This window comes from Butyrivibrio sp. ob235, assembly GCF_900109475.1.
In the GTDB taxonomy this organism is placed as follows: domain Bacteria; phylum Bacillota; class Clostridia; order Lachnospirales; family Lachnospiraceae; genus Butyrivibrio.
The window spans coordinates 1-57,479 of sequence record NZ_FOBE01000024.1; the positions used below are offsets into that span (position 1 = coordinate 1).

The window sequence follows — 57,479 nt, forward strand, 5'->3', positions numbered from 1 at the left end:
CAGCGATTCATCCCCCACCGACTATGTCGGAAGGAGTTTTCTCGCTGATACATCATAATCTGTACATGTACAAAATTGGCTTAGATTCTCCATTTTATTCCTTTCCACTTACACTATAAGCGATTTTCCCATCTCATAGGCCTTTTTGCATTCCTGCGGAAATACTGTCTCATGCCGTTCTTTCTTATGTTCAGGATCAAAGAAGGACCATTCCCAGTCAGTTTTACTGTAATCATTTAGCTGTAATGTATCTCCACTTACAAGTACAGTAGTAGGACCAACGAATTTATCGAGGGTATCCTTGTAACTGTTTAGTAGTTCTGTATAAGCCGTATCAGGTGCATTACTGGTCATTATAAGGAGAACTGGTATCACGTTCTTATTACAGCACGGTGTTTCAGCATTATAAGTAAGGCTCTGAAAAACAAGTCTCTCATATAGAGCTCTGAAAGATGCTGTTAAGTTCGACAGATAATTAGGTGAACCCAATATAAGTCCATCTGCTTCCCTTATGTCATCAAGCACCTTTGTAAGTCCATCCCTACAAATGCAATGCCCTTGGTTCAGCATTTACAACTACAATCCTCTTTGCCATCCTCCTACCTCCTTAAGTTAATCCGGCTGCTGTCCGTCATGCGCCTTCCAGACACATTCTGTTATCTGCATATCACTAAATACAGCCGTAAATGATGAATCTTCCGGTGAACATGCATATATACCAAACTGTATCTCACCACCACCCTTTTCCATGTGGCAGATTCTCATCTGCTTCCACGTTTCTCCATTATCAGAGCATTCTATACAATAATCATCTTCCCTTCTGCTGAAGCGGTACCACATGGATTTAATATCCGCGGGGATTTCTGTAGTAGCCCAGTCTGAATACCCATTATTTGTTACAACGCTCCCAAGGTGCTGGAAGCTATCATTTTCATATTCTACAGATCCCTTGATCCAGTTATCGCTGTCCAGATACATAACTATTCCGCATTGATCGAATCTATGATGGCTATCCTCAAAGCTAGTTTTTACTACAAAGCTAAAGAACTTATCACTAGTCTTCATCTGATATACAGGGGCATTATCATTCCGGAAATGATAATAAGTTCTCTGCCACAAATCTGTATGAGGAAGTGTGGTAACAGAAATCGTGCCATCCTTTATCTCAAAACTCTTTGGCTCTCTTGTCCATCTAAATTCATTCAGATCCATCGTTATTCTCCCTTACTGTAATTCCAACCATGTTCTCCGTGATATATCATAAGTTTTGTCATTCCACCATCAATGCAGATATTCTCTCCAATAGTGAAACCTGCTTTATCTGAACACAGAAACATCACCATCTCTACTATATCTTCCGGCTTTCCAACTCGCCCAACAGGCTGCTGAATGGCATCAGGTCCTGTTATGTCAGATCCAGTTATATCGATCCATCCAGGAGATATACTGTTAACTCGAGCTTTTCCTGCAAGACTTCCATCCCTTGTATATATATCTATGTATTCCATGAAATGGTCACAGCCCCAATTCTTTGCAGAGAGCGTCATATCTCTTCTGCTCTTTTTCTTTTACTGGCTTCGATGAATCTTTAAAACAATGGTCGATAACATCTGCATCCTTTAGAAGCTCATCCATCGGAGAATCTGTCACAAGTTTATCATCGTGATGATATATTGCAGAACAAATGATATCAGTTTCTTCTTTTGAAGTGATGCTAAGTTCTTCAAGGACCTTTCTTGCCAGATCTGCTCCGAGATGGGCGTGATCATCGTAAGACCCACTCTTATATGCGTGAAGATCGTGAAGCATTCCTGACATAGCACCTAATTCCTCATTAAGTCCGCGCTTCTTTGCGAGAATTGTTGCTGCAAGTGATACGCCGTAAAGATGAGCTGTTGCGCTAGTCCTTTTGTCTGAGTCAGTAATGTTAGCAAGTTCCTTGTCGATATATGTCCTCAAATCTTTTAATCTACTCATGTTTACCTCCAGATACTATGACTCTTTTCCTAATAACTTGGTATTATTACATTTCATCTTCTGTTTCACAGGAGCGGTCTATGATAAAATTCCTTGCATCCAGCTCCTCTTCTTCTCCAAAAAGATTGAGTTGCTTTGCTCCCTGTATCATTTTGTTATACTCATTCTGCTCTTTTTCAGATAGTTCTCTTGCCAAAGATAAATTTCCTGCCGGTTAAGAGTTGCAAAGTGCTCTTTTATTATATTCCCTTATTGATTAATAGGCGAGACCAGACAATGCTGAGTTCTGGAACGTCTCGGCATCACCTGGCCTCTGTTGTTTTCTTATGTGTGGGTAAAGGTGTTCCTTTCCCTGTATCAATATTTTAAGATGTCCTAAGCTCGGATTTATATCAGCAAAAGTACCAAAAACAGCCGTTACTGAAAGATATATTCAAACTGAGTTTCAAATTGAAGTAGTTGAATGAACAACTTATCCTGAGAGCGTATTTAATCATACTTCACTTAGCGATCCAAGGGAAATTACACGGATCACAAAAATTTAAGAAAGTGTTCTATTGCAAGATGAGCAATTCAGGGTTATTATTAATGAACATAAGTTCGAGAACATACATTCGCTATTATGAGGAATTGCTTATGGAAAAGAATTATACGATTTATGCCGTGGATTTTGATAATACGCTCTGCTACTCAGCTTGGCCGGAACTCGGAGATCCCAACATCCTACTAATTGAGTATTTGTTGAAAGAAAAGGCTGCTGGAAACAAGCTGATTCTCTGGACATGCAGAGCTGGAAAACCTCTTTCAGATGCCATTAAGTGGTGCAGGGATTACGGACTTACTTTTGACGCGATAAATGACAATTTGCCGGAAGTTGTAGAGTTTTACGGCAACAATAGCCGGAAGATTACCTGTGATATTTATATTGATGACAGAAACGCATACATAGATCCGGACGGCAAGCTTCAGGGAGTTGCGATATAAGTCTCCTTCATGCGTGCAGCCCAAAATAGAATTAGGAGTTTTTTATGAGCAGGATTATTGATGAAGTTGATGTTATCTATAAGGTACCGTCACTGTGGCAGGATCCCGGTGGCGGTGCTTTGGGGTTATAGATCCTCTCCTATTTCTTTGATTTCTGGGATAATCTCGTAGTCATCCGTAACTGTTATAACTGCATATGTAGGTTTGTCACCTGTGACCTGGGGATAGCAGATACTTCCGGGGTTTACTAGAGTAATGCCGGCTTCCTTATCCTTTACTATCTCTGCATAGTGGCTGTGACCAAAAAGGACAAGATCAGCGCATCTTGACTTGGCTGCTTCCTTTAAGGTCTTAAGGCTTTCCTCATATTTTACGTTGTAGGCATTTCCGTGCGTTGCCCATACGCTTAAGAAACCTACCTTGAATTCTTCATCAGTGGGAAGGCTGTTTCCAAAGTCGCAGTTACCCCGGACTATCTTTACCTCATAAGGCGGATTTTCTCCCGTTATGGAAGAAATGGAGTCCTGGATATCTCCGCAGTGGACGAGGATATCAAAGGGTGATTCTTTTTCGATAGCCTTTTTAGCATATCCCGGATAGCCATGTGAATCTGATATTACAAGGATTTTTACGTTCATAGTGATATTTCCTGTTCATTATGATTTGCTCTTATCTTATTTCAGCCCCTCTAAAAAGTTCTTTACGGTATCAGCCGCATCTCTTCCTTTTTGTTCCCAGTCAGTCGACTCTGCATACTCTCCAAGTTCGGCAGCTTTTTTATTGATCTTTTCTGCCAGGGCTGCGCCTGCCGCTTCAGGATCTGAATTATATATCTTTTCATTTGCTTTCTCGGCAAGTTCTTTTCCCCATTCCCCTGGATTATCTTTTATGTCCCTCTAGGATATTCATCATTTATTCCTATGATTTGCCCTCTAGTTGCAACTTATATTCCTGCAAGGTATTCCTGGAGCTCTCAACTTCTTTTTCTACGGCCTTGGCATACACAGTGGTAGTGGTTACTGACGCGTGATTAAGCCTTTTTTGCACAAGTAACAGATTGTAATTACTTGCTTCATATAGTGACATTGCAAAGCTTGATCTGAGTTTGTGAGGAGATATGAGATGGGCTTTATTGGGAAGAGCAGCCTTCACATATTTCTTCACAAGCGTCTCAACAGCCCTGACACTGAGTCTTTCGCCCTTTGTGGTAGTAAATGCAGGTAGTTCGACCTCTGAGGTATAAGGGAATCTGGCTTTCTGTGATTCAAAATAGTCCCATAAATATGCTGCACATTCGTCAGAATAGTAGGTATCCTGCTGATCGCCGCCTTTACGGATGACTGTAACTTTACCTTTATTCAGATCAAAATCGACTATATTGGTGTTAAGCATCTCGGATACACGAAGCCCGGTATCCAAAAGCAGAATAAACATTGCAGCATCACGTTCTGCATATATGCTGTGATATTTTCGCGTATTATCGCCAAGCCCTGTGCCATTGATTACGGTATCAAGCAGTTTATTCTGTTCTTCAAAATCCAGGTATATGAGTTTTTTCTTGGGAATATCAATTTTTCTGGATGCAAGGACGGGATTCATTGTGACCTTACCATTGCTCAAAAGGTATGAATAAAAAGCGGATATAGTGGCCTTTTTTCTCTTTAAAGTGGCTTCACTGGTTTCATCATTCTTTTTCTTCGGTCCTGTAAGGGAATTTTTCTTAGGCCGCATACTTTTTTCATATGCATCATCCGTTCTTTTAAATCTTTTATCCTTAGTATTTCGCAGCGTTGCGATGAAATTATCGATATCCTCGGGAAGAAGTTTTCCAAGATCATCCGTAGTAATATCGATCATTTTCTTATCACAGAATTCCGGGTGAAAATTGATCAGATATTCAAAAAACACGAAAATATCGCGGCTATATTCAAACATGGTTGCAGCTTTTCCGCGTCCGCTATATCTGTTTATAAAACTGACCACATAATCTGGCATATCTTCAAGTAGTTTTGCGGTTCTATCGGTATAATTTATTCCTTCAGACATATTATTAATCCCCATAAAAGAACTGTTTTTCATCAAAAATGTCCTAATTTCATTTTATCATAATCCTATATGTGCGTAAAACTGTTCTTTTACGCATAGCTAACATATTCTTTTCTACCCAAGCTATTAATCGTAGAAGCTATCTAAACTTTTAGCTGATAGTTCACGAATATTTCTCGTTTTTCATAATATAATCCAATTCATACCATGAAATGCTATAATATACCTGTAGTGTGAGTTTTTTAATAAGGACAAATACTCTATGATGAAAAGCATTTCCGCTATCCGAGCATTAAAAAAAATCCACGCCGCAATATAACGGTTGTTATCGTAGCTGCTTTAGTATTTCCGCCTGTTCCTCTGCCGGCAGCTCAGAAAGGTATATGCAGTACTCATTTGGATATCCCCCGACAAACTTCATATGCTCCATACTTATCTGTTTCGGATCAGTAATCCATAACACCTGCTCTCCCCAGAAATCCTCTAGGTATTTTAGTTTTTCTCCCTTATAGATAATGTCCATCTGCAACACTTGAACCTAACCTTCCAATCCAATACTCATCCAGGTATCAACAACATCCCAGAAATTCTTTCCATATCCTGCTTGTATATATTGTATTTCTGTAAAAAATCAAGTATTTCCATCGTGGTCTCCTCCGCAAGTAATCATAGAAATCATTGTATCACAGAGTCAAGACAGGACGGAATGCAAAGAACATGCAATATTTGTGCAATATAAAAATAGTGACCACCTCTCACAGTGATCACCATTTTTCATTTTATCTTTCAAATATTACTCCAAGAACAACCCCGGGCATAAGAACCCCAACCATGTACTGCCATCTTTTCAGCGGAACATGACTACTATTAATCGTACTCAAAAATTCCCTGCACCGCATCCGATACATTCATAATGTCCTCATATGCAAGAAAATCAACTCTATTACACCCTCTTGCCCTAGGATCTATTGCTTTAAACTGCTCACAAATTACAGTTCCAGACTCACCCTTTTTCCCGCACACCGGAATATGTAAAGGCCCGGCGTGAATATTAGAAAGCATAGGGCATACATGAAATATACCTGTTGCCTTTATAAAAGCATTTTTGCTAACTATAACAAACAGCTGTCTTTTGAAACCTGTAATCTTTATAATATCTCCTTGATTAAACTCGCTCATAAAATCTCTCTCCCTACCGGTTCGCCCCAATCAAAATCGCAAACCGTTATTTCACCATTAAACTCTGCAAGTCTTTCTTCAAAAGTTTTATGAACAAACTGTTTTCTAAGAACAATACTGTCATTTTCTATTTCTATATCCAACACATCAGAAACCTTTAACTGCAATTTTTCCAAAATATCCTTAGGAATTCGTATTCCCTGGCTATTGCCCCAAGCCCTTATTGCAACCTGCTCCATGTGATCACCTCCTTTTATTGTATATACATTATACCGTATATACTCCATGTGTACAATCACCTGATATAGCCCCATAACTCATAATAATAATGAGATATGAGGGCTAGTTCATGCTAATTTATTTTGATTGTCATGGGATATTTCAATTTCATCTCTTCCATTCCGCATTCGATAAGGCCTGTATCTTCGAAACCTACGGACTTATATAAGTCTTTAGCCACTGTATTCCCCGGTGCAACCCCTGTGTATATATTCGGCGGATTAAATTTTTCTTTTATATATTTAAGCCCCAATATGAGCGCCTGTCGCCCATACCCCTTATTCTGGTATCTATAATCGATAAGGAATTTCCACAAGGTATAATACTGCTTCACCTCGTAATAGCCCATCATGATAAAACCAACTAAGATATCGTCTTCATAGACAGCAAACGGATAAGCATTTTCGGAATACACATATGCCTGGGCAAGCGATTCCGCAACAGTAGAAACAAAACTCTGCTGGTCTTCTCTTACAGAAAGTTCTATCAATTCTTCGATATTATCCCGTGTAACGGATTCTAAATGGATCATAACCTCAAACCGCCTTTATTGTATTCCTTTACTTCGCTTCCACCCCACTCAACAACGGTAAACCCGTTTCTGGAAGGAGTGATTATTTCTTCAGGCTGAGCAATTTCCACAGGGTTGTCACAACCTGTATATGTCATATATACACGGATCAGCGTGTCCGGAGAAGGATTTATCAAAAGCTTTGCTTTCTCCAGATACTGTGAGTTATCAAAAGAAATCAGATTATAGCTGTTCTGGCTAAGCCTTGGAAGCCAGAAAGTGATGAAATCGTCTTTTTCCTTGTCGGTCAGTCCCAGCGCGGTTAGTTTATCTTCGAGGAAGGGGACGAGATCTTCCTTAGCCACACAGTCTCCGCTGGTAATGGTATAGTTTCCGTTATGAGTTCCTTCCCAGAAAAGGTAGCCATATTCCTTATCACTTATACTTATGGTACCGTCTTTATCAGCAATAAAATTCCATGTGTTATCTGATGAAAAGTCGGGATAAACCGTGGAAAATACTCCGTCATAGTCTATAGACGCAGATATTGTTGAATTGTCTTCCATGGGATAGAAGTACATAACCGGTTTAAGATCTCCATCTTCATCACTTGTTACTTCTCCTGAATTATTGCAAGCTGATAGCAGCATCGACATAGAGAAAATAAGAGCTGTTAGAATAACATGCGTTTTTGTTTTGCGCATAAATCCGACTCCTTTCCGTTAATATCCTGAATTTTAAATGGTTTCAATATCAATCCCTATCTATAATCTCCAGTACCTGCCTGAAATATTCATTACGCGTTTCTTCCTCTGCATTAAAAATCTCATGCCTCGAATCCTCAAAAGCAATAATCTTCGCACCGGGAACCTTCCCTGCAAATTCCGTATAACCATCGGAATCAATCAGATGGTCCTGACCTGCAGTAAATACAGTTATCGGCAGCGAGAGTCTTGAAGCATTTTTGAAAATCCTGTCATACACCTTATAGCTTGCCAGCCCCCAGCCAATGGAGGCGCCATAGGTCTGATAATGCTCGTCTTTTAATCGCATCTCAAACATATAGTCATAGCGGGCTCTGGACTTAGTACTGCTTGTCTCAAACACAGACACCCCATCAAAGTGCTTCTGCCCCGGCGCCATAGCTTTGCGCTTACCAAATAGAAATGCATAGATACTAAGCAGACTGCGCACCAATTTCGAAGGAACCGACTTCATCTTAAGCATAGGAGAACTTAGAATAGCCTTGTCAAAATAACCCGGATATTTCTCGAGGAAAAGAGTACCCACAGCGCCTCCCATGGAATGCGCAATAAGAATTCGCTTCTTTTCAGGAGTAGCAGGCATAACCACCTTATCCATAAAAATACGAAAATCTTCGACATATGTATCGTAATCATCGATATAGACGACATCCGGCTCCTTCATCTTGCCCTCAGAGTAGCCGTGTCCTCGCTGCTCCGGGAAAAAGAACCCAAATCCGGCCTGGTACAGATACCAGACATACTCATGATATTTTCCGAAGAATTCACAAAAGCCATGAGCAAAGACAACTACCTTAGTCGCATTTTCAGGTATGGCAAAATAGTAATTAAGCGTAGCCCCGTCAAAAGACTGAAATTTTCCCTGTTTTACATGGGTCTTTCGAAACTCACTGTTTTCAGTTTTCATTATCCGGATGAAATCATCTTCACCCAGGAAATTAACCTTGTTCATAGATTTTCCTTGCCTTATCGGGATAGTTGGTAATTACGGCATTTACGCCCATATCACGGCATTTAATCATGTCCGCCTCTTTGTTGACTGTCCATACATTAACGTCAATCTCAAACATGTTGCAGTCATCCATAAAATCAGGATATTGCAGATTATAGAAAGCCGGATGGAGCGCATCTACTCCATTTTCTGCGGCGTATCCGGGCATGTTAAGATGGCCGTCCGCATATAGGAAACCAACCTTTGATTCAGGGCTTATATCCTTTATTTTCATCACTGAGTAATGGTTGAAAGAAGAATAGATAACTCTGTCCGAAAAGCCCTTTTTCTTCACAAGTTCGACGATTTTATCCTCCAGATCGGGATAGAATATCTCCCCGGTCTTGAGTTCGATGTTTATGGTAAGTCCTGTCGGTGCCAGTAAATCAAACACTTCTTCCATAGTGGGAATATGTACACCTTCATAAGCCTGATTGCCATTACAAAAATCAAACTTAAGCAGTTCTTCATAGGTGTAATCCTTGATAAAACCTGCACCATTACTGGTTCTGTCTATGATTTCATCGTGACAGACCACAATGACATCATCTTTTGTAAGCTGAATATCAAGCTCAACTCCGTCAGCTTTCATGTCCGCAGCCATTTTGAATGCGGGAAGTGTGTTTTCAGGCGCATAGCCACTGGCTCCTCGGTGAGCCCATATCAAAGGATAGCTCATAGTTTTACCTTCTTTCTCATTTTTTATTTGAATTCTTTATATCCCACAGATTATCGTAAGCAAAACCCGTGACTTTCTCGCAGATACGCTTCTCTTCTTCTGTCGGAGCTGATGAATCTTCACCTTTTCTGCGGGCGATGTCCTTCTGAATTACTGCGAATTCTTTACCTGTTATAGGGAAAATTACTGCCACTACAAACAGAAGTGTTATCAGAATTGCAGGACATATAATGAAAATCAGGGATATACCCTGCTGAGTTCCCAGAGACTGACGTCCGCCGCTGTTGGCGATCACTTCATCGTAACCTACCGCAGATAAGAGAATTCCGATTACTGCTGCAGATACGCCTGCAGAAATTTTTCTTATAAAGGTAGCCATACCTGAGACAATACCGGGTCTTCTGATTGAAGTGATAAGCTCGTCAACTTCAGCCATATCAGCCATTATCGCAAATATACTGGTGAGTGTCGCAGCGTTACCGATTCCGATAAGAGCTGTCAGAATCAGTATCAGAACAATACTTGCTCCTTCATAGGAAAAGGCCAAAAGTCCCAATGTTCCAAGGAGTCTTATGGGTGCTCCAATGAGTATTGTTGTTCTCTTAGATGTTTTACTCATCACAGGGCCCCAAATTAGCATACCGACAAGCTGCGAGATCAGAAGAACCGCCATCAGATAGGTAAAGTAACCGTTTCCATATCCGTTTAGAACATCATCCACATAATAAACAGCCATACCGGAAACAAAGTCCATTCCGCACTGTCCAAAGAGATAGAGACCAAGGAAAAGCCTGAAGGATCTGCTCTTTAAGACACTTACAGATTGCGGGAAGCTCTCGGCAAGAGTTGTGTTAATGGGCTCTTTTTTCTTTTCCCAGGTTCCAAAGAAAGTAACAAGTGATGTGCACAGGAAAAGAACGCTGAAAATAAATGCGCATTTCATATATAGTGATTTATTCAGCGTATCTGTAATTATGAATGTAGGTATGAGTCCGCACACCATGGATCCCAGGGTTGACCAGATCATGCGGCAGTTGGAGAATTTTGCGCGCATTGCATAGTCATCCATCATGTCAGGAAGCAGCCCGTAATATGGAACAAAAAGGATTGTAAAGCCCGTTGAAAACAGGCAGTACATAAACAGATAAAAGATATAAAGAATAACAGGTGATGTGGTCGGAATGCTCACCCATAGCAGAAGAAACGTAATCGCCGAAGCAAAAGCACCAATAAGAATATAAAATCTTTTAGGTCCGAATTTTGATGTGGTTCTGTCAGTAATATTGCCCATCATGGGATCTGTGATGGCATCCCACACTTTTCCCACAAGCGGAATCGTACCTGCAAGGGCTGCAGGCATACCAAGAGCCTTGGTCATAAATACCGCAAAAAACGTGTTGATGATGACAAAAGCTCCCCCGTTATAAAACTCCGCCATGCCAAACATCATTCTGTGAAGAAAATTATAATTGGGTTTTCTCCCGTAATACTCCATATGCTTCCCCCTAAACCTTTCTCTTTTTCATATTGTATGTAGAACATTCCTATAGGTGATGTTCTACTAATATATTTTATATCAAAAAAGGCGGACTGCATATTTGGAATTGATGCTTAGCAGTTAAATCCTGGCATTTTCCTTAGTCATGATCTCTTTGAAAATGCCACCCAAAACATCCTTATATCCTGCAAACGGATAGCTGTTTTCTTCGTCAGAAAGTCCCACAGCTTCATCATATCCGTCCGCCCATAAATCAAAACCTTTGTTATCTAACACTTTATCTTCTCCTCAATAAACTCAAAATATTTCCGTCATCAACAATATTGACTCTATCAGTATCCGCATGGCATATCTTAAGATCTCGCTGTATTTCCTTCTGTGTATGAGCATAGGTATTCAGGTATATTGCATCAATACCGGCGCCAGTTGCAACGCCTACATCCGCAAGAACTTCATTGCCGATCATTACCGATTCATCTTTCTTTAAGCCGTGTTTTTCAAGAAGTGCAAGAAGAAACCTTTCATCGGGCTTCTTTACACCCATATCAGATGAAATGAAGATGTCGTCAAAAAAGTTAGTCAGATTTGTATCCTCAAGCTCCTTCTCCGTAAAAAGTCTTTGAGCATTGGAAAGAAGGAATACCTTTCCACCGGATTTTTTTATGGCTGTTAAAGTCTCAGCCACACCTTCATACTGCACAAGCCTGTCTCTGGATCTCTCCCTAAACGTATTACAAAGAAGACGCATATCGGCATCAGAGCAGGGCTTGCCAATAAGCCTTTCCCATACCCATTCGATCTTTATTTCGGGGAACTTGCTTCCGTTTGCTTTAGCGAGCTTTTCTTCTTCATCTCTGCAAATTCTCAGGTAATCTTTTCTGAGTTTTTTGGTATCGTACTGACATGAGAAGTTCATTGCAAGATAATCCGCCATGAATTCCCAAAGCTCCGGCTGCTCTTCGTCGGTATGTATGTCTATTAACGTTCCGTACAAATCAAAAATGTAATTTTTATACTTCATATCCATTACTGTCCTTTTGAACAATCTTTTCCGATTTTCTTATCACATACAGTAAAAGCGTTAATGATACAGCCATCATTACAGCTTCCGTGACAGGTTTTTCCTTGCTAAAGGTGTATATTCGTTTATCTTCTTTTTCTTCTTTGTTTTCCATATAAAAATGTCCTTTAGTTTTTACGAGCTGTAAGCTTATCAATGGTGCCCGTAACGACATACACAATAAAAAGAACTGCAAGTGTAAGCATTCCATAGCCCACAAGGTAATACTTCATTCCGAATTTATCTGCTATAAAAGCAAGCGGAGTCCCCCTAAGGGGCCAGTTTACAAAAAAGTAATTACAGCCAAACGCCCTATCAAAAAGGAAAATTGGCGGAACTACAATCAAAAGAAAAATTATCTCGTAATGAATATGCCATAGAGTCGGTTTTATTTTTCCCTCCAGCTTCAGAAGTAACGGATACAGTACAAGAAGCCCATGCCATAAGTAGCTGTAGAGATTCATGAAATTCCAGACAGGGTACAGATCCGCCCAATCAGGGAAAAGAAGCGCACAAACAGAAGCAGGCATAATGAGGATATATGCTATCTCCCCAAATATGCCCTTTATCTTCACTGATGGGACATATTCCCTTATCAGAAAGACAAATATTCCTATGCTGCATATATGGAGTGGAAGGTATCCTATCCCAAAATGTCCTACCCTTACAAGGTAGAGGTCTTTGAAAATCTCCAATATCAGCATTATCGGCGGTATTGCCTTACAGATTCTTACTTTTTTATCTTCACTGAAACGCCTAATAAGAATGGCTGCCAAAACCACAAGAGCAAGGACAACAACGATGCTTATCATATGCTCTGTGCTAAACAAACCATAACCTATACCTTCAGGAAGGTCATCCTGCTGTTTCCAAAAATACTCCATCATTTTCATCACGCCATGCTTCCGGCCTGTTTCACACCTTAATGACTATAAATGCTATTATACTGGCTATGAGCAACCCTGCTGCAAGAACAAAAAATACATAGGTTGAATATTTGAATGTCTCCGCGCTGGTTTCAGTAATCATCCCGGTTTCGGGACTGTAATACATACTTGATATATCTTCATCAGGGCTGAAATCAGACTTCTCTCTCTCCTCATATTCCTGACCGTCATAAGTATAATGAACTGTATACTCATATTGGGTATGAGATGATTTCATTGATCTTCTAGTGGTTTCCCTTACATCAGTTATATATGCCGGTACTTCTACGAATGTCTCTCCGAGCTTTGAGGCAATAGAGCATCCTATGCCCAAAATACACATCATTAAAGACGCAAAAAGTAAAACGCCTGATATTATCAGTCGTACCAATTTTCTATTATTCATATTCACTCCTTAAAACTCATACTTGTTTGCTTTTTTATGATGCTTTTCAAAAGCGCTCTTGATGATAAGACCTGTTCCGACAACTATGGGAACAAACACAAGCAGTATGTCTGTAAGTGATGAATATGCAAAATAAAGGTCTGTACCAAGAATAAGCGATACAACCAAAAAGCACAGGGACAGCACCAGGCATCCCCATGTAAACTTATTTTTATTAACAATAACAGCTATCGCTGAAATAATGAGAAGTACCAGAACTATTGCAGATGTGCTTACCCTGCCGATCCTGTAGAAGCCAAATGATGATACGCGTACCATTTTGAACAGCATGAATAAGCCAATAATGACCAGTATCCATCCAACATTTCTTTTTGTCATACGTTTTTCCTCCAAAAAATAACAATTCCCCCGAGCTTCAATTATATGATAAAAAACGTTTTAATTGAAGCTATTAATAATCAGATTAAATTGTCCGATATACTATATGGCTAAGGATAGCGTTTTAATGCAAATGGATTGCATTATGACGCTATTTTTGTACTTTTTAGAAAGGAGAAAAAACAAGTGACGTAATAATGGTTTGCCACTCGGCCCTTTGGGGAGTGGCGTGCACCCGAATGACAGAGGTTGCACAGAAAGGGTATATATGGAAGATCTCAACAATATCGGTGGTTACAGAAGCGTCTATATGGCTTTCGGCGCCTTTAAGGTTGGAACAGGTGCTTCCCAGGTGAAAAACACTGTAAACAGTGACTCGGAAGTTCCAAGCTTTCTTACCGCAATGAACCTTGCCACTGAAAAAGCAACTGAAACGGGGGATGTAACAAATACAGGAGATGATGCCAAAGTAATAAAGGCAAGCGAGTCAAGCCCTTACGGTCAAGGCGCATTCCTGTCATATACGAGAATAATAACTGCCAAGATGCCTTCTGACATAACAGGTGCTACGGAAAAAAGCACCGGTTCGTCAGCATTTGACGTTAGTAGCGGCCAGCAGGAGCTGAAGATAACAATAAATGTGTCGGGTGGTTCCAGAATCTATACTGCATCCGGAATAGATAAGGATGGTAATTCATTCTCAAAAGAGATAGATCCCTACAGCGTTGATCCCACAAATACAGATTACGCAGGTTTTGCCACACTCTGCGCCTATATCAGAGATACGGAAGGACTTGCAGACAATGCCATGAAAGCAGTAAAGAATGCAATGCCGGAGGACATTACCGAGAATGGTAATTACCTTTACAAGGTCGGATTTGCTGCAGAAACAGATGGAAATCTTTCCGGTGCAAAGAAGCTGTTTGAGCAAATGGAGACGTTCTTTGAAAAGCTGATGAATATCGGCAGGGAAGATACTACTTCCGAAAAAACCGGCGTAACTTCTGTTTCAACAAAGAGCTATAACAATATTGTAGATGAGCTTAACTCCATGATTCAGCAAATGATCCAGCAGATGCTGAATGAAATTATGGGAAACCGTGACGATGAAAAAGATGTGGCTGACTCGAAAGAAGATGCACCTACTGCTGAGGATGCACTTGATTTAGAAAATGCTAAAACCATATAAACTAAAAGATTCCCCTCATCCGGCACTTCGTGCCACCTTCCCCCCCAAGGGGAAGGCTTTGACGGGGAAGTTTTACTTTCCACCTAGTGCATGTAGAGTAAGTTCCACCACTTCTTCAAGGTTGTGATCCTTTTCCTCAATCGTGATGTCCGCATACTTTTCATAAAGTGCGCTTCTCTCGTTATAGAGGGATAATAGAGTCTGCCCTTCTCTCATGACTACTCCGCGCTGTTTCGCATCCTGCAGGCGGTTTGTCAACTCTTCCATATCCACCTTGAGATATACTACCTTCCCTATATTCTTGTAGTGTTCCATTGCCTCCTTGCCGTAAACTACGCTTCCACCGGTAGCAATGACACTTTTTTCTTCCTCTATCTCGGAATTTGTCCTGTTTTCAATCTCAATGAATTTCTCAATTCCCTGCTCTTCGATGATTTCGGACAGCCTTTTTCCTTCCCGCTTCTGGATTACCAGATCGGCGTCCACAAAGTTGTATCCGAGAATCTTCGCAAGAACAACTCCCATCGTGCTCTTACCCGAAGCCGGCATACCAATCAATATAATATTGTCTTTCTTCATTTCCTGCTTATCCAATCTCTAAAATTACAATTTAATTTCTGCCACGGTCTGCCTGGACCATGCAACTGCGCCGCACCTTGTACAACCATAACGCCTGTAATTTCTTGTGAATTTCGAATCGCGTTTTCTGTATATTTTGGCGCCGCAGCCTCTGCAGGTAAAAACATATTTTATCGCCAGCGGAGTGCTCTTGTAATCCTCTACTCCCTTCTCTCTGCCCCTGGTTATGCGTTTTATATTATAGCCGTAGATTCTATTCATAATATCCGCATTTCTCTTCCAGCACCCTGTATGATTCATACTATCCTTGCAGGTATGCAGTATTTCGTGGATCATGGTCTCCAGCACAGCTTTTTCGGAAATTCGGTCATCCGTCAGAAGCGCTGATGATATCTGTATCGCGTACGTACCATCAATATTCTTTTTACACTGTCCCCATCTTGTTTTTGCTCTTTTGTTAATCTCCCAGGATACAATATTGCCTATTTGTATCCCCGCGCTTTTTACATCGCTGAGACTCTTTTCTTTTAATGCTTCAAAATCCTTCATGTAGTTCTGTTATCTCCGTTAGTCAGCCTCTCTGAAAATAATCTCGCCATTGTCCTTCATCTCATCGATAATAGCAAGAGAAGTGACGTCGTATCCCATCTGCCTTAAGTCCGCGCCTCCCTGCTGGAAGCCCTTTTCTATGCAAATTCCTATGCCTTCCACCTTTGCTCCTGCCTGGTCACAGATTTCTACCAGTCCTTTCATGGCATTACCGATAGCTATGAAATCATCAATTAAGAGAACATGGTCATCCGAATTTAAATATTCTCTCGAAACTGTTGCATCATATTCTTTTCCATATGTGAAGGAACTCACCCTTGATACATATACATCATCACCAATATTAAGACTCTTGGATTTCTTGGCAAAAACAACCGGAACTCCAAAGTACTTCGCTACTGCGCAGGCTATCGGTATCCCTGATGCTTCGATGGTAAGAATTCTGGTGATCTTCCTGTCCTTATACTTCTCATAAAAAGCTTCTCCTATCACTTCCAGAAGCCCTACATCAATCTGATGGTTCAAAAAGCTGTCCACTTTAAGAATGTTTCCGGGATATACCTTGCCACACTCAAGAATCTTTTCCTCAAGAATCTTCATGATTGTTCCTCCTCATAAAAAACTACTATATCCGTTCCTGCTTTTAAACACCAAAGCTGTATATTTATTATATAATAATTTGCTTTGGTAGATTTCTAAATTATTAGTGAAATAAAAAAGCTGCCCGAAGACAGCTTTTTGTATATATACTCATTTTTTGTCTTCGTCATATATCCCGTTAACCATGTTCCAGAATTCCTCTGCAACCTTGGAAAGATTGCGCTTTGAACTTTTGACCAGTACATAGCCTGCGGTGACATCCGGCTTGGCGATGCGCTTAATAACTACGCCTTTACTGATATATTTGGCGGCAGATGCGGGATAAATTGCGATTCCAAGTCCGCCTGCAGTCAGTTCGTAGGCGTTCAGCATGTGCGCTATGCGGCAGATTATCTTTGGTTCACAGTTTAAGGGTGCAAACCAGTTCTCTATCTCTTTTCTTCTGGATCTTCTGGAGGGAATAATAAGCTCATAGGGTGCAAGCTTGGCGATTTCTATGGAATCGCCTTTTTCTGTGGCAAGCGGGTGATTTTCCGGTATCATTGCAACCCAGGGCTCCGTGTAAACAAGCCGCCCGTCCAGACCCTCTTCATCGTAGGGTAGCGTTATAACTCCTATCTCGTTTAGTCCTGCATGAACTCTCTTCACAACATCGTCGGAATTTCCGTTCCACACCTCGTATTCAACAAGCGGATATTTCTTCTTAAAATCGCAGATCCAGCTTGCGAACAGTTCAGGTGCATGTCCTTCAACCGTAGCAAGGTACAGCCTGCCTGTAAGGCCTTCTCTCATCTCTCTGATATCCTCAAGAGACTGATCGGAGAGCTGCTTAATTCTCCTTGCGTACTGCATAAAACGCTCTCCCGACTCCGTAAGCTCAAGTCCTCTTGCTTTTCTTACGAACAGCTGCGTATCAAGCTCTTCCTCCAAATCCCTTATCTGACGGCTTAGCGGAGGCTGTGCAATGCATAGCTTCTCTGCGGCCTTTGTAAAGCTGCCTTCTTCTGCTATTGTAAGGAAATATCTGATATGTCGAAGCTCCATATTGCTCTCCTTTCATATATACCTTTTAGGTATATCTTACCCTCTTATATATGTATTATACAACAGCTATGCAAGGTGTTATGCTGTAATCAGATAAAGGAAATACGAAATAACGCCGACGGAAAACGGCATGAGATGAAACATATAGTACATATCTTGTTTAAGAAAGGGGGACAGGGTTATGAGACATCTTTTGAAAATGATTGAGGAAGCACTTGAAGAATACTATAAGACTTTTGCATAAAGTTTAAAATCCGCGGCCTTGCCGCGGATTTTTTATTTTATACGATATTGGTATCAGCATGTCAGATCTTAGTCGTCCACTTTGTACAATCTATTACTTCCGTAGCAAGATCCTCGTAAAATTCAGGCTCATGACAGACCATAAGCACGGTTCCCTTGTACTCTTTAAGCGCTCTGTGAAGCTCTTCCTTAGCATCTACATCAAGGTGGTTCGTGGGCTCGTCGAGTACAAGAATATTGGATTCCCTGTTCATAAGCTTACACAGGCGAACCTTTGCCTGCTCACCACCGGAGAGTACTTTACATTTGCTCTCTATATGTTTGGTGGTAAGACCGCATTTCGCCAGTGCCGACCTCACTTCATACTGAGAAAATGACGGGAATTCATTCCATATCTCTTCGAGACAGGTAGTCTCGATATCAGGCGACATTTCCTGTTCAAAGTACCCGATTTCAACGTTCTCACCCCTGGTAACCTTGCCTGAAATAGCGGGTGTTATTCCCAGAATGCTCTTTAACAGTGTGGTTTTACCGATTCCGTTCGCACCGGTAAGTACCAGAAATGAATTTCTCTCAATTGCCAGATTGAGCGGTTTTGAAAGCGGCTCATCATAGCCTATTATGAGATCCTTGAGCTCAAACAGGTATTTCCCCGGTGTCCTAGCTGTCTTGAAATAGAACTCCGGCTTGGGCTTTTCCTGAATCTTCTCAATAAGCTCCATATTATCGAGCTTTTTCTGTCTCGCCATCGCCATGTTTCTGGTTGCAACTCTTGCCTTATTCCTGGCGACAAAGTCCTTTAAATCCGCAATCTCCTGCTGCTGTCTGTTATATGCAGCTTCTCTCTGTGCCTTCTTTACCTCATAGACTTCCATAAACTTATCGTAATCACCCACATATCTGTCGAGACTGTGAGTCTGTCCGTCCATGTGATAAATGATATTCACAACATTGTTTATAAATGGAATATCATGCGATATTAAAATAAAGGCATTTTCATATTCCTGGAGATATCTGGTCAGCCATACGATATGCTCCGCGTCCAGATAGTTTGTGGGCTCGTCCAGAAGAAGAATATCCGGCTTCTCCAATAATAGCTTTGCGAGAAGAATCTTGGTTCTCTGGCCTCCGGAGAGCTCCGTTACATCGCGCTCAAGGCCGAGTTCCAGGAATCCCAGCGCTCTTGATACCTCTTCGATCTTGGAATCTATCAGATAAAAATCGTGATTTGTCAGAAGGTCCTGGATAGTTCCCAGCTCTTCCATATACTCCTCAAGCTGCTTTTCATCAGCCTCACCCATCGCATCACATATTTCATTCATGCGTTTTTCCATATCAAAAAGAGGCTCGTAGGCTGAAGCGAGGACATCTCTTATCGTCATACCCTCTCTGAGGACTGCATGCTGATCAAGATAACCGACCTTAACGTTCTTAGCCCATTCGATATTGCCGGAATCAGGCATTAATTTACCAGTGATTATGTTCATAAAGGTGGATTTGCCCTCACCGTTTGCACCAACAAGTCCTATATGCTCCCCTTTGAGGAGTCTGAATGACACATCATCAAAAATGGCTCTGTCTCCAAAACCATGTGTCAGATGTTCAACATTTAAAATACTCATTTAGCTGCTCCTTTCTATCAATACAGTATATTGCATGGCGGCAGTCATTTGAAGAGCGAATTAAAACCTTGCATTACAGCCGAAAATCCGCTATATTATCAATATCAAAGACAAGGGCGTCTGCTATTTCGATTAGCCGATGCCCCATTTTTTTAGATAAATTCCAATCGTACACGGAAGGAGTGAGAGGTTATGAAAAAGAAATTGTTAGGTATTGTAATGGCATGTATGATGGCTACTGTAGCCGGCTGTGGCGGCGCTTCAGGCGAGTCAGCACAGCCAGCATCAACCACTGATGAGGCAGCTGCAGAGGCTCCCGCAGGCGATGCTTCGGGCAAAGTTTGGAAAATCGCTACAGATACATCCTTCAAGCCATTTGAGTACACCGATGACAGCGGTAATTTTGTCGGAATTGATATGGATATTCTCGCAGCTATCGCTGAAGATCAGGGCTTTAAATATGAGATGCAGGTTCTTGGTTGGGACGCTTCAATCGCTGCTTGCCAGGCAGGTCAGGCAGACGGTATGATCGCCGGTGCATCCATCACAGATGAGAGAAAAGAGTCCGGCTGGATCTTCTCAGACGGTTACTACGATGCAAACCAGAGCATGGCTGTAGAAGCATCTTCAGACATCACAGGCTTTGACGGACTTAGCGGCAAGTCTGTTGCTGTTAAGACAGGTACCATGAGTGCTTCCTATGCTGAGAGTCTTGCTGATCAGTACGGCTTCACCGTTACATATTTTGAGGATTCACCGACCATGTATCAGGCCGTTGTAGGCGGACAGGTTGCTGCAACCTTTGATGACACACCGATCATGGCTGCCAACATCAAGGATTCCGGACTTTCCATGAAAATCGTGGACGGAACAGGTAATGATCCTGCTCAGTACGGCTTTGCTATCTTCAACGCAGACAATCAGGAGCTTGTAGACCTGTTCAACAAGGGACTTGCAAACATCAAGGCAAACGGAAAATACGACGAGATCGTAGCTAAATATCTTGGTGAATAAAACTAATTATTATTGCCTGCAAAAAGCCTCATTATGGGGCTTTTGCAGGCTATTGTGCATTTTTATGAGGAACAAATAAATGGTTAAGATTATTACAGTATATGGCGGTATGCTGCTGGTGGCTCTCGGAAGAACACTTCTTCTTGCCCTTCTGGGCCTGTTTTTTGCATGCATTATCGGTATGATCTTCGGAATAATGGGTGTTATTAAAAACAGAGCCTGCAACATCATTTCCCAGATTTTCGTAGACGTCATAAGAGGCGTTCCTATGATTGTTCTGGCGTTTTTTGTTTATTTCGGAGTTCCGTACTTTTTCAATACAATCATCGGAGGCTTTTCAATAAGCCTGACTGCACTTCAGGCAGGAACAATCTGTCTTGCACTGAACTGCGGCGCATATATGGCTGAAATTGTCCGCGCGGGCATTCAGTCAGTTGATATCGGTCAGATGGAAGCAGCTAGATCACTCGGTCTCACCTACGGAATGGCTATGAGAAAAGTCGTTCTTCCTCAGGCTATTCGGACCATGATCCCCACTTTCATCAATCAGTTCATAATCACTCTTAAGGATACCTCGATTTTGTCGGTAATCGGCTTCCCGGAGCTCGTCAACACGGCTAAAAACGTACAGGCGAACACCTTCATGTCCTTCCAGACATGGGCTATCGTCGGAATCATGTACCTTATCGTTATAACTATCCTTTCACGAAGCGCAAAGGTGGTTGAAAGGAGGCTCAGCGTTGGCAGATAAAAACGAAATCAAGATAAAAGTTCAAAACTTAAAGAAATGCTACGGAAGTCTGGAAGTACTTTCAGACATTTCCGCAGAAATACATAAGGGAGAAGTGGTCTGTGTAATAGGCCCCTCCGGCTCCGGAAAATCAACCTTTCTTCGTTGTCTCAACAAGCTTGAGAAGGTCACATCGGGAACAGTTGTTATTGATGGAAAAGATATCACTCAAAAGCAGGTAAACATCAATCATGTCCGCGAAAATATCGGCATGGTTTTCCAGCATTTCAATCTTTTCAACAACCTGAATATATTGGATAACCTGACTCTGGCTCCCGTTCAGCTCAAAAAGTGCAGCAAGGATGAAGCCGTAAAGAGGGCCAAGAAAATGCTTGAGAAGGTCGGTCTTGCAGACAAAGAATCCAGCTTCCCCAGCCAGCTTTCAGGCGGTCAGAAGCAGCGCGTAGCTATCGCAAGGGCTCTTTGCATGGAACCTGACATCATGCTTTTCGACGAACCCACCTCTGCTCTCGATCCCGAAATGGTAGGCGAGGTTTTGCAGGTTATGAAAGACCTTGCGGCAGACGGAATGACCATGGTTATCGTAACGCATGAAATGGGCTTTGCGCGTGAGGTGGCCGACAGGGTTATCTTCATGGATGCGGGCTATATCGTTGAGGAAGGAACTCCTCAGGAAGTTCTCCTTAATCCCAAAGAAGAAAGAACCATAGATTTCTTAAATAAAGTCTTATAAATAACGGTGGAATTTATGAAGAATATAATAACTATAAGCAGACAGTTTGGTGCCGGCGGAAGCACCATCGGCCAGGCTGTCGCTGACAGACTTGGATTCTATTATTGTGACAAGGATATGATATTAAAAGCTGCTATCGAAAGCGGTAACCTCTCTCCGGAGGAAGTCCGCTACTACGATGAACGTGTTCCTACAGAGTTCGGATTCGGCCAGAGTCTTTTTGATTTCTATAACAAGCCCCTGGATGAGCGCCTTTTCAACGCACAAAAGGAGGCCATAAAAAAAGTCGCTGAAAAGGGTAACTGCGTAATTGTCGGAAGAAACGCCAATATCATTCTTAAAGAGTACGACCACACTCTCCACGTATTCATCGCTGCCTCAGAGCATTTCCGCCTGCAGCGCATGCGCGGAAAAATGCCCGGTGTCTCTGATGAGAAAATTCTCGAGCATATGCATTCAGTTGACAGGACCAGGAAGAAATATTGTAAGCACTACACCGATACCACTTTCGGAAGCGCCGAATTCTACGATCTGGCGGTAAAGAGTTCAACGTTAGGCATTGACGGCTGTGTTGATCTTATATGCAAGGCAGCGCAGGATACCTGATATAATAACATCCAAAACCATTAAAAAGGCCCCGGAGCATGTGATTAGCTCCGAGGCTTTAACTATATCCATCAAACCAAAATTATTTCTTTGATTTCTTACCCTTAGGCTGCTTTGCCTTCGCATAGATGGTTGTGCTGGTTACTCCATAGTATTTGTCTTCAATATCGTAGTAGACTACCATAATATTTGTAGGCGCATAGTCTGAGTAATATACTTCGTCAATAGTCGTAGTCCTATTTCCTAGTTTAGCATCCTTGTCAACTTCTGTTGTAGTCCACTTTCCTGAATTAGATCCATATTGTCCAAGCTTTATGGTTTTTCCGGACTTAACCGTCTTGTATTTCATACCACGATTGTACTCGTAATTACCATAAACCTTATCCAATACATCTCCGTCTCCGTTATAATCATGGGGTGTAGCATTAGTCTTACCTTTTGCAGACGAAGATCCATACTCATTATCAACATCATAGTATGTATTGGAATACTTATCATAATCCACGCCTTTTATAGACTTCGGCTTTTCATACGTTCCAACGAGAATTTTTACAATCTTATAGCCCTTATTGGCCTTAACTACAAGCCTGCCTTTTTTCTTTGTTGAAAGATTATAATCATAGGAATTTACTTTTCTGCCATAGTTTATATAGTTTTTGTCCCCATAATGTTTCTGAATCAGGGATTTTCCACCAAAAGAGAAGGTCTTAAAGACATCTCCATCACTTCTTACTGTGATCTTAACAGCAATCTTTCCTGTCTGTTTACCGTATTTATTGTAAACAGCAAAGGAAACCTTTGATGTGCCGCATCTCTTAGGGGTAAGCTTTATGTAGACTGCCGCAGCTGAACCGTTTGAATTCTTATATTCTGCTGATTCTTTGTCGTATCCGGTTCCTTTAGCATTCTTCGGAATTATTATCTTTTGTCCTGTTGAAGTACGGTAATAATAATTTCCATCCTTATCCTTTTCAATATCAGCATTTTCATCAGTCTTTGCAACACCGCCCTTACTACGGTCAATTGTTGCTGTGAGGACACTGTTTTTGGATGATTTAAGCTTCTTTATGGCAACATCGCCATTTCTGAGTCCGACACCCAAAAGAGTCGGTCCATCAGAATTTATATAAATTCGCTTAGTTAATGTCTCCTCCTCAGCATATGTAGCCTTCGGATCTGCATCTGATCCGGTTGCTCCCGAAATCTCGTTTTTAACTGTTGTCCTTACCAAATAATATGTTTTGTTTCCCTTGACTGTAGTGGTCACTCTCTTAACAGTGCTATCGCCGGAATATTTCGCAGCCTCCGCCTGAAATGCCTTATAATCCGTAGTCTGGTATATTATCGTATTATCTTCGGTAATAAGCTTGCTGGAATAAGTAACATTTGTTTTTTCCCTCTCTAACTCAATATACTTGACAGGGTAGTTTGCGGCATTAACAGAAGCCGGCGTAGCGAACGCTACGGACAGCGCAAGCGCAAGTGCGGTTGCACCGATTTTTGAAAACTTTCTCATACACTTTCCTCCATTTTATAAATGTTTTTGTCCCCTCGTACAGTGTTCCATTATATCAAAGCGTGATAAAATAACAATATGTTCATAAACAGAAAAACTCATTATTTATCGAATTCATTATTCTGCGCGTCAGGAATTCATCTCCTGGCGAACTTAATACTGTTTATTGCAAGAAAGCTTATCAGATCGAAAAACGCATCCCGTCCGGACATGCTGAATTCCCGCATTCTGATGAGCCAGTTCATCGTGTCATCACTCATGCTTCTCGTGATGGCTTTTGTTTTCGTGTCAAAATGGCGTGCGCTAAAAAAATCCCTCTCTGTCGTGGAGGAATCCGACAAACTCAAAATGGCGGTCCTTCAGCAGGAGGTAATGGGCTCAAGCGTTCCGACTCTCTCCGGTGATGCAATAATCCAGCTCCTTGAGCTCTGGGGCGTGATACTGGTCGGCGTACGCCTTGTTTATGATATTTCTTCAATTGTATACAGGAAATTCATTTTGAATCTTACAGAACTTGCCGATTACACGAAAGAACTTCGTGAGCAATATGTCATGATTTACAACAGCTCTCACGGCTTTAAATATATAAGCCTTCTTGTGGCGCTCCTTCTAGGTCTTTTCATGACGGGAATATGTCTTAAGGACAGACTATTAAAAGCAATGGCCCTTTTACTTATAAGTTTTTTCCTGATATCCTTCGTTTTGCTCGGAATGCAGACAGTAACTGTAGGCGACTATAGAATAGGTATTGTATGGTCCTCACTTATCTTCCACTTCACTGAGACCTTCGGGCTACTGGGTTTAGGTATATACCTTCGCCGAAGATATGTCGGAGTATGACCACCATACAACCACCCATACAATATTGTATGACTCATCTATAGCATTCTGTCAGAAGCCAGAAGAATACTGTTTCCTCTGTTTTCACACATTGTAAGGCTCGTATATTTGAATATCCCCTGCAGGAACTTCTGCGTAATATAAGTCTGCATCTTCACAGTTCCACCTGCATCGTTGATAACATTCATAGCGATAATTCCATCAGGCTTCATGATCATCTTTGCCATTTTCAGCATATTCTCGGTAACAAGCCCTCTTGCTATCCTGTCTCCTACATAGGCATCGTACAGGATAAAATCATAGAGAATTTTCTTGTTATCACTTACTCTAAGGTTATATTCCGCAATCTGTGATATGTAGCTTTCGCCTGCCATGCATTTTATTTCAAGCCTGTCGCTTTCTTTTATTCCAAAGAATCTGTCTGCTACATCTATACAGCGATTATCCATCTCCACCGCGGTCATGGAATTCTTTTTATCAATTCCAAGGAATACCTCTGAAAAAACCAGCCCTCCACCGCCTATCATGAGTGCCTTATGTAATCCGCTGTATTTTCTGCAGATATCCTTCAGCATCACCATATATTTAAAAAGCGGATACTTACGTTTATGTTTTTCCAGATAAACTCCAGACTCTCTGGTTTTATCTGAATAAAAAATCCTGACAGCTTCCCCGTCCTCAATTCTGTCGACCACAGAAAGTCTACGATCCTCACTCACGTATACAGTTTTAGGAAAAATAAGTAATCTCAGAATCTCTAATGTAGTCATAACCGGCTACCTCAAGCTTTGAACAAACAATCCGCACAGCGGAATTGTAAACACCGACAAAAGCGTCGTCAGCGCAACGCCCATAGATGCTGTTTCTTTGTCCCCGTCATAGGCCTCAGCCAGCATAGCTGTCATACTTCCTACCGGAGTTGCAACCATAACGAAGCATACACCGAGCAGAATCTTGTCCGTGATGAAGAAATGCAGCCAGAAAATGGTAACAACAGGTATTATGATCAGCTTAATGAGTGCAAATACCAGGAGCCTCTTTTTGGAAAACAGCTCCTTAAGCTTCATTCCCGCAAGAGAATAACCTATTACCATCATACTCATGGGCACCGTAAGGCCGCTCAGAGAATCTATGACACTCTCAATGGAAGCTGGAACCCTCACCCTGAATAAAAAGAGTGCAACGGACACAAAAACTGCTATGACGCCTACATTAAAGATCTTTTTCCACTGGATATTCAGCCCTTCTCCGTCTTTGCTATCACCCTGCATAACACTTATGCCATAGGTGTAGATCAGAAGATTAAAGGGAAACTGGAAAAACGCAGCATATAAAAGTCCCGTCTCGCCATACATCGCAAGAATTATAGGGAAGCCCATGAAGCCTATGTTTGAGAATATTGTCATAACTCTGTAGGTCCCCACATGCTTAGCATCCACTCGAAGGAGCTTTGGCAGGAAAACCGCGATAATTATAAGCTCTGCATAGATAACAACCGTTACTATTGCACAGGTTATCAGCATGTCAGGTCCGATATATGTCTCCTGGTTTATTCCCGCAGACAGAATAAATGCCGGACTTGCAATATTTACTACGATGGCGGACATTCCTTTACTGACCGCATCGTTCATCATCTTAGTTTTTCTGCAGATAATTCCTACGCCCATTAAAACGAACAGAATTATCATCTGCTTAAGCATTACCATTTTAAAACTCCTTCGGGTATAACAAGAATCTTTATCATTATAAACATTTATTCACAAAAAGAAATACCCCAAAAGACTCGGCTTTTGAGGTATTTCTGCGTTACCTTATTCAGTTTTTACTTAATTTCGTCTGTAGAACCATCCTTCTTCACTACGATGAGTTTGCATCCAAGTCCGAAAGCTGCAACAGATCCGGCAATCAGTGCCCAGGGGGCAGTTGCAAGACCAACGATGCCGCCGATAATTCCGACATTTACGGGAACACTGAGAATAACCTCATCATCCTTCTTGATCTGGATACGATCTACATTGCCCTCTCCAACTTTTTTCTTAAGCTGATCAATGAGGCACTTAACGTCATCGCCGATGTCATTTGCGGAAGGCTGAATAAGCTTTACAGCCTCATCAATGTTGCCGTCTGTTTTCTCAAGGGCTTCCTTTGCTGTTTTGTACTCCACGCCTGTAAGTTCCATTACTTTTTCAATAGCTTCAAGTGTTATATTCATGATATCTCCTCCTTTTTGGCTTTAATCATGTTTTTGTTTTGTTCATGGTCTTATTCTAATACGTGTTGTGCTTCTGTTATATATCATATAGAGCAAAACATCCTGCCCTATCTTTCATCTTTTGTGGATTAGTCGATATGCAACTAATATTTTCATATTTTTTGGTGTATGGTATTATTATAACAGATTTATATGAGGGGTACCGCCATGAAAGAAATAACTCTTGAAGCGAAAGTGGAAAAGTTGAACGATCTTCTTGCCATTGTTGACGAAGAGCTTGAAAACGCAGGCTGCACCATGAAGGTTCAGATGCAGATTGATGTTGCGGTTGAAGAGATTTTTGTCAATATAGCAAGCTATGCCTATAGTGATGGCAGCGGTGATGCGACCATTTTAATTGATGTTGATCAAAATGCCTCCAAAGCCACTATAACTTTCATTGATTCCGGTTTTGCCTATAATCCTCTTGAAAGAGAAGATCCGGACACCACTCTTTCCGCTGAGGAACGGAAAATTGGCGGTCTTGGAATCTTCATAGTAAAGAAGAGTATGGATGAAGTCTCATACAAGCGTGAGGACGATAAAAATATCTTCACGATTGCCACTTCATGGAAAAAGTAATGAATCGACCTTCGGAATGAGTTCCTTTATGTGCTCCTTGGTATGCTCTATTCTTACCTGACCGAGGTCCGAATTCTTGTAATCCGATATCTCCAGAATATAGAGGAAGCGTATTGCCGCAGCCAGCTTGATCTTGTCACAGATAGATTCCTTTTCTGCTGCTGACTTTTCGGAAAAATAGTTATCTATTATTCCGTTCCAGATTCTGTCTCCCATTTCATCCGGTATTCCCAAGAACATCATGCAATTTCCGGGTTCATCCTCCACGAATGACTTATAGGAAACATAAAGACCCGCAAGGTCGAAAATCGGCTGTCCCACGGCAAGGGTGTCCATATCTATCAGCATGGGCTCCCCGTCCACCATCATCACATTTTTCATCTGAAAATCGCCGTGTATAACGTGATTATCATCCGGGAGCTTCTGCAAATATCCTTTTAATATCTCGTACTCATCGTCAGATAAATATTTCCGCACCACGTCCAACGCTTGTAAGAAATTATCCCTGGCATAATGCAGTTCGCCGGGGGGCATTTCTGTCTCATGAACCTGCTTAATAAAATCCACATAGGTCTTAATGATATTATCAGCATCCTCAGGATTATCCTTTATTAGATCATTAAAGGTATTTGCCTTTAGCATCTCAAATACAGATCCGTAGCTGTCCCCGATTCTCACAATATCATACGATATTGCTGTGGGAATTCCGTTGAGAAAGGCCTGTTTTGCCTTTTTCTGCTCATTCTCTATCATGGATAAGCTATCCGGCGAGCTATAAGCTTTGACAATGGTATCATCGTCTATCCTGTACACAGTCCCATAAAAGCCGCGCCCGATGACTTCACAGCCATCCACGGAAATCCTGCGATACGCCTTTTTAATATCTAGAATTTCGGTAAAACCGGTCACCTCAAATATCTCGTAAACTGAAGGGCTAAGTTCGGTAAGTTTCATTGAAATTCCGCTCTTTTGGAGCTTCATGAAGGATCGCAGCCCGGCGCTGGAAATATATTCAACCGCCTCCATGTTGATTTCAAATTCTGCGCCTTCATTTTCCGCGGTAATCTCCTCAAGTTCCTTGAAAACCCCGTCAGCTGTATTGGAATCTATCCTGCCCTCAGGATAAACTGTCACTTTTCCGTTTTTACTATCAGTCCTCATATGGTATACCCCTCATAAAAAACTACAGTAGTACTATTATTATACCATTATTCGGGTGTTACTGTGCAAGCCATCCATAGCATGTGATATCAATACTATAGATAACACCATCCTCGCCTAAATTTATCTCATATCTGTTGCCTGACTGGCTTCTGTCGTCACCGGTCTGATCAAAAGGAATAGTATAAATTGCGATATTCCTGGTATAGTCGTAATTTGTAATATTATTTTCGTTCAAAAAGGTCTTAACCTCATTTTCGGTCATATCAGGATTGAGGCCGCCTGGAAACTCTATATCAACCGGATAATAGTCTGATTGATATACAGTCAGACTGGTCACAATAGTGTTCTTAAGGATGCATGCTTTATCGGAGCTGTTATAAGCCACAATGTAAATACGGCTGTCACCTTTATACATATCAATAACGCCGCCCTGTCCGGCTCCGATTGAATATGATTCGTCATAGTCGTACTTCCAGCCATTGTCCACAAGAACCTGGAGCGGTACTGGAAGGTTGTAAACTACGCCATTTAGCTTGAAATTACCGGATAACGGATCACTTCCAAGTGATGAAGGCGCAACGTAATAGCTAAGATAGTCGGGAGCATCCGTGCTTACCTCTGTCTGCTCCAGATCAGTGGGTTCAAGCTCATTACGCACCGAGATTATCTCAACAATGTCATCATCGTCCATCATAATTGTCGTGTATTTATATGAGGACTCATCCTCATCGGCATTTTCCCCATAGTAGTAATATGCGTTATCATTCTCTCTGTCCGGCACTCCAAGAGCCTTTATAACGTCCCCTTTGGTGCTTATGCCGACAGATATATCTTTTCCATGAGCTGTTACGGGTACGCCCATGGTCTGTACCGTAGGTGTGTTGAAATCAATTTCAGTAATATAACAGTCTCTGGCTTCCTTAACATCAAGGCTGAAGTTCCTGATACTGGTCATTACATGTGCTTCATCCCCGGGATAGTAGAGCCACATGCACTCAAGTCCGCCTGCCGGAATAGTTGTTGATGCATCCTGCTCACTGCTAAAGGACCAGCCGTCCTCCAGAAAGTCGCTAACTTTCTCAGGGAGCTGATAAGTAATTCTTCCAACCGTAAATGCAGAAATATCATAAGGATCACAGGATTTTCTGTCTCCTGAGGGTGTATTTGCCTGAAGCGTATTTTCTTCGGTTACTGCCGGTTCACTTGTAGCCTCCTCTGTGGGCTCCACTGCCGGCTCCTCTGCAGCCTCTTCCACTGCCGGCTCCTCTGCAGCCTCCTCTATAGGTTCCTCGTCTACAGGTTCCTCTGCAGGCTCTTCCACAAAAGGTTCATCTACCACAGGTTCATCCGGTTCTGCGGGCTCTTCCACCGTATTTTGTCCGATAAGCTCTGCATCCTGGTTCGGAAGCTTCTCACTAAAATACTTTACTGCGCTAAATGCCCCGAAAACTATAAGAACAAGAAACAGCACAGCTCCTATTCCAAGTACTACAAGGGCAAGTTTTTTGTTCCTGGCTGATTGTTCCCTCTCAATAGCTACCGGATCATAAGCATATGTCGTCTGCTGTGTGACAGGCTGTTGATTAATCGGTTTACCTGTCATGGGATCAAACTTATAACTGCTTGAATTTACCGAATTAATGGGCTGACCCGTCATCGGGTCAAATCTTTGTTCACTCATTTTTATTTCCTCCCAAACTTTTTTCCCTCTCATAAAATTTTCATAAAATTAATGAGCATAGCGAGTCTATCTTACCACAAACATGGTAAAATAGTAACGTTCTCGGAAATCTGCTCACAAAAACAGCCGAGGTGTTACTATGCAAAAAATTATGGTTGTAGATGACGAAGAAATATACCGTTACATTACAAAAACCATGCTTGAGAATGATTATGACGTAGTCTGCGCTTCTTCAGGTGAAGAGGCTCTTTCTGTTTTTGATAAAGAAAATCCCCAACTTGTAATTACAGATCTTCTTATGCCGCACATGTCCGGTTTCGAGCTTCAAAAGAAATTCAAGGATAAATACGGCTCAGGCGTACCCATGATTTTCATGACCTCGGATGAACGAGAAGAACAGGAAACAATGGGTTTCAGGGTCGGCGCTGCCGATTATATCCATAAGCCTTGCAGCAAGGACATTCTTCTTAGCCGCGTCGGGCGTGTTTTTGACAATATTCAGCATATGAAAAACCTCGAAGCTGAGGCCAGAACGGATCTGCTTACCGGATTATATAACAAGAGTTATGCTGAATCAGAGATCTCAGAGTGCTGTAAGCACAGGTCCGGAGTCCTCATGGTTATCGACCTTGATTCCTTCAAACTGGTTAATGATCTCGTAGGGCACGATGCGGGCGATGAAGTTCTTGTGAGCTTTGCCGGAATTTTAAAAACCGTCATCAGGAATAAAGATGTCGTGGGCAGAATCGGCGGTGATGAGTTCATCATTTTCTGCAACAACATCAAGGATAAATTCATAATAGATGCCAAAACCAAGCAGCTTAACCGCATGCTGAAGGCCGAAGCCGAAAGAATTCTGGGAAATGAGGTGGATATTCCGCTCGGAGTCTCCGTAGGAGCCGTATTTGTACCTGCAGAGGGCACAGAGTACGGAGAACTTTTCAAAAAAGCCGATAAAGCACTCTACCAGGTTAAGCAGAACGGTAAACACAGCTTTTGCCTTTTCCAGTCAGATGATGCAAAGCCACTTCCTGACATCAACACCAACATCAAGAACAGTTTCGCAGTTCTTGATGAACGAGGCGAACCCAGTGGCTCATATGAAGTATCAAACGAGGCCTTTACAACTGTTTACCGCTATTTAAAGCGTTCAATTTTTAATTATAATTCTCTGGTTCAGTTTGGAATAATTACACTGAATTTTGCTGAGGGTATTGAAAGTGACCGGACTGAGGAAATAATGGATGCATTTGCCGGTGTTCTGAGATCATCCATGAGATTCAGCGATGTATTCACAAGAAAGGGTAAAAATCAGTTCTGGCTTCTGATTCCGGAGTCAAATCGCGAAGACTCGGTAAAAGTGGTGCTTGAACGTATCCTTAATAAATGGGCCGGAAATACCGAATCCCAAAACGTATCCGTAACATATGATATCGAAACAATAAAATGCCCTTAAGCTTGGTTATTTAAGGGTATTTTTCTATGTTTGAAAAGACCTGATTAAAATCTCCTCCAGGTGGAGATTTATAATCACCAGCTCTTTACCGGTATCTTCGACAGGAATTTTTGTTACCAGCAGACACCTCTTCAGATTTGCCAGCCTTACCGGCCATTTAAACGGGCAGGGAAGAGCAACTCTCTCAGAGCTCTCTATCTCCCCGTCAGATTCAGCACTTGATGCCTCTTTATTAAGTATAAATATAACGCAAAAAAATAGCAAATTTCCCAAAATACATTACAAAATTAATCTATTTTCAAAAAAACTGATTAAATTTGTCATCTTGCAATAGCGCGTCAAAGTGATAAAGTGACTCTAAGTTATATTTAATCAGTTAATTCGAAGTGTTTTTATACGAATTGCTGATTATGGGAAAGAGGTTTGTATGAATTTCAGGGATGCTTATTTAAAGGAGCTTCTTCGCAGATACGAAGCCAGCTTCGATATCACTGAAAATTTCAGTTTGGGGGACACTGATTACGCCGCATACGCACGGTTCTGCTCACTCAGCGAAAAGTATGTACTAAAAAAAGAAGCAACTCTCTGGTCCATCAAGGCATTTGAGCATGTTCTTTTTATAAAGGAAGACGCGCTGACAGAGGACACTCTTAATGACATCATGTCGGTCATCACGGATTACGCAGAACCTGAACTGGTAAGACACGGCGAGAAATATCCCGAGAAGGATCACATGTGCACATATCTGACTTTCGTGATTCTGACTTCCAAGACACCGGATAAATCATTAAAAAAGGCCATTCGAAAGTTCCGTTACGACAGAGGTTATCTTTTCAATTTCCGTGGACACAGCGAGGCTAGGCTCGCGGTTATTTCCATGGATGATGGTGAAGTAAGCACCAATTATTCAGGGCGCGAGCTGAAAGAACTGCTTTCGGATGTCTATAGCAAAACACATGTTATCTGTAATAACATCACTGAGGCTGCAACTGATCTGGATTATAAATCCGTCAGTTGACATATACCCTAAGGGGATTTCTAAGGAGGAGAAAAAGTATGAATGCAGCAGTATTACTTATTGTAAGTGTTGCAATCCTCGCTGCCGGTTATGTTTTCTATGGCGGCTGGCTTGCAAAACAGTGGGGAATCGATCCCAGCCGTAAGACTCCGGCTCACGAGCTTGAGGATGGCATGGACTATGTTCCCGCAAAAACACCCGTACTTATGGGTCACCATTTTTCATCAATCGCAGGTGCAGGCCCCATCAACGGTCCTATTCAGGCCGCAGTTTTCGGATGGGTTCCGGTTCTGCTCTGGGTTCTTATCGGAGGTATTTTCTTTGGAGGTGTCCATGATTTTGGCGCTCTTTTCGCTTCCCTTCGTCACAAGGGACAGTCTATCGGCGAAATCATTGATGATTCCATGGGAAGAACAGCTAAGAAGTTGTTCCTTACTTTCGGCTATCTGACACTTCTGCTTGTTGTAGCAGCCTTCAGTTCAATCGTAGCAAGTACTTTTGGTACAACTACCGCTGCAGGCGCTGCTGTTGAGGGTGCAACTCTTGCCGCAAACGAGTCCACAGCAATGATTTCATTACTTTTCATAGCACTTGCTATGGTATTTGGTTATTTTGTTTACAGAAAAAATGCCCCTGTAGGTGTTGCTTCTGTATTCGGATGTGTTGGCATAGCTGCTATTGTGGCTATCGGCCTTAACTTCCATCCTATCGCACTCTCATACAACGCTTGGATGTGGGTACTTGGAGCTTACATCCTGGTTGCTTCAGTAACTCCTGTATGGATCCTTCTGCAGCCCAGAGATTATCTCAGCTCTTTCCTTCTCTACTTCATGATTGCAGCAGGTGTTATCGCTGTACTCGGTGCAGTAGTTACAGGCCACGGCCAGTTTGCAGTTCCCGCTATGGGAGATGCATCTCTTAAGGGAACCGGCGTATTCACAACAGGAACCGCTTTCCCTGCACTTTTCGTAACAATCGCATGTGGCGCTATCTCCGGATTCCACTCACTTGTTTCATCCGGAACAACCGCTAAGCAGCTTGATAATGAGAAGAACGCACGCCCCGTTGCATACGGCTCAATGCTCATCGAGTGTACAGTTGCTGTTATCTCTCTTTGTGCAATCGGCTTTGTATGGTCTGCAGCTTCTGACGGAACCTACGCAAGCCCCACACAGGTATTTGCCGGCGGTCTTTCAGCTATGATCGGAAGCTTTGCTCCCGGCGTACAGAATATCATGTACCAGATGCTTATCCTTGCAGTATCCGTATTCTGTCTGACATCACTTGATACAGCTACAAGACTTGCAAGATACATGTTCCAGGAGTTCTTCCTTGAGCAGGGCCAGACAGCAAAGGATGCTACCGGATACAAGAAGGTACTTGCCAATCCTTATGTTGCAACAGCAATAACAGTTGTTCTTGGTGTAAGCCTTGGTATGACCGGTTATACAAAGATTTGGCCTCTGTTCGGTGCAGCAAACCAGCTTCTTGCAGCTGTAGGTCTTATCGCTGTTTGCACATGGCTCGGTGCTGTAGGCAAGAACAACAAGATGTTCTTCATTCCTATGATCTTTATGCTTGCTGTAACTGTTTGCTCACTTTTCCAGACAATAACAGCTAAGCTTACTGCTTACACAACAGGTGCAGCAGATGTTTGGGCTCTTATCCAGGCAGGAATCGCCGTACTTCTTGTTGCTCTGTCTCTTGTACTTGCAGGCATTGCTGCCAAGGTACTTATTGCACAGAGAAATCAGAAGAATGCAGGCAAGAAAGACGAGAACGTTGCTTAAATTATTCGAATAATTGTCGTGAAGACGAAAAAAGGCTTCCCCTCATCCGGCACTTCGTGCCACCTTCCCCCCAAAGGGGAAGGCTTCGATCGGGGAAGCATTTTTACTGTTATTCAGTTTTTGCCGAGTACTGTTTAACTGTTTTTATTTCTTTTCATAATCAATTACTTTTTGAGAAGCCATAACTCATATACTTCTCTTACTGTCCTCTTATTCTTTGTATCGTAGTATGTTACACGAAGGAATGTCGGATGAATTATTCCGTTTGTCTTTCTAACCTTGGTCTTGCTATTGTCCTTCTTGTTAACCAGGCTGTAATCTACTTCTGCATCCTCGCTCGTTGTACTGAGCTTTAAGGTCTTCTTATTCTTAATGGTTTTCCAGACTCTGTTTACTGATTTCTCTGACTGACCGTTTACAACATCATCTGTTCTGCCGTTTCCGTTAAGATCAACCTCTTCTGTGCCTTTATTCTTTGTTCCTTCCCATCCGTCATCGGGCTTATCTGCTGCAACAACCGCACTACTTATTTCGAGTTTTTTGATCTTATAACCCTTATTGGCAGTTACAACAAGTTTACCTTTTTTCTTTGTTGTGTAGTTGCCGGTTTTTGCATAATAGTTTCTATAATCGTCTCTGCCATCTCCGTCGGTGTCTTTTAGAACATTCTTGCCGGCAAAGGTAATTGACTTGATTGCTCTCGTATCAGCCTTAGCGATAATCGTAATGCTCTTGTTGGCTACAACAGCGCCCTGAGCGTTAACTGCGTTAAAATTAACCTTGTACTTACCGGGTTTCTTAGCATAGAACTGTAATCTGTACCATCCTGATCCCTTGTACATCTCCTTAAGCGCATCCCACTCAGCAGACTGCATGTTTCCATTAACATCTCTGTAAAAATATAATTTTTTTCCATCCACCTTCTTATAGTACGCATATTTCGGGCTTCCGGTATTTGTTGCTTCGAAAGAATCATACATTCTGAGTTTAAGATTCTTACTGCTTGACTTAAAACCTGTAAACTTTACGACATCCGGTGTGGTATAAATCGAAGGAATCTCCATATACTGACCTACATTGACGTAATAAACCTTCTTTTCGTTATAAAGAAGGCTTGTATCCTCCATCTTTCCCTCATCTGCCTTAAAAGTTACAACCTCATTTGTATCCTCGTTACAATAAGTGTATGTATCCGTCGCTGCATCATAATTCTTCATTATTTCCGCATTTGCACTTATCGGTGCAACCATGGAAAATGATAAAGCTGCTACAAGAGCGGCGGCCCCCATTCTAGAAAATTTCCCCATTACTTTTTTCCTCCTTTTTGGTATTGTCTATATGTTTGCAATTTTTTGCAACATAGGAACAATTCTAACATTTGAAGGAAAAATGTCAAGGATTTTTTAAGTGTTTTTTCGATATATTGAAATATGTGTAACACTTTGGTAACATATTGGCCATCTACCACGCTGAATATAAACAAAGCCTTCCGCAGAATTTGCGGAAGGCCTCCAGTTATTAATTCAGTTTTATATCACAGTTGTTATTTATTCTTCATAGGTAAGAAGTGCTTCGCAGCACCCTTCTATCTCATAATCTCCACTTCCTGCGGGAAGGAAAAAGCTGTCACCCTTTTTGTAAACCATTTCTTCGTTTTCACAGCGTATTATTCCGCTTCCATCCACTATAAGTACATGAAGGAAGGATTCCTTTCCGATATTTCCGCAGAATTTGTTGCCAGTCTGTTGTGATGTAACAACTTTGTCCACAGTGAAATACTTACATGCAGCGATGTGACCGTCCTTAGGGTGAACCTTAGTAACCGGCGCAAGCGTAGTAACATCCATAGCTTTTTCTACATGTAATTCCCTCAGATTTCCGTTTTTATCACGTCTGCCATAATCATATACGCGGTACGTTACATTCGAATTCTGCTGAATTTCTGCAAGAAGTATGCCTGCACCTATGGCATGCAGGGTTCCCGCCTCAATAAAAATCACGTCACCTTTTTTTACCGGATATGCATTCAAAACCTCTGTCAGAGTCTGATTTTCAATCCTTGCCGCAAATTCTTCCTTTGTAATCTCACGATTGAAGCCATAGTATAAAAAGGCATCCTTTTCAGCATCGATAATGTACCACATTTCGGTTTTACCATACTGATTTTCATGCTCTTTTGCATATTCGTCGGACGGATGAACCTGAAGTGAAAGATCTTTTTTTGCATCAATGAACTTGATAAGGACAGGAAAATCTTTGAACTGTTCACATTTTGATCCCAGAACTCCCCTGCCGTTTTGCTGTATATATTCAGTAATGGTCTTATTCGCAAAATCTCCATTCTCTATTACCGATTCGCTACCCGGATAACATGAAAGTTCCCAGCTCTCTGCGGTAACATCACCTGCCGGGATTTTTCCGAACTCATCCACAAGCTTGTTTCCACCCCACAAGTAATCTTTTGTGGCTGCTTTTAGCTTTAATATTGACATTTTTATCCTCTCTTTTTATTACATAATACTGAATTGGGAATTTTATTATAGTATCTTAAATCATATTTATGCAACTATTACAATTTTAACCCGCACATTGTGATATACTAAATTATAAAAAAAATACCGTAAAGAAGGCGTGATGCTTTGAAAAAAATAAAAAAATTTCTTAAATGGATAATAATAGCACTCATTTTTATTGCTGCTGTTCTCATAATCGCTTTCAAGCTGTACACAAGCAGCTACTACCGCGCAGACCTGAGCATTACTGAGAACATTCAGGAATTACTTCGAAATGACGTGCACTCATATTCAACCAAAGACGGAGCGGTCTTTATCCCTCAAAAGCAGGAAATTAAGGCTGTTATTGTATTTTATCCGGGCGGAAAAGTAGAATATACCTCCTACAACGGACTTATGTATGAGCTTGCTGCAAGAGGATATATATGCCTTTTACCAAGAATGCCTGAAAACCTGGCACTGCTTAGCACAAATGCAGTAGACCGAATCACTTCCGGGTATGAGGAATTCAACAAGGAAGCTGAGGAACTCGACTGGTACTTGGCAGGGCATTCTCTCGGAGGCGTTGCTGCATGTGTTCATCTTGGGAAAAACCTCATCCCCGAAGAAGGCGGCAGTTCTGAAGATGTAACTATGTCTTCTGAGTACAGCGGAATTATTCTTTGCGCTTCATATCCGACGGAAGATCTATCAAACAGCAATCTCCGTCTCCTTTCGATTTATGGCTCGAATGACCAAGTACTCGATCGTGAAAATTATGAAAAGAGCAAGAAATACTGGCCTAAGGATTCCGAGGAGCATATCATTCTCGGCGGCATTCATTCCTATTTTGGAAGTTATGGTATCCAAAGCGGTGATGGAGAGCCGGAAATCACCAATTATAATCAAATAACCCAGACAGCGGACATTATCGCTGACTGGGCCAGTCACTAACTCATATATATTTAATATCTCTTGCTATTATTATCTTAGATCCTTATCTGCTATGCCTTTAAATAGGAAAAGGAGTGCCGAACTTATAAGAATTCCTCCAAGAATATCTGTAAGCCAGTGTACTCCGCAGATAAGTCTGCCCACTACGGTAACAACCATAATTACTGCGCAGCAGATCTTCAGAAGCTTCAACAGCTTTTCATCTTTAATATAATTCCCAATTACCATAATTGTGCTGGCCATTACCACGCAGATGAGCATTGTATGCGAGGACGGGAATGAAGCTTCCGCTTCGGTAGCATCCGGCATTATTATCGGCCTGTAATTGATAATCACCTTTTCAAACAATGCATAAAGAGCTATAACCACCGCATAAAGGCATCCAAGCTTTATGATAACAGGGTCGACTTCGGTTATGCTTTTTCTTTTTATAAGTTGTAAAAGTCCGATCAGAGCAAACACAGCACACACCAGAAGTGCAAGAATTCCGAAAATCTCCGTTATTTTATACCATATGATATTTATTCCGAAAATGTTATGAAATGCAGTATTTATGCTATAAAATCCCATCGGCTTACCCGTCTCCGGAACTACGGCAACATCCACATTCTTAACAAGAATAATCAGAATCAGCGCAAGAAGAGCAAAAACCCCCGAAACAACAAAACTTTTTCTACTTTTCATAATTTATTATATCTCCTATTAATTTTTAGTTCTATCCTGCAATTTTTCCTGCAGATTCTCATTTGCTTCCCGAAGCTCAGCTGCTGTCACATTTATGAAATTAGCCAATCTTCTAACCATTGACAGCTGATCATGCATCTTGTGCTCCTCAGGAACCTCTATCTCCTTATCTCCTATACCAGTAGGCTGCGACATAGCCTGTCCGCCCTCTCGCATTCCGATAGCCATAAGCGTAACATGATGTTCGATTATGTATTCACCCATACGCATGATCTCGCCACTTGAATAAAAACCACTTACAGGCGCAATCAGGCTGAATGGACCGGTCTCCTTATTAATCAGATATTTCCAATAGAGGCGTCTGACGCCGCAGGAATATAGAAATACTGCCTGTGGAGCAAAGCTTCTTACATTCCACACAAGGTCCTCAACATCGGATTTAATAACGTCAGGATCTCCGTAGGACAGGTTAACCTTAGAACCCTGCTTAATATCAGCCGCAAGCATTAGTGATCTATCCTCGGTATTGCAGGAAAACGGCATACGCAGTACTTCATGTCCATGCTGGTTGGACATAATCGGGAATTCCAAAATATTGGCAAAGAAATTCTCATCTGCCTGTATGTCCAGATATTTACTGTAGATATCACCCGCCGGCACCCCGTCAAGCTCGTACAGCCTCTTATCCTCTATCCTGGTTACGGTCAGATCTCTTCCTAGCGGCTTCCATCCGATAGCATGATGAATATCTATATGAAAATCATCACCCGAGTAAGTCACAAGAACTACGCCATGCTCCGACGTTTCAGTATCCCCGATAACCATTGTTACGTTTTCTTCAATCTTTTTCCCTGCACTACCTGCCCCAAAGATTTTTACACTTTTCTCGCACTTTTCAGCTTCCCTGAGAATCTTGGTACTGTTTATAGATTTCAAGGTCATTAGTATTTCTGCGGCTTTTATGCTATCCGTTACATCTATGCTGCGACAAATATCTCTTCCCGTGTCCTCTTCGCGGCCTTCTTCTGTTTCAAAAAGATGAACACCAATCTCTGTACTCTCAAAAATAGAAACAGCCATAACCAGTCCGTATTCAGCCAAATGGCCATCACAGATGTCCCCATTTGAACTGGTACCTGCTATATGTGCATCGGGATACATCTCTTTTATTTCCTGCTGGATTTCATGTATCTCTTCCCTGCCAAATGCTATGGTGTACAAGTGGAAAAGTATAGACTTGAACGACGTTCTCTGAGTATATGCATAGACCTCTGATAAAGCCTTGGTTACCTCTGATGCTGCAGTAAATTCATAATTATATTGTTTCAATTGCATTAACCTCTGTCATAAGAAAATAATTTATCACGTCTAATATTATAAGGCAAACAAAACATATCTGAAATAGCTCTTTTAAGAAACACTTGTAATCATGCCGTTTTTGCCGCAAAGAAACGGATAACACAATATATAGTGTTTATAATTAATAAATTACCTATATATTGACCGTCCACATTTTATGTGATACCTTATATGTAGTGGGTATTTAAGTTTTTTGGGGGTGTTCTTATGTATGATGTAGTAAAACGAGACGGTAGTATTGCGAGTTTTGATATTTCAAAAATATCATCTGCTATAATCAAAGCTTTTGTAGCTCTTGATAAGCCCTATCACACAAGTGTGATAGATCTTGTGGCTCTTCGGGTAGCTTCAGATTTCGAAAGCAAAATCTCAAACAATAAGATAACAGTAGAACAGATTCAGGACAGTGTTGAGAAAGTGCTCTCAGAATCAGGTTATTCCGACGTTGCCAAGACTTACATTCTCTACAGAAAACAGCGTGAGAAGGTCCGCAATATCAACTCTGCACTTTTAAACTACAAGGATCTTGTAAATGACTACCTCAAAATCAATGACTGGCGTGTTAAGGAGAATTCAACGGTTACCTACTCTATCGGTGGTCTCATTCTCTCAAATTCAGGCGCCATTACAGCAAATTACTGGCTGTCAGAGGTATATGACGAAGAGATTGCAAAAGCTCACAGAAGCGCTGCAATTCACATCCATGACCTTGCCATGCTATCAGGATATTGCGCAGGATGGAGTCTTAAACAGCTGATTCAGGAAGGACTTGGCGGCATTCCCGGCAAGATTACATCCGCTCCTGCCAACCATCTCTCCACTCTTTGCAACCAGATGGTCAATTTCCTTGGAATCATGCAGAACGAGTGGGCAGGTGCGCAGGCTTTCTCGTCATTTGATACATATCTTGCTCCTTTCGTGAAAATTGATAACCTTTCCTATGAAGATGTCAAGCAGTGTATCCAGTCCTTTGTTTACGGAGTCAATACTCCAAGCAGATGGGGCACACAGGCACCGTTTTCCAACATCACTCTGGATTGGACCGTTCCTGCCGATCTTAGGAACCTTAACGCTATTGTCGGCGGAAAAGAAGTTGATTTCACCTATGGCGACTGCCAGCGTGAGATGGACATGGTCAACAAGGCATTTATCGAGATAATGATTGAAGGAGATGCCAACGGACGTGGATTCCAGTATCCCATCCCCACCTATTCAATAACAAGTGATTTTGATTGGAGCGAGACTGAAAATAACAAACTTCTCTTCGAAATGACTGCAAAATACGGCACACCGTATTTCTCAAATTATATAAATTCAGACATGGAGCCCAGCGATGTTCGTTCCATGTGCTGCAGACTGCGCCTCGATCTTCGCGAACTAAGGAAAAAATCAGGCGGATTCTTCGGGTCCGGCGAATCAACAGGTTCTATCGGCGTAGTTACTATCAACATGCCCAGAATAGCATACCTTGCGAAGGACAAAAATGACTTCTACAGTCAATTGGATCATCTCATGGATGTCGCTGCAAGAAGCCTTAATACTAAGCGTCAGGTTATTAGCAAACTTCTTGAACAGGGCTTATATCCTTACACCAAGAGATATCTCGGATCCTTCAGCAACCACTTCTCAACCATTGGACTTATCGGAATGAACGAAGTGGGTCTGAATGCAAAGTGGCTTAGAGCCGACATGACAAACGAGAAAGTTCAGCAGTTTACCAAGGAAGTTCTCACCCATATGAGAGACCGTCTATCCGATTACCAGGAGCAGTACGGTGATCTCTACAACCTCGAGGCTACACCTGCTGAATCCACCACATATCGCTTTGCTAAGCATGATAAGGAACTTTATCCAGATATCATAACCGCGAACATGGCTGAAACGCCTTATTACACCAATTCATCCCATCTGCCTGTAGGCTACACTGAGGATATTTTCTCAGCTCTTGATATTCAGGATGAATTACAGACATTGTATACCTCGGGAACCGTATTCCATGCATTTTTAGGAGAAAAGCTTCCTGACTGGAAAGCCGCTGCCAATCTTGTGCGAAAAATTGCCGAGAACTACAAGCTTCCTTACTACACCATGTCACCAACCTATTCTATTTGTAAGGAACACGGATATCTCTCCGGTGAGCAGACTGTTTGTCCTATATGCGGTGCAAAAACCGAGGTTTACAGCCGTATTACAGGTTATTATCGTCCTGTTGCAAACTGGAACGATGGTAAGGCTCAGGAATATAAAGATCGAAAAGTATATGATGTAGCACATTCAACTTTGAAACGCGAGAATGTATCAGTTTCAGTAAAAACTGCCGCAGAGCTTGAAAACAACCTGATAAATATAAAAACACCCGATATGAATTCGGTACTTTTATTCAAGACAAAGACTTGTCCAAATTGCAAAATAGCCACTGCTCTTCTGGATACAGCCGGTGTCAAATACGAGCTTATGGATGCAAATGACAACTCAGACCTTGCTCAGGAGCTGGGTATCATGCAGGCTCCCACACTTGCCATCCCCGAAGAGGGCGGATATAAGTTATATCCCGGAGTATCAGATATAAAGGGATGGATAAATCTTACAAAGCAGAACACAGCAGTATAATCCTTATTCTATAAACCTTCTTCTACGATAAAAACTCCGGATCTCCGGGGTTTTTATTGTGTAATTTTCAAATTGCCTGCATATATTATTAGACAAGTGCTGTAATCTCGTATATTATTGAATGAAAGAGTTCTATGGAGGAGCAAAAATGGGGAAAAAATCCATCAAGGAAAACAAGAATATTTACTTTGAAAGCCGCGAGGAAGCAGGTCTCACAAGAGCACAGGCCAGTGAGCGTATCGGTTTTATCAGCGAAAGCCGCCTTGAAAAAATAGAAACCGAAAAGACTGCGATTCAGCCGGAAGATGTTGTTGCTATGGCAGAGGCCTATAAAAAGCCCGAATTATGCAATTTTTACTGTACACACGAGTGCAGAATCGGTCAGGATTCCGTACCTGTTGCCAAAGAGTCAACTCTCTCCGAGATTGTACTTGCCATGCTTTCTTCTCTCAATTCGCTTGACGAACAGAGAAACAGGCTTATAGACATCACTGCAGATGGCATTATCTCTGATGACGAGCTTCCTGATTTCGTTAATATCCAGAAGCAGCTCGCTCAGATTGACCAGACAGTAGAGTCTCTTAAGATCTGGATGGCTAATACCGTAGCAAATGGTCAGATTAACAAAGAGAAGCTAGATGCGCTTTTAGCAAAGAAATAACGCATAATTCTACAATTAGAGCATTAAAAATGGCATGTGAAGAATAACACATGCCATTTTATTTTACGTTTTTTATTCCAATTTGGCCTTATCCTGCATGTTTACTGCAAGTTCAGCGATTGTGCCATCCCTGAAGGGACTCTTTAATCCAACCTCATCCAGCATATCTTCATAGAACTTACTTGCTGATATCTTACAAAGATCAAGATAATGTTTCCAAGCATCCTTGTAATCCTTGTCCATCCATACCTTAAACTGCATAGCAATTACACTTGCAAGCACATAATCGATGTAATAGAAAGGTGACCAGAAAATGTGTCCCTGCTTCTGCCAGAATCCACCCTCTGCAAAGAAGGGATCACCATCAAAATCGAGCCATGGTCTGTAGGTCTTTTCCAGATCCTTCCATACCTGTTTTCTCTCAGCTGGTGTCATCTCAGGCTTCTCATATACTATATGCTGGAATTCATCAACCATACATCCGTAAGGAATGAATGTAATTGAATCTCTTATGTGCATCTTGAAGTAATCATCTTTTCTGTCACCAAAGAACTTATCCATCCAGTTGTAGGTGAAATACTCCATTGACATTGAATGAATCTCTGCCGTTTCCATCGTTATATCGTTGTGCTCAGTAATCTCTTCATCTTTTGTCACATAACCCTGGAATGCATGTCCGCACTCATGTGTGACAACGTCTACATCACCGGCTGTACCGTTGAAATTAGCGAAAATGAACGGAACCTTGTATTTCGGCAAGAAATCCATATATCCGCCCTGTTTCTTGTTCTTTCTTCCAAGTACATCAAAGAGCTCGTTTTCGATCATAACATCGATAAATTCAGCTGTTTCAGGCGAAAGCTCTCTGTACATATCCTGTCCGGCTTTCATGATCTCCTCAGGTGTCCCGATCGGTGCAGGATTTCCGTTTTTAAAATAAACCTCGTTATCATAGTACTTGAGCTCTGTAACGCCAATCTCTTCGCGGCGTTTCTCCTGAATCTTGCAAACAAGCGGAACAAATGAATCCTTAACCTGCTTTCTGAAATTCTCAACCTGAGGTCTTCTGTAAGAATTTCTCATCATACGGTTGTATCCAAGCTCGATGTAGTTCTCATATCCCAGTTCTTTTGCCTGTTTTGTCCTGTTTTTAACGAGTTTATCATAAATATCGTCAATTTCATCGGTCACAGACATAAAGTAGTCTGAAAGAGCCTTCCAGGCCGCCTTACGATCATCTCTGTCGTTACCTGTAAGGAATTTTCTCAGCAAAGAAATATTGTACTCTTCTCCCTTAAAAGGAATCCTTGCAGAGGCAATAATATTGTCATACTTATTGATGAGGGCATTCTCCTCCTGCATAAGCGGAAGAATTTTCTCGTCAATGGAAGCAAATTCAAGCTCCATATTTTTAAAAGCTACCTTGCCGATCTTTTCCTCAAGATAATCTCTGTAGGGCGAATTATAAATGAGCTTCTTGTAGTCATTATCGTACTGCGCAATAACAGGTCTGATTTCGTCAATATATTCCTGCTCCTTGGCATAAAACTCCTCTTTGGTATCCACATCATGTCTAAAGCATCCTATGGTCATATTGGTTCTGATATCGTTCATAAAATCATAGTAGCTCTTGTGGAGTGCAAATTGCTCCTCTCCACTCTTAGCGTCCTTACTGTCCGCCATCAGCTTTTCAAAAAAAGCCTTCACTTTATCCATATCTATGTGTTCATATGGCATCTCTGAAAATTTCATGCGTTTTTCCTCGTCTTTCTAAAAGATACTGCCCTTCGATTATAGTATTTTAGCCGCTATTTTACAAGGAATATTTAATTGTGCGCTATTTGTTGCTGCGCGTGTTGATATATTGATGTTCTGATGTATTGATGTTCTGATACCGTATCTGTTAATATAATTTAGTTAATCTATATAATGATATTTAATAAACTTTTTATTATTCAGCCGACTATTAGCCTATATAATTAAAATAGTACTGTATTAGCTCTCTTGTTTTTGCACAGAAAGGATGGGTAAAAATGGTATATAGAAAGATTATTTCCGTAATTACTGCCTTTTCGCTAATTCTTATGTCCGCAGGATGCTCAAAAACTGCCCAGGAAGCAGAACAACCTGCAGAACCCGGCACTATTACACTACTTAACATAAAAAGCGAAGTAGGTTCTCAAATCGGGGATCTTGCAAAAGAATACTCCAAAGAGTCAGGCGTCTCTGTAAATGTCATAAATGTTCCCGCCGGCGTAGATGCACAGGCTACGCTTAAGGGATATTATCTTTCCGATCAGATGCCTGATATAATCGCTTGCGAAGCTTCCGGTTTCAGTAACTGGGATGGTCTTCTTGAAGATTTAAGCGACCAGGACTGGGTACAACGCACTGATGCTTCCTATTCCGATAGCACTTATGGCGTTCTGGGATTCCCCTATACTACAGAGGCTATAGGCCTTGCCTATAATGCAAACATCCTGTCCTCATGCGGAATTGATCCTGCTTCAATCACAGGTCCGGAATCCCTGCAATCAGCATTTGAGACCATTGATTCTAAAAAGAACGAGCTTGGTCTTACCGCTGTAATCGGCTTTTGTGCAGAGCCAAATGATGTAGGATGGTCAGCAGGCAACCATATCTTTGGCACCTACCTTGACTCAGGACTTGGCAGGACTGATACCACTTATATTGATATGCTTAATGATGGTGGAAAAATTGATGATGAGCGTTTTTCAGCCTTTGCAAATATGATCAGCCTTTTTATAAAGTATTCTGATCCTGCGGTTCTTACGGAAAGCGCATACAACGAACAGGTTGCCAATTTTGCAGCCGGAAAATATGCTTTCGTAACACAGGGATCCTGGATAGGCGCTACAATGACAGGCGATTCTTCCGCAGATTATGCAGCTGCAGGAAACTTTGAGGTAGGTATGCTTCCATATTGTTTCTTGGACGGACAGGACACAATCCTTACCAGTGCTCCATCCTGGTGGGCCATTCCCAAGGAAGGAAATGTAGAAGAAGCAAAGGCATTCCTCCAATGGTGCTCCGAGGACTCCGGCCAGAAAATTCTTGTTGAAAGCGCAGGATTTATCAGTCCCTTTACGGACTGTAAATATGTAGCTTCTGACCCGTTCGCCAAGGTCATATCAAGTTATATTTCTGCCGGAAAGACATCAAACTGGCACTGGCAGAATATGCCATCCGGACTGGGACAGAACGGTCTCTCATTTGCTTTCTATAAATTCGCCACCGGAGAGCTGGATCCAGAAGGCTTTATAAATGAAGTCAAATCCATCACTTCCGAATGGTATTCAAAGCTTTAAGGAGGGTGGCAGAATGAATAATAACACTAGTAACGAATTAAAAAATCCAGCTAATATAACAGTCAAAAAGAAAGATTCAATCTTGTTTCAACTTATGGCTCTGAATCTTTTAATGCTGATAGCTTTCATAGTTGTAATGAATCTTGTTATGTCATCCATGCAAAGATCCACAAACAGCAGTATTCAGATGTTTGGCTCAATGATGACCCTGACTCAGCATGAAGCGGCATTAAAATCCGATGTAATGTCCTTATACGATCAGACTACGGGATATATCGCTGCTGATGCTGTTGAAACAAAGGAAGCCCTTCTTCCGCAGATAAATGCCATACGTTCAACCATTGAAAGCGATATAAAGGCCCTGAATGAAGATTTTGCTTCAGCCAATGATGAAGAAGCTACAACACAGCTTGGAGAAATATCAAATCAGTATCAAAGATTATCGAATCTTATCGATTCCGCCATCGCAAAATGTGACGCCGGAGACCAGGAATCCGCTTATAAAATACTCTTTGATAAAGCCGAGATTCAGAAAATTGCAATCTTCCACTCCGCTAAAGCTCTTGATAACGCAATTTCATCTCAGTCGGACGCGACAACAACTTCGATGAATGCCCTCCTTGCATCCGGAAAAATTGTTGCAATGGTCGGTATGGCTGTAATTCTAATACTGATTATTATCAATTTCTTTATAAGTTATAAAAATATTGTGAGAAAGATCCGCTCTATAAGTGATGAAGTAAACAAAATCATCTCGGACATTGAGCAGGGAAATGGTGATTTGACCGCTAGAATTAAAACAAAAACTAAATCAGAGCTGTTATTTATAACAGGTGGTATCAATCATTTTATCGAGACTTTGCAAGGAATCATGCGTGATGTCAAGAATGGTTCACAGATACTTACTTCTTCTTCAGAAGAGGTTGCTTCTCAACTGAGGATGGCTGACGACAATGTTACAAATTCCTCAGCTGCCCTTGAAGAATTGTCTGCAAACATGGAGACACTTGCAGAAACAGTGTCATCTATTAATTCTAAAGTTAACAATGTCACAGGTGCTACAAAGGCCATTACAGATGAAGCTGAGAAAGGTACAGCAACGGCAATCGCTATTAAAGAAGAGGCTAATACGCTAAAATCTCGCGTAACCACTAAAAAAGCCGATGCCGGCAATCAAATGTCCGCTCTTTCCGAAACACTTTCTCAATCAGTTAAGGATTCAGAGAAAGTCGAACAGATCAACGAACTTACCAATACCATACTTGATATAGCTTCACAAACCAATCTGCTCTCGCTAAATGCTTCCATTGAGGCTGCAAGAGCCGGAGAAGCCGGAAAGGGTTTTTCTGTCGTAGCAACAGAAATTAGCGCCCTTGCCGACAACAGCAGACAAACCGCTGCAAACATACAGATTATAAGCAATGAAGTAACCGAAGCAGTTAATAAACTGGCTAAAAACGCTCAGAATGCCCTGGATTTCATCAATGGTACCGTTCTTGCAGATTATGATGAATTCGTTGATACAGGCGAAAAATATGAGCATACAGCCGATTTGATGGACGATATGCTTGTATCCTTCACCGAAAAAGCTGAAAATCTAAATGAAATAATGACTGAAATGGCAGAATCTATCCAAATGATAACCACTTCCATTCAGGAGAGTTCAAAAGCGATTTCACTGTCTGCTGAGAGCTCTACCGAGATTGTCGGCGGAATCAAAAAGATATCACTTGCTATCAATCAAAATACTGATGTTACCGAGCAGTTAAATGAAACAACCGAAAAGTTTAAATCGTTGTAATATATTATATCTTTAATTAATTATTTAAAGAGGTTATGAATATTCTCTATAATTCATAGCCTCTTTTATATATCGTGCGTTATTTTAAGTGCCTATCTAACTGCATCCATCAGTATTTTAGCCAGATCAGGCTTATTCATGATATAGAAATGTATACCGTCAACACCTCTGTTCTTTAACTCCAACGCCTGTTTAATTGCATAATCAATACCATATTTTTTCATTTCCTCAGGATTGTCTCCATATTTGGAAATAATAGATGATAATTCCTCCGGAACGGTAGTTCCCGAAAGGGTTACTGTGGTCCCTAACTGCTTTGCACTCGTAATTGGCATTATTCCGGCCGATATGGGCGCTTTTACACCCAAGTTATGTAATTTATCGATCAGACGATAAAAGTAGTCATTTTCGAAGAATAATTGCGATATGAGCACATCACAGCCCTTATCAACCTTTGTTTTTGTATTGTTTATATCCTCTTCTTCACTTTTGGCCTCAGGATGCTTATGAGGATAGCATGCCCCAAGCAAAGTAAAATCCATGCCTTTTCCCTTTATATATTCAGCCATATCGCTGGCATGGAGGAAATCACGTGTATTGAACTGCTCATCAGTCATAAGCTTTGGTCTGTCGCCTCTTAAAACCAGAATATTTTCAATCCCGATATCCTTAAATCTGTTAAGGCCTTCCTCTAATTTTTCTTTACTGAAGCCTACGCTTGTAATATGCGAAACTACTTCTAGTCCCGCTTTATTCTTAGCGTAATCCGCTATTTCAACTGCCTTTCCGGCATTGGATCCGCCTGCACCATAGGTTACGCTGACAAAATCCGGTTTGATTTCCGAGAGCTGCTCAAGTTTTGTATAAATATTTTTAAATTCATCCTCCTTTTTCGGCGGATAAATTTCACACGATAATACTGTTTTACCTTTACCGTAAAGATCCTTAATACTTCCCACTTCTTCCGTCCTCCGTTTCTTTTAGAATGTATTGTATCATACTATTCATAACACCTATAAGTTTTTTCTCCCTAAATGGGCCATATTTTATCATTATAAGGGCATAACACGTGAAAGCTGCCAGGGGGCAGCCCGGCAGCTTTCTATATGGTTATCAAGCTTGCGATCCATCCTTTGATCACTGCAACGGTCCCTAAAAAAGGGCATAAAAAACCTGTTTCCATGTCGTTTCCCTTCCATGGAAACAGGTTGCTTTCCGTTGCTAATAAATATATCGGTGCATCTGTAAAAAATATTAGTCCACTTTTATTGATTTATTTTATTATTTATCCTATAGCCTTCTTAACCGCCTCTAATACACGGTCTGCCTGGAAAGGCTTAACAATAAAGTCCTTCGCACCGGCCTGTATTGATTCGATTACCATCGCCTGCTGGCCCATAGCCGAGCACATAATGCAACAAGCATTGGGATCCGCAGCCTTTATACCCTTCAGAGCACCAATACCATCAAGCTCCGGCATGGTAATATCAAGAGTTACAAGATCAGGCTTAAGTTCGTTATACTTGTCGATTGCGATCTTACCATTTTCGGCCTCGCCGGCAATCTCATAACCACCCTTTGTCAGAATGTCTTTCAACATCATGCGCATAAAAGCGGCATCATCTGTAATAAGTACTCTCTTAGCCATTATGAACCTCCATATTTTCTATTCCGGATGTTTAATTTGCGCTCCGGTAAATCTCTCGAATTCATTTTCTATTTTATCATAAATTTTTCAAAAAAAACCCTAAATCGTCGTTCAAACAATTAAAAAATGATAAAATTTCGTTCCGTTTCGAAATAAATTCTAAAAAATGTATATATAAGCCCATCAAGACATCATTATATATAGTTGTATTGTCATCATGTTATATTAGAATGCACTTTTATTTCTTGATTGTCACTTTATTCTGCAAAAATTATCTATATTCATTCCTCAATTTCTAAAGAATTTATCTGGATTCCTTTACCCTTTAATAATTTTCCTTTTCTTTCTCCGCAATCAGGACATTTATATCTGTTTTCTTTGTCCGGATGATATGTATTTCCGCACCCTTCGCACTGAATTTGCACTTCGATCAGGTTGGTTTCCAGCTCTGTATCACTCAAATTCGTTCCTTTTACTGCTTCCGGATAGTATTTGTGTAAATAATACGGCACAACGCCGCTCATCTCACCTACATCAACAATTATTTTTTTTACTTTCATAATATTATTTTTTTCGGCTTCTTCCTGTACTGCATTAACAATATCTATGATATAGCTCAATTCATGCATTTTATCGACCTCCTTAAATTGTGTATACAATATAAAAAATAATCCAATGACTTTTTCAGTCAATGGATTCTAAATTATTTTCGTTGTTTTTTATTAAATATCTATAGTTATTTATGATATTGGCTATTTACAATGCTTTTCAATTTAATAATATATGTTATTTATATACGTTAACCAATTGAGTCAATATATTCAATATTAATATATATGTGTATAAATATTACTCATTATCCTCTATATCGCTAAATATCATTATATATAACACGTGATATATATCAAATTGTTTCCACTGTTCTATTATAATCTGCTTAATTTATATTATTTTTATAATTTCCAGAATAAACAGATATTTTAAATTTTAGTCAGTCTATTCTTTCCTTCATCTGATCTGGACTTTTAATTTCACTTTATATGTCGAAAAATCAGGATAAAAACCCAGGATTTTTTCACGAATTTTTCCGTGATTTTATTCTGTTTTACTCTCTATTTTTTTAGATTTTAAAAATGCATATTTGTAATCAAAATACATTTATATAATATCATCTTTTTATATTATTATCAAGTATACAAATCAACATAATATAAATGTATATGCACATTTTTATATATTTTCATCTTTATATTTGTTCATCATTATTTATAAATACTATTACATATTGATGATTATTATTCTAAATATATTGTTTTATTTATATATTTATATCTTTTTATTTAGACATTTGTACATCATATATGCATCATCTAATGATACTATTATATCATACTTACATTCTAATAATATAGATATATATCATGTAAACATAATATATTGATGTTTATATATATTGATACATTATTATGTCTATACCTAAATACATGTTTACATAACGATGCAATTATCTCATATTCCATTAATATATTTATAACATGTCATCATGTTGTTATATTCAAAGTTTCTTGATATGTTTACATAATGATGTCACTACATCATTTATCCAACTTAATAACCATGTATTTTGAAACGTATATAATGTAACCAGTTCAGGCCAAACTTACTACATATATACAAGTCATAACTCAATATATTGCTTTTATTATTATTGTAGGTACTATATATTGTATATAATTATATATCATGTTGTCATTACATCATTATAAAAACGATCATTATTTGAGCGAAAACTCTAACTATATACGCCAAGGGTGCATCATGGATCAACACATCATTGCATCAATATATAGTATGTTGTTATGATGTATTGTTGTATTGTATTATCCACACCATTTTATATGTTCAGCATTAATTATTCTACATGACATCATGATGTATTGCTATTTTGATATACATCTATATTATTTAAATGATGTCATGTTAGCATATTACATTATTCTATTTATATATATGTATCTTATTATATTTATTTTTTGATATACATATATACATATATATAAATATATTATTAGCAATATATTTATATATCTATATATTGTTATATCAAATAACACATATATCATTTTATATTTATCTTTACACATCTAATCAGCAATGTTACAATATATAATGATTAAATGTGATAAATGGGAGGGAATATGAAGACAATTTCATTTTGCAACCAAAAAGGTGGCGTTGCAAAAACAACATCTACTTATGCATTAGCATCCGGTTTGGCAAAAAAACGTTACAAAGTACTTATGATTGACTCTGATCCACAGGAAAATCTCAGCCAGGCTGCAGGAATTGATCTATATAACATACCTGCAGCTACATTATCTGACGTATTTAAGTCAGAAAAAGGGGAGCCCGGAGCAGATATAAATGACACTTTGATACCTATAAATAACAATTTAGACCTTATTATAGGAGGAATTGAATTTACTTCTGCTGATTTGGACTATTCAGGTGTTACTTCCAGAGAATTTATGCTTAAAAGAGCATTGAAAAAGCTAAATAAGGAATATGATTATTGTATTATTGATTGCAGCCCTACATTGGCTCTTATTACACAGAATGTACTTGCAATTACAGATAAGATTGTAGTTCCTATGACACCAGAGGCATTCGCAACAAATGGTGCAAATATGCTGTTTTCATGGATATCTGTCATGTCAGAGAGACTAAATAATCCTGATCTTGATGTAGCCGGAATCCTCGTAACCAATTGCAGAAATACCAATAATGCCAATATTTGGCTCGAAGGTATTGAAATGCTGGCAAAAGAGTATGAAATAAAGGTATATAACACCAAAATACACCAAAATGTCGCTGTAGAGGAGTCTCAGACACTTAATCAGTCATTATTCGAATATGCACCTAATGCACGTGCTACAAAAGATTATGAAGCATTTGTTAAAGAGTTTCTGAAAGGGGAGTCAAAATGAAAAAGAATTTGCACAATGCAATGGCAAAAAACTTCCAGAAAATGGTCAATGACCAGCCCATACAAGAGACACCTGCGAAAGCAGAAAATACAACAAAGAAAGAAACAAAAAAAGATACTGTATCTGATGTTATTGAAACACCCGTTATTGATGAAAAGCCTTTAAATAAGAAGGTTCCGGAACCAGAAATTGAACAAGTACTTCCAGAACCTGTACAGCCTGCTGCGCAGCCTGTACCTGCACAAGAACAGCAAATATCTGTTGCTACTCCTGTAGCTGCATCAGTTTCAACAAATGCTCAGACTGTAGTTCAATCCTCTGTACCAGTGCAGCCCACACAACCTGTACAGCCAGCTCAGCCGATTCAGCCTATACAACAGGTGCAACCTGTTCAACCAGTAGTTTCATATGTTCAGGAAGCGGCTCCTGCTATGCAGCCACAGGTAGTATATGCAGAGCAGCCTCCAGTACAGCCCACTACTTTTTATGAAAATGAAACAACAAAAGCTTCCAAAAATGTTGGACGTAAACCAATTCCTTTAATGCCTGAAGAGAAGAGTAGTGGTGTTCTACATATTAGATTAGGAGAGTTAAGATCATATGTTGATTTTATGACTCAATCCGGTAAAATATCCTATCAGCAATATATTAGTAATCTTATTGAACAGGATTATGAGAAAAATAAAGATTTGTATCTAAAATATAAATCCTTTATGGAACAATTAAATATTTAAACAACGTATGTTGTTAACAATATATTAATTAACAACAAAATTCTTTATTAATTAATAACCTCGAAATGCCAGAAAATAAGGGCCTTTCGAGGTTTTTTTGTATAGAAAAAGGGGTTATGGTAAGTAGTTATTTGGTACATGATAATTACTTAAATGGAATAAGATGATAGAAAAATGGGTCATATAAAACAAAGAAAAAGTAAAGAATAAGTAGTAGTTAGTAGAAAATAGGGATTTTTAGAAGATTTAATTAGTAGTTTTTGGGATGATAAAAAAGAAAATTGGTAAAACCAAGTAGTTTTTGGGTATATATATCATAATGTCTCGGGATCAGGCCTAAGCGGGGGAATAAGCATCAAAACGCGTCAGATTCGCAGTATTTCTATTATAGATCGCATATACTTTAATAACTTAGTAGAAAAAAGGGATATATAAATCCTTTTTAGTAAGTTTTTGGGGAGGTTTTATAGTAACTTCGATAGAAAAAGGGTACATAAATGTACAGTAAAGTAGATAAAATGAAAAAAATGCGCTTTTTAGCCAAATTTCATTGACCGGAAAAAGATTAATATAAGAATAGTTAGTAGTAAAAGGGGATATTTAAGACCAAGTTAGTAGAAAAAAGGTATATAATTTGATTTATTTAGTAGTTTATGGGGAGATTTTATACTTTATTAGTAGTAAATGGGTATATATTTTATTTGGTACTCTATAAGTCAATTTTATAAATGACCCATATAGTCAACCCTAATTATCAATATACCGATAAAATAACATAGAATATAATAGAAGATATTAGTTAAGGGGTATATAATATTATCAAAAAGGAAGAAGTTTAATAAAATCAGGTATTTTTTGTTTACAGTGTGATATAATAGCTCTATAATAAGCTAGTATTAAAAAGGTATGAATAAAGACCTTTTGGGGTGAAGGAGGTTGTTTTGGGGCGCAAATCAAAACAGCAGATGGAAGAAGAAACAACTGCTATTGAAAGTTTTTTATCTAATCAGCATTACAAAAAGGCAAATACGCTGATCAATTCTAAAGGAAGATCTACACTTCTTGTCCAGAAGCTCTTTGCAGTAAGTATAGCAAAGGCAGAGCTTAATCAGGATAGCAATACACTGGAAGCAAATATATACGGAACGGACTTAAAGAAGATTTTTGGCGTTAAGGGTGGCTCTTTTTATGAACATATAAAGGCTGCCATTGAGCCTGTGAAGTCAAAACCATCAATTCTTGACTGGAGAATTATCTATTCCAATGATGATACCAGAGAGATTGAGGCCATAAATGTCATTACGGATGCCTCTTTCAAAAACGGAGTTCTGAATGTGCGCTATAACAGTAAAATTACTCCTTATCTGGCAAATCTTCAGAACAATTATACAGTTCTTAGTCTGGCAGAAGCTGTACAGCTTAACAGCGTATATTCATTCAGATTATACGAGATTTTGAAGGCTGAAATGGACAAACAGCGTGCTATTACAAGAAAAGAAGGGCCATATTATGTTCAGTATCATCTTACAGATTTAAAGCTTCGTCTGGGAATAATCGACTCTCAGGCAGATCCTGCAATAATCAGCGCACTTAAGAAGGGAAATCCGGATTACGATGCTATAGAGAAGCAGGCTGACAAGCTGGATGGGGCAGGTAAACTTAAGACTTTTGGTAATTTCAAGAAGTTTGCTCTTGATAAAGCACAGAAAGAATTAAATGAAACCACCAGTATCTGGTTTGATTATGAACCGGTCAAGGCCGGAAGAGGTGGAAAAGTAGTAAGTATCAGATTTAAGATCGATGTAAATCCGAGGGTTAAGAATAAAAATAACGCATGTGATGATTTAAATCAGAAGGAAACAACTATAAATCCTGCACGTGAATTGGAGCTTATGGATCAGGTACAGGATATTATAGACGAAAAGATTAAGATTTCAGAGATCAGGTCTATTTTGAAGGCATCAAATTATAACCTGGATAAGATAAAAAATGCGTATGATTTATATTTGAGACAATCCGGTAATGTGGAAAATTTTGTTGGATGGATGATAGCGGCAATTAAGAATAATTACACATCAGCAGGAGTAAAGGCAAGTCCTATCGTCGGAGAATATGTGCAAAGTACTTTTTCCTATGAGGATATGGAATCGGAACTTCTTGATAATTTCTAAAGAAAAAAGAGCTCAAACGAGCTCTTTTTTAATACATAAAAAAATATTGGGGTTAAATTACATCCGAATCAACCGGCTACAAGATGTGATTCCTGATAACCATTGATCAATGCTGCGATCTTGTTCTTATCACCGATTACAGATACATATAAAGGCTTCAATAAGTTAAGTGAAAGAAGACCAATGATGGATTTGCCATCAATGTAGCTGTGACCGCTGCGAACATCGATCTGGCAAGATGAACTTGAATTCATCTGCACGAACTTAATTACCTGTTTTTTGTCTGTGAAACTGATTTTTACGTCTTTTGTCATAGTACAAATCGCGCTAATTTTGCGCTTCCCCCTATAGAAAATGATTAAAAAATACAGTCAATACGATAACATAAACTTACGAAAAGAACAACCACAAAATATAGCATATAAAAATTTAATAAATACAATATATCGGAAAGTAAAATGATATTATTGCGTCAAAATGTGTAGAAATTGCGAAAATTTGCGAAAAAAAGGCTGAATTCCATAAAAAAACTATAAAAACACAGATTATTCATAATTCGTGTGGTATATTGAATTTGGAAATAAAGAAAAATACAGAAAGGAATGGGCGATGTATATGAAAAAAGTGCTTTTTTACGGTGATTCGAACACATACGGATTTGATCCCAGAGGAATGATGGGCGGAAGACTTCCCGCATCAGAGAGATGGACAGATATATTGGCTTCAAAGGTGTATGAAGATTGGCGAGTTTTTGCTGATGGAATGAATGGCAGAGTAATACCGGATAATCCCTATTCCCTTTTATCTCTAGACAAGACAGTTTTGGAGAATAGTCCGCTTGATCTGTTTGCAGTTATGCTTGGAACAAATGATCTTATAAGCATGTCTCTTCCTGATGCTGAGACGGTTGCGACAAAAATGAGAGATTTTATCGAAAGACAGCTGGCAAGGACAGAGTTTATTGATAATAAAACCGGATTTCTTCTAATTGCTCCTCCAAGAATACTTCCTCATATGGATGAAAATCTGGAAGAGGCAGAGGCTCAGAGAAAGAGATTTTCTGCTGAACTGGATATAATTGCGCAGGAAGTCGGAATATTCTTTGCAGATGCAAGTGAATGGGATCTTGAGATGTCCTTTGAC

General features: G+C 40.3%; 61 protein-coding genes (1 of these 61 running past the window's edge). 20 read left to right on the forward strand and 41 right to left on the reverse strand.

Annotation, left to right across the window (positions count from 1 at the left end; all coding sequences use genetic code 11):
• Positions 1–108 precede the first annotated feature (108 nt).
• The 5 genes from BMW61_RS14940 to BMW61_RS22015 are packed head-to-tail and all read right to left on the reverse strand — an operon-like array spanning position 109 to position 2,173.
• Positions 109–570, reverse strand: coding sequence for an NAD(P)H-dependent oxidoreductase (locus tag BMW61_RS14940; RefSeq protein ID WP_139176357.1), 462 nt, complete (start codon positions 568–570; stop codon positions 109–111).
• A gap of 42 nt (positions 571–612) precedes the next feature.
• Positions 613–1,212, reverse strand: a complete 600-nt coding sequence (locus tag BMW61_RS14945; RefSeq protein ID WP_091823546.1) for a DUF1349 domain-containing protein — start codon at positions 1,210–1,212, stop codon at positions 613–615.
• Between the two features lie 2 nt (positions 1,213–1,214).
• Positions 1,215–1,508, reverse strand: coding sequence for an SDR family oxidoreductase (locus BMW61_RS14950; RefSeq protein WP_330388535.1), 294 nt, complete (start codon positions 1,506–1,508; stop codon positions 1,215–1,217).
• A gap of 7 nt (positions 1,509–1,515) precedes the next feature.
• Positions 1,516–1,977: an HD domain-containing protein gene (locus BMW61_RS14955; protein ID WP_022761153.1), complete on the reverse strand. Its 462-nt coding sequence runs from the start codon at positions 1,975–1,977 to the stop codon at positions 1,516–1,518.
• A gap of 46 nt (positions 1,978–2,023) precedes the next feature.
• Positions 2,024–2,173 carry a hypothetical protein gene (locus BMW61_RS22015; protein WP_175475238.1) on the reverse strand — a complete coding sequence of 50 codons (150 nt, stop codon included), beginning with the start codon at positions 2,171–2,173 and terminating at the stop codon, positions 2,024–2,026.
• 440 nt (positions 2,174–2,613) lie between these two features.
• Here BMW61_RS22015 and BMW61_RS14960 point away from each other — a divergent pair, with 440 nt between their 5' ends.
• Positions 2,614–2,961 carry a hypothetical protein gene (locus BMW61_RS14960; protein ID WP_022761155.1) on the forward strand — a complete coding sequence of 116 codons (348 nt, stop codon included), beginning with the start codon at positions 2,614–2,616 and terminating at the stop codon, positions 2,959–2,961.
• 125 nt (positions 2,962–3,086) lie between these two features.
• Here the strand turns inward: BMW61_RS14960 and BMW61_RS14965 are convergent, their stop codons facing one another.
• From BMW61_RS14965 to BMW61_RS15035, 16 genes are all read right to left on the reverse strand, one after another.
• A complete protein-coding gene (locus tag BMW61_RS14965) occupies positions 3,087–3,599 on the reverse strand; it encodes a YfcE family phosphodiesterase (protein ID WP_091823552.1) in 513 nt (170 codons plus the stop codon).
• Between the two features lie 280 nt (positions 3,600–3,879).
• Complete coding sequence (locus BMW61_RS14970; protein ID WP_175475239.1) at positions 3,880–5,007, reverse strand: tyrosine-type recombinase/integrase; 1,128 nt, start codon at positions 5,005–5,007, stop codon at positions 3,880–3,882.
• A 325-nt stretch (positions 5,008–5,332) separates the two neighbouring features.
• A complete protein-coding gene (locus tag BMW61_RS14975; RefSeq protein WP_207648579.1) occupies positions 5,333–5,530 on the reverse strand; it encodes a hypothetical protein in 198 nt (65 codons plus the stop codon).
• A gap of 344 nt (positions 5,531–5,874) precedes the next feature.
• The gene (locus BMW61_RS14980; protein ID WP_022761159.1) at positions 5,875–6,186 is read right to left on the reverse strand and encodes a type II toxin-antitoxin system PemK/MazF family toxin; all 312 of its coding nucleotides are present in this window, start codon (positions 6,184–6,186) and stop codon (positions 5,875–5,877) included.
• On the reverse strand, positions 6,183–6,425 hold the full coding sequence (locus BMW61_RS14985) for an AbrB/MazE/SpoVT family DNA-binding domain-containing protein (protein ID WP_022761160.1): 243 nt from the start codon (positions 6,423–6,425) through the stop codon (positions 6,183–6,185). Before BMW61_RS14985 ends, BMW61_RS14980 begins: the two co-directional genes overlap by 4 nt.
• 113 nt (positions 6,426–6,538) lie before the next feature.
• Positions 6,539–6,997, reverse strand: coding sequence for a GNAT family N-acetyltransferase (locus BMW61_RS14990; protein ID WP_091823561.1), 459 nt, complete (start codon positions 6,995–6,997; stop codon positions 6,539–6,541).
• Positions 6,994–7,680: a hypothetical protein gene (locus BMW61_RS14995; RefSeq protein ID WP_091823564.1), complete on the reverse strand. Its 687-nt coding sequence runs from the start codon at positions 7,678–7,680 to the stop codon at positions 6,994–6,996. Before BMW61_RS14995 ends, BMW61_RS14990 begins: the two co-directional genes overlap by 4 nt.
• A 49-nt stretch (positions 7,681–7,729) precedes the next feature.
• On the reverse strand, positions 7,730–8,692 hold the full coding sequence (locus BMW61_RS15000) for an alpha/beta fold hydrolase (protein WP_091823567.1): 963 nt from the start codon (positions 8,690–8,692) through the stop codon (positions 7,730–7,732).
• Entirely contained in the window at positions 8,679–9,410 is a 732-nt protein-coding gene (locus tag BMW61_RS15005; protein WP_091823570.1) for a glycerophosphodiester phosphodiesterase, read from the reverse strand. The genes BMW61_RS15000 and BMW61_RS15005 overlap by 14 nt, the downstream gene beginning before the upstream one ends.
• 16 nt (positions 9,411–9,426) lie before the next feature.
• Entirely contained in the window at positions 9,427–10,905 is a 1,479-nt protein-coding gene (locus tag BMW61_RS15010) for an MFS transporter (RefSeq protein ID WP_091823573.1), read from the reverse strand.
• Positions 10,906–11,028: 123 nt separating this feature from the next.
• Complete coding sequence (locus BMW61_RS15015) at positions 11,029–11,184, reverse strand: hypothetical protein (protein WP_207650194.1); 156 nt, start codon at positions 11,182–11,184, stop codon at positions 11,029–11,031.
• Position 11,185: 1 nt separating this feature from the next.
• Positions 11,186–11,929, reverse strand: coding sequence for an HAD family hydrolase (locus tag BMW61_RS15020; protein ID WP_175475240.1), 744 nt, complete (start codon positions 11,927–11,929; stop codon positions 11,186–11,188).
• On the reverse strand, positions 11,919–12,083 hold the full coding sequence (locus BMW61_RS22020) for a hypothetical protein (protein ID WP_175475241.1): 165 nt from the start codon (positions 12,081–12,083) through the stop codon (positions 11,919–11,921). The genes BMW61_RS15020 and BMW61_RS22020 overlap by 11 nt, the downstream gene beginning before the upstream one ends.
• A 13-nt stretch (positions 12,084–12,096) precedes the next feature.
• On the reverse strand, positions 12,097–12,861 hold the full coding sequence (locus BMW61_RS15025) for a YwaF family protein (protein WP_091823577.1): 765 nt from the start codon (positions 12,859–12,861) through the stop codon (positions 12,097–12,099).
• Positions 12,862–12,883: 22 nt separating this feature from the next.
• Positions 12,884–13,300: a DUF3592 domain-containing protein gene (locus BMW61_RS15030; RefSeq protein WP_091823580.1), complete on the reverse strand. Its 417-nt coding sequence runs from the start codon at positions 13,298–13,300 to the stop codon at positions 12,884–12,886.
• Between the two features lie 9 nt (positions 13,301–13,309).
• Positions 13,310–13,678: a hypothetical protein gene (locus BMW61_RS15035; protein ID WP_022761170.1), complete on the reverse strand. Its 369-nt coding sequence runs from the start codon at positions 13,676–13,678 to the stop codon at positions 13,310–13,312.
• A 268-nt stretch (positions 13,679–13,946) separates the two neighbouring features.
• Between BMW61_RS15035 and BMW61_RS15040 the strand changes: the two genes are divergently transcribed.
• Complete coding sequence (locus tag BMW61_RS15040; protein WP_091823583.1) at positions 13,947–14,867, forward strand: hypothetical protein; 921 nt, start codon at positions 13,947–13,949, stop codon at positions 14,865–14,867.
• A 72-nt stretch (positions 14,868–14,939) separates the two neighbouring features.
• Here the strand turns inward: BMW61_RS15040 and BMW61_RS15045 are convergent, their stop codons facing one another.
• From BMW61_RS15045 to BMW61_RS15070, 5 genes are all read right to left on the reverse strand, one after another.
• Entirely contained in the window at positions 14,940–15,446 is a 507-nt protein-coding gene (locus BMW61_RS15045) for a shikimate kinase (RefSeq protein ID WP_022761172.1), read from the reverse strand.
• Between the two features lie 24 nt (positions 15,447–15,470).
• On the reverse strand, positions 15,471–15,995 hold the full coding sequence (locus BMW61_RS15050; protein ID WP_091823586.1) for a SprT family zinc-dependent metalloprotease: 525 nt from the start codon (positions 15,993–15,995) through the stop codon (positions 15,471–15,473).
• A gap of 18 nt (positions 15,996–16,013) precedes the next feature.
• The gene (locus BMW61_RS15055) at positions 16,014–16,595 is read right to left on the reverse strand and encodes a xanthine phosphoribosyltransferase (protein ID WP_022761174.1); all 582 of its coding nucleotides are present in this window, start codon (positions 16,593–16,595) and stop codon (positions 16,014–16,016) included.
• A gap of 150 nt (positions 16,596–16,745) precedes the next feature.
• Positions 16,746–17,639 (reverse strand): LysR family transcriptional regulator, encoded by an 894-nt coding sequence (locus tag BMW61_RS15060; RefSeq protein WP_022761175.1) that lies wholly within the window; start codon positions 17,637–17,639, stop codon positions 16,746–16,748.
• Between the two features lie 305 nt (positions 17,640–17,944).
• Positions 17,945–19,504 carry an ABC-F family ATP-binding cassette domain-containing protein gene (locus tag BMW61_RS15070; protein WP_091823589.1) on the reverse strand — a complete coding sequence of 520 codons (1,560 nt, stop codon included), beginning with the start codon at positions 19,502–19,504 and terminating at the stop codon, positions 17,945–17,947.
• Positions 19,505–19,696: 192 nt separating this feature from the next.
• On the opposite strand from BMW61_RS15070, the gene BMW61_RS15075 reads away from it, so the two are divergent.
• The 4 genes from BMW61_RS15075 to BMW61_RS15090 all read left to right on the forward strand — a co-directional run bounded on the left by BMW61_RS15075 (position 19,697) and on the right by BMW61_RS15090 (position 22,608).
• On the forward strand, positions 19,697–20,518 hold the full coding sequence (locus BMW61_RS15075; protein WP_091823591.1) for a transporter substrate-binding domain-containing protein: 822 nt from the start codon (positions 19,697–19,699) through the stop codon (positions 20,516–20,518).
• 79 nt (positions 20,519–20,597) lie between these two features.
• On the forward strand, positions 20,598–21,269 hold the full coding sequence (locus BMW61_RS15080) for an amino acid ABC transporter permease (protein ID WP_026498122.1): 672 nt from the start codon (positions 20,598–20,600) through the stop codon (positions 21,267–21,269).
• On the forward strand, positions 21,259–22,002 hold the full coding sequence (locus BMW61_RS15085; RefSeq protein ID WP_022761177.1) for an amino acid ABC transporter ATP-binding protein: 744 nt from the start codon (positions 21,259–21,261) through the stop codon (positions 22,000–22,002). The genes BMW61_RS15080 and BMW61_RS15085 overlap by 11 nt, the downstream gene beginning before the upstream one ends.
• Before the next feature lie 15 nt (positions 22,003–22,017).
• A complete protein-coding gene (locus BMW61_RS15090) occupies positions 22,018–22,608 on the forward strand; it encodes a cytidylate kinase-like family protein (RefSeq protein WP_022761178.1) in 591 nt (196 codons plus the stop codon).
• 82 nt (positions 22,609–22,690) lie between these two features.
• Here BMW61_RS15090 and BMW61_RS15095 read toward each other — a convergent pair whose 3' ends face one another.
• Positions 22,691–24,124, reverse strand: a complete 1,434-nt coding sequence (locus BMW61_RS15095) for a hypothetical protein (RefSeq protein WP_091823594.1) — start codon at positions 24,122–24,124, stop codon at positions 22,691–22,693.
• A gap of 78 nt (positions 24,125–24,202) precedes the next feature.
• Here BMW61_RS15095 and BMW61_RS21650 point away from each other — a divergent pair, with 78 nt between their 5' ends.
• Positions 24,203–24,964, forward strand: a complete 762-nt coding sequence (locus BMW61_RS21650; protein ID WP_139176362.1) for a hypothetical protein — start codon at positions 24,203–24,205, stop codon at positions 24,962–24,964.
• A gap of 38 nt (positions 24,965–25,002) precedes the next feature.
• Here the strand turns inward: BMW61_RS21650 and BMW61_RS15105 are convergent, their stop codons facing one another.
• The 3 genes from BMW61_RS15105 to BMW61_RS15115 form a co-directional block, all read right to left on the reverse strand.
• The gene (locus BMW61_RS15105; protein ID WP_091823597.1) at positions 25,003–25,734 is read right to left on the reverse strand and encodes a spermidine synthase; all 732 of its coding nucleotides are present in this window, start codon (positions 25,732–25,734) and stop codon (positions 25,003–25,005) included.
• A 6-nt stretch (positions 25,735–25,740) separates the two neighbouring features.
• Positions 25,741–26,670 carry an AEC family transporter gene (locus BMW61_RS15110; protein WP_091823600.1) on the reverse strand — a complete coding sequence of 310 codons (930 nt, stop codon included), beginning with the start codon at positions 26,668–26,670 and terminating at the stop codon, positions 25,741–25,743.
• 116 nt (positions 26,671–26,786) lie between these two features.
• A complete protein-coding gene (locus tag BMW61_RS15115) occupies positions 26,787–27,176 on the reverse strand; it encodes a DUF4342 domain-containing protein (protein ID WP_026498127.1) in 390 nt (129 codons plus the stop codon).
• 207 nt (positions 27,177–27,383) lie between these two features.
• Here BMW61_RS15115 and BMW61_RS15120 point away from each other — a divergent pair, with 207 nt between their 5' ends.
• A complete protein-coding gene (locus BMW61_RS15120; protein WP_026498128.1) occupies positions 27,384–27,797 on the forward strand; it encodes an ATP-binding protein in 414 nt (137 codons plus the stop codon).
• On the opposite strand, the gene BMW61_RS15125 is transcribed toward BMW61_RS15120, so the two are convergent.
• Positions 27,783–28,958, reverse strand: a complete 1,176-nt coding sequence (locus BMW61_RS15125; RefSeq protein ID WP_091823603.1) for a phosphotransferase — start codon at positions 28,956–28,958, stop codon at positions 27,783–27,785. The genes BMW61_RS15120 and BMW61_RS15125 overlap by 15 nt on opposite strands.
• A 58-nt stretch (positions 28,959–29,016) precedes the next feature.
• Positions 29,017–30,642, reverse strand: a complete 1,626-nt coding sequence (locus BMW61_RS22025; protein ID WP_175475242.1) for a hypothetical protein — start codon at positions 30,640–30,642, stop codon at positions 29,017–29,019.
• 139 nt (positions 30,643–30,781) lie between these two features.
• Between BMW61_RS22025 and BMW61_RS15140 the strand changes: the two genes are divergently transcribed.
• The 3 genes from BMW61_RS15140 (at position 30,782) to BMW61_RS15155 (ending at position 34,906) form a co-directional block, all read left to right on the forward strand.
• Positions 30,782–32,098, forward strand: coding sequence for a diguanylate cyclase domain-containing protein (locus BMW61_RS15140; RefSeq protein WP_091823613.1), 1,317 nt, complete (start codon positions 30,782–30,784; stop codon positions 32,096–32,098).
• Positions 32,099–32,525: 427 nt separating this feature from the next.
• A complete protein-coding gene (locus BMW61_RS15150; RefSeq protein ID WP_049946128.1) occupies positions 32,526–33,116 on the forward strand; it encodes a DUF8052 family protein in 591 nt (196 codons plus the stop codon).
• 38 nt (positions 33,117–33,154) lie between these two features.
• Positions 33,155–34,906 (forward strand): carbon starvation CstA family protein, encoded by a 1,752-nt coding sequence (locus BMW61_RS15155; protein WP_091823619.1) that lies wholly within the window; start codon positions 33,155–33,157, stop codon positions 34,904–34,906.
• 164 nt (positions 34,907–35,070) lie between these two features.
• On the opposite strand, the gene BMW61_RS15160 is transcribed toward BMW61_RS15155, so the two are convergent.
• Both BMW61_RS15160 and BMW61_RS15165 read right to left on the reverse strand, forming a co-directional pair.
• Entirely contained in the window at positions 35,071–36,213 is a 1,143-nt protein-coding gene (locus tag BMW61_RS15160; RefSeq protein WP_091823622.1) for a hypothetical protein, read from the reverse strand.
• Between the two features lie 240 nt (positions 36,214–36,453).
• Positions 36,454–37,398 (reverse strand): type I phosphomannose isomerase catalytic subunit, encoded by a 945-nt coding sequence (locus BMW61_RS15165; RefSeq protein ID WP_091823625.1) that lies wholly within the window; start codon positions 37,396–37,398, stop codon positions 36,454–36,456.
• Positions 37,399–37,545: 147 nt separating this feature from the next.
• On the opposite strand from BMW61_RS15165, the gene BMW61_RS15170 reads away from it, so the two are divergent.
• Positions 37,546–38,352: an alpha/beta hydrolase gene (locus BMW61_RS15170; RefSeq protein WP_091823628.1), complete on the forward strand. Its 807-nt coding sequence runs from the start codon at positions 37,546–37,548 to the stop codon at positions 38,350–38,352.
• A gap of 30 nt (positions 38,353–38,382) precedes the next feature.
• Here the strand turns inward: BMW61_RS15170 and BMW61_RS15175 are convergent, their stop codons facing one another.
• Both BMW61_RS15175 and BMW61_RS15180 read right to left on the reverse strand, forming a co-directional pair.
• Positions 38,383–39,036: a phosphatase PAP2 family protein gene (locus tag BMW61_RS15175; RefSeq protein ID WP_091823631.1), complete on the reverse strand. Its 654-nt coding sequence runs from the start codon at positions 39,034–39,036 to the stop codon at positions 38,383–38,385.
• Between the two features lie 18 nt (positions 39,037–39,054).
• Positions 39,055–40,365, reverse strand: a complete 1,311-nt coding sequence (locus BMW61_RS15180; protein ID WP_175475243.1) for an FIST signal transduction protein — start codon at positions 40,363–40,365, stop codon at positions 39,055–39,057.
• A 237-nt stretch (positions 40,366–40,602) separates the two neighbouring features.
• On the opposite strand from BMW61_RS15180, the gene BMW61_RS15185 reads away from it, so the two are divergent.
• Together BMW61_RS15185 and BMW61_RS15190 are read left to right on the forward strand one after the other, a co-directional pair.
• Entirely contained in the window at positions 40,603–43,005 is a 2,403-nt protein-coding gene (locus tag BMW61_RS15185; protein WP_026498135.1) for a ribonucleoside triphosphate reductase, read from the forward strand.
• 148 nt (positions 43,006–43,153) lie between these two features.
• Complete coding sequence (locus BMW61_RS15190) at positions 43,154–43,666, forward strand: helix-turn-helix domain-containing protein (RefSeq protein WP_091823637.1); 513 nt, start codon at positions 43,154–43,156, stop codon at positions 43,664–43,666.
• A 72-nt stretch (positions 43,667–43,738) separates the two neighbouring features.
• Here BMW61_RS15190 and BMW61_RS15195 read toward each other — a convergent pair whose 3' ends face one another.
• Positions 43,739–45,418, reverse strand: coding sequence for a M3 family oligoendopeptidase (locus BMW61_RS15195; RefSeq protein ID WP_026498137.1), 1,680 nt, complete (start codon positions 45,416–45,418; stop codon positions 43,739–43,741).
• A gap of 281 nt (positions 45,419–45,699) precedes the next feature.
• On the opposite strand from BMW61_RS15195, the gene BMW61_RS15200 reads away from it, so the two are divergent.
• Both BMW61_RS15200 and BMW61_RS15205 read left to right on the forward strand, forming a co-directional pair.
• A complete protein-coding gene (locus BMW61_RS15200) occupies positions 45,700–46,995 on the forward strand; it encodes an ABC transporter substrate-binding protein (RefSeq protein WP_091823640.1) in 1,296 nt (431 codons plus the stop codon).
• A 13-nt stretch (positions 46,996–47,008) separates the two neighbouring features.
• Entirely contained in the window at positions 47,009–48,796 is a 1,788-nt protein-coding gene (locus BMW61_RS15205) for a methyl-accepting chemotaxis protein (protein ID WP_175475244.1), read from the forward strand.
• 92 nt (positions 48,797–48,888) lie between these two features.
• On the opposite strand, the gene BMW61_RS15210 is transcribed toward BMW61_RS15205, so the two are convergent.
• The 3 genes from BMW61_RS15210 to BMW61_RS15220 all read right to left on the reverse strand — a co-directional run bounded on the left by BMW61_RS15210 (position 48,889) and on the right by BMW61_RS15220 (position 51,136).
• A complete protein-coding gene (locus BMW61_RS15210) occupies positions 48,889–49,755 on the reverse strand; it encodes a methylenetetrahydrofolate reductase (protein ID WP_242876759.1) in 867 nt (288 codons plus the stop codon).
• A gap of 326 nt (positions 49,756–50,081) precedes the next feature.
• Positions 50,082–50,444: a response regulator gene (locus tag BMW61_RS15215; RefSeq protein WP_022761203.1), complete on the reverse strand. Its 363-nt coding sequence runs from the start codon at positions 50,442–50,444 to the stop codon at positions 50,082–50,084.
• Positions 50,445–50,725: 281 nt separating this feature from the next.
• A complete protein-coding gene (locus BMW61_RS15220; RefSeq protein WP_242876761.1) occupies positions 50,726–51,136 on the reverse strand; it encodes a hydrogenase maturation nickel metallochaperone HypA/HybF in 411 nt (136 codons plus the stop codon).
• 1,506 nt (positions 51,137–52,642) lie between these two features.
• Between BMW61_RS15220 and BMW61_RS15225 the strand changes: the two genes are divergently transcribed.
• The 3 genes from BMW61_RS15225 to BMW61_RS15235 all read left to right on the forward strand — a co-directional run bounded on the left by BMW61_RS15225 (position 52,643) and on the right by BMW61_RS15235 (position 56,336).
• A complete protein-coding gene (locus tag BMW61_RS15225) occupies positions 52,643–53,431 on the forward strand; it encodes a ParA family protein (RefSeq protein ID WP_022761206.1) in 789 nt (262 codons plus the stop codon).
• Positions 53,428–54,165, forward strand: a complete 738-nt coding sequence (locus BMW61_RS15230; RefSeq protein ID WP_091823645.1) for a hypothetical protein — start codon at positions 53,428–53,430, stop codon at positions 54,163–54,165. Before BMW61_RS15225 ends, BMW61_RS15230 begins: the two co-directional genes overlap by 4 nt.
• 941 nt (positions 54,166–55,106) lie before the next feature.
• The gene (locus BMW61_RS15235) at positions 55,107–56,336 is read left to right on the forward strand and encodes a replication initiation protein (RefSeq protein WP_091823648.1); all 1,230 of its coding nucleotides are present in this window, start codon (positions 55,107–55,109) and stop codon (positions 56,334–56,336) included.
• Between the two features lie 68 nt (positions 56,337–56,404).
• On the opposite strand, the gene BMW61_RS15240 is transcribed toward BMW61_RS15235, so the two are convergent.
• Positions 56,405–56,650: a PTS sugar transporter gene (locus BMW61_RS15240; protein ID WP_022761209.1), complete on the reverse strand. Its 246-nt coding sequence runs from the start codon at positions 56,648–56,650 to the stop codon at positions 56,405–56,407.
• A 301-nt stretch (positions 56,651–56,951) separates the two neighbouring features.
• Between BMW61_RS15240 and BMW61_RS15245 the strand changes: the two genes are divergently transcribed.
• Positions 56,952–57,479 carry the 5' portion of a GDSL-type esterase/lipase family protein gene (locus BMW61_RS15245; RefSeq protein ID WP_175475245.1) on the forward strand. The gene runs 126 nt beyond the window's last position, so only the first 528 of its 654 coding nucleotides appear in the window; its start codon is at positions 56,952–56,954; the stop codon falls past the right edge of the window.

Excerpts from the sequence above, each read along its gene's own strand:
- BMW61_RS14940 (WP_139176357.1), bottom strand. The coding sequence starts at position 570 with ATGCTGAACCAAGGGCATTGCATTTGTAGGGATGGACTTACAAAGGTG.
- BMW61_RS14945 (WP_091823546.1), bottom strand. The coding sequence starts at position 1,212 with ATGGATCTGAATGAATTTAGATGGACAAGAGAGCCAAAGAGTTTTGAG.
- BMW61_RS14950 (WP_330388535.1), bottom strand. The coding sequence starts at position 1,508 with ATGGAATACATAGATATATATACAAGGGATGGAAGTCTTGCAGGAAAA.
- BMW61_RS14955 (WP_022761153.1), bottom strand. The coding sequence starts at position 1,977 with ATGAGTAGATTAAAAGATTTGAGGACATATATCGACAAGGAACTTGCT.
- BMW61_RS14960 (WP_022761155.1), top strand. The coding sequence starts at position 2,614 with ATGGAAAAGAATTATACGATTTATGCCGTGGATTTTGATAATACGCTC.
- BMW61_RS14965 (WP_091823552.1), bottom strand. The coding sequence starts at position 3,599 with ATGAACGTAAAAATCCTTGTAATATCAGATTCACATGGCTATCCGGGA.
- BMW61_RS14970 (WP_175475239.1), bottom strand. The coding sequence starts at position 5,007 with ATGTCTGAAGGAATAAATTATACCGATAGAACCGCAAAACTACTTGAA.
- BMW61_RS14975 (WP_207648579.1), bottom strand. The coding sequence starts at position 5,530 with ATGGACATTATCTATAAGGGAGAAAAACTAAAATACCTAGAGGATTTC.
- BMW61_RS14980 (WP_022761159.1), bottom strand. The coding sequence starts at position 6,186 with ATGAGCGAGTTTAATCAAGGAGATATTATAAAGATTACAGGTTTCAAA.
- BMW61_RS14985 (WP_022761160.1), bottom strand. The coding sequence starts at position 6,425 with ATGGAGCAGGTTGCAATAAGGGCTTGGGGCAATAGCCAGGGAATACGA.
- BMW61_RS14990 (WP_091823561.1), bottom strand. The coding sequence starts at position 6,997 with ATGATCCATTTAGAATCCGTTACACGGGATAATATCGAAGAATTGATA.
- BMW61_RS14995 (WP_091823564.1), bottom strand. The coding sequence starts at position 7,680 with ATGCGCAAAACAAAAACGCATGTTATTCTAACAGCTCTTATTTTCTCT.
- BMW61_RS15000 (WP_091823567.1), bottom strand. The coding sequence starts at position 8,692 with ATGAACAAGGTTAATTTCCTGGGTGAAGATGATTTCATCCGGATAATG.
- BMW61_RS15005 (WP_091823570.1), bottom strand. The coding sequence starts at position 9,410 with ATGAGCTATCCTTTGATATGGGCTCACCGAGGAGCCAGTGGCTATGCG.
- BMW61_RS15010 (WP_091823573.1), bottom strand. The coding sequence starts at position 10,905 with ATGGAGTATTACGGGAGAAAACCCAATTATAATTTTCTTCACAGAATG.
- BMW61_RS15020 (WP_175475240.1), bottom strand. The coding sequence starts at position 11,929 with ATGAAGTATAAAAATTACATTTTTGATTTGTACGGAACGTTAATAGAC.
- BMW61_RS22020 (WP_175475241.1), bottom strand. The coding sequence starts at position 12,083 with ATGGAAAACAAAGAAGAAAAAGAAGATAAACGAATATACACCTTTAGC.
- BMW61_RS15025 (WP_091823577.1), bottom strand. The coding sequence starts at position 12,861 with ATGAAAATGATGGAGTATTTTTGGAAACAGCAGGATGACCTTCCTGAA.
- BMW61_RS15030 (WP_091823580.1), bottom strand. The coding sequence starts at position 13,300 with ATGAATAATAGAAAATTGGTACGACTGATAATATCAGGCGTTTTACTT.
- BMW61_RS15035 (WP_022761170.1), bottom strand. The coding sequence starts at position 13,678 with ATGACAAAAAGAAATGTTGGATGGATACTGGTCATTATTGGCTTATTC.
- BMW61_RS15040 (WP_091823583.1), top strand. The coding sequence starts at position 13,947 with ATGGAAGATCTCAACAATATCGGTGGTTACAGAAGCGTCTATATGGCT.
- BMW61_RS15045 (WP_022761172.1), bottom strand. The coding sequence starts at position 15,446 with ATGAAGAAAGACAATATTATATTGATTGGTATGCCGGCTTCGGGTAAG.
- BMW61_RS15050 (WP_091823586.1), bottom strand. The coding sequence starts at position 15,995 with ATGAAGGATTTTGAAGCATTAAAAGAAAAGAGTCTCAGCGATGTAAAA.
- BMW61_RS15055 (WP_022761174.1), bottom strand. The coding sequence starts at position 16,595 with ATGAAGATTCTTGAGGAAAAGATTCTTGAGTGTGGCAAGGTATATCCC.
- BMW61_RS15060 (WP_022761175.1), bottom strand. The coding sequence starts at position 17,639 with ATGGAGCTTCGACATATCAGATATTTCCTTACAATAGCAGAAGAAGGC.
- BMW61_RS15070 (WP_091823589.1), bottom strand. The coding sequence starts at position 19,504 with ATGAGTATTTTAAATGTTGAACATCTGACACATGGTTTTGGAGACAGA.
- BMW61_RS15075 (WP_091823591.1), top strand. The coding sequence starts at position 19,697 with ATGAAAAAGAAATTGTTAGGTATTGTAATGGCATGTATGATGGCTACT.
- BMW61_RS15080 (WP_026498122.1), top strand. The coding sequence starts at position 20,598 with ATGGTTAAGATTATTACAGTATATGGCGGTATGCTGCTGGTGGCTCTC.
- BMW61_RS15090 (WP_022761178.1), top strand. The coding sequence starts at position 22,018 with ATGAAGAATATAATAACTATAAGCAGACAGTTTGGTGCCGGCGGAAGC.
- BMW61_RS15095 (WP_091823594.1), bottom strand. The coding sequence starts at position 24,124 with ATGAGAAAGTTTTCAAAAATCGGTGCAACCGCACTTGCGCTTGCGCTG.
- BMW61_RS21650 (WP_139176362.1), top strand. The coding sequence starts at position 24,203 with ATGTTCATAAACAGAAAAACTCATTATTTATCGAATTCATTATTCTGC.
- BMW61_RS15105 (WP_091823597.1), bottom strand. The coding sequence starts at position 25,734 with ATGACTACATTAGAGATTCTGAGATTACTTATTTTTCCTAAAACTGTA.
- BMW61_RS15110 (WP_091823600.1), bottom strand. The coding sequence starts at position 26,670 with ATGGTAATGCTTAAGCAGATGATAATTCTGTTCGTTTTAATGGGCGTA.
- BMW61_RS15115 (WP_026498127.1), bottom strand. The coding sequence starts at position 27,176 with ATGAATATAACACTTGAAGCTATTGAAAAAGTAATGGAACTTACAGGC.
- BMW61_RS15120 (WP_026498128.1), top strand. The coding sequence starts at position 27,384 with ATGAAAGAAATAACTCTTGAAGCGAAAGTGGAAAAGTTGAACGATCTT.
- BMW61_RS15125 (WP_091823603.1), bottom strand. The coding sequence starts at position 28,958 with ATGAGGACTGATAGTAAAAACGGAAAAGTGACAGTTTATCCTGAGGGC.
- BMW61_RS22025 (WP_175475242.1), bottom strand. The coding sequence starts at position 30,642 with ATGAGTGAACAAAGATTTGACCCGATGACGGGTCAGCCCATTAATTCG.
- BMW61_RS15140 (WP_091823613.1), top strand. The coding sequence starts at position 30,782 with ATGCAAAAAATTATGGTTGTAGATGACGAAGAAATATACCGTTACATT.
- BMW61_RS15150 (WP_049946128.1), top strand. The coding sequence starts at position 32,526 with ATGAATTTCAGGGATGCTTATTTAAAGGAGCTTCTTCGCAGATACGAA.
- BMW61_RS15155 (WP_091823619.1), top strand. The coding sequence starts at position 33,155 with ATGAATGCAGCAGTATTACTTATTGTAAGTGTTGCAATCCTCGCTGCC.
- BMW61_RS15160 (WP_091823622.1), bottom strand. The coding sequence starts at position 36,213 with ATGGGGAAATTTTCTAGAATGGGGGCCGCCGCTCTTGTAGCAGCTTTA.
- BMW61_RS15165 (WP_091823625.1), bottom strand. The coding sequence starts at position 37,398 with ATGTCAATATTAAAGCTAAAAGCAGCCACAAAAGATTACTTGTGGGGT.
- BMW61_RS15175 (WP_091823631.1), bottom strand. The coding sequence starts at position 39,036 with ATGAAAAGTAGAAAAAGTTTTGTTGTTTCGGGGGTTTTTGCTCTTCTT.
- BMW61_RS15185 (WP_026498135.1), top strand. The coding sequence starts at position 40,603 with ATGTATGATGTAGTAAAACGAGACGGTAGTATTGCGAGTTTTGATATT.
- BMW61_RS15190 (WP_091823637.1), top strand. The coding sequence starts at position 43,154 with ATGGGGAAAAAATCCATCAAGGAAAACAAGAATATTTACTTTGAAAGC.
- BMW61_RS15195 (WP_026498137.1), bottom strand. The coding sequence starts at position 45,418 with ATGAAATTTTCAGAGATGCCATATGAACACATAGATATGGATAAAGTG.
- BMW61_RS15200 (WP_091823640.1), top strand. The coding sequence starts at position 45,700 with ATGGTATATAGAAAGATTATTTCCGTAATTACTGCCTTTTCGCTAATT.
- BMW61_RS15205 (WP_175475244.1), top strand. The coding sequence starts at position 47,009 with ATGAATAATAACACTAGTAACGAATTAAAAAATCCAGCTAATATAACA.
- BMW61_RS15215 (WP_022761203.1), bottom strand. The coding sequence starts at position 50,444 with ATGGCTAAGAGAGTACTTATTACAGATGATGCCGCTTTTATGCGCATG.
- BMW61_RS15225 (WP_022761206.1), top strand. The coding sequence starts at position 52,643 with ATGAAGACAATTTCATTTTGCAACCAAAAAGGTGGCGTTGCAAAAACA.
- BMW61_RS15230 (WP_091823645.1), top strand. The coding sequence starts at position 53,428 with ATGAAAAAGAATTTGCACAATGCAATGGCAAAAAACTTCCAGAAAATG.
- BMW61_RS15240 (WP_022761209.1), bottom strand. The coding sequence starts at position 56,650 with ATGACAAAAGACGTAAAAATCAGTTTCACAGACAAAAAACAGGTAATT.